General features: G+C 60.6%; 49 protein-coding genes and 1 pseudogene (2 of these 50 only partly in view). 41 read left to right on the forward strand and 9 right to left on the reverse strand.

Going from position 1 to position 57,671, the window contains the following annotated elements; genetic code table 11:
* From OOT43_RS18820 to OOT43_RS18970, 32 genes and pseudogenes are all read left to right on the forward strand, one after another.
* Positions 1-306: pseudogene (locus tag OOT43_RS18820) on the forward strand (IS5 family transposase); it begins 488 nt to the left of the window's first position.
* 155 nt (positions 307-461) lie between these two features.
* On the forward strand, positions 462-641 hold the full coding sequence (locus OOT43_RS20665; protein WP_394358023.1) for a GDP-mannose 4,6-dehydratase: 180 nt from the start codon (positions 462-464) through the stop codon (positions 639-641).
* A 157-nt stretch (positions 642-798) separates the two neighbouring features.
* Positions 799-2,619 carry an asparagine synthase (glutamine-hydrolyzing) gene (gene asnB / locus OOT43_RS18825; RefSeq protein WP_266022215.1) on the forward strand — a complete coding sequence of 607 codons (1,821 nt, stop codon included), beginning with the start codon at positions 799-801 and terminating at the stop codon, positions 2,617-2,619.
* On the forward strand, positions 2,610-3,764 hold the full coding sequence (locus OOT43_RS18830) for a glycosyltransferase (protein ID WP_266022216.1): 1,155 nt from the start codon (positions 2,610-2,612) through the stop codon (positions 3,762-3,764). The genes asnB and OOT43_RS18830 overlap by 10 nt, the downstream gene beginning before the upstream one ends.
* A 21-nt stretch (positions 3,765-3,785) precedes the next feature.
* Positions 3,786-4,484, forward strand: coding sequence for an FkbM family methyltransferase (locus OOT43_RS18835; protein ID WP_266022217.1), 699 nt, complete (start codon positions 3,786-3,788; stop codon positions 4,482-4,484).
* The gene (locus tag OOT43_RS18840; protein WP_266022218.1) at positions 4,484-5,284 is read left to right on the forward strand and encodes an aldo/keto reductase; all 801 of its coding nucleotides are present in this window, start codon (positions 4,484-4,486) and stop codon (positions 5,282-5,284) included. The genes OOT43_RS18835 and OOT43_RS18840 overlap by 1 nt, the downstream gene beginning before the upstream one ends.
* Positions 5,281-6,858 (forward strand): GMC oxidoreductase, encoded by a 1,578-nt coding sequence (locus OOT43_RS18845; RefSeq protein WP_266022219.1) that lies wholly within the window; start codon positions 5,281-5,283, stop codon positions 6,856-6,858. Before OOT43_RS18840 ends, OOT43_RS18845 begins: the two co-directional genes overlap by 4 nt.
* Before the next feature lie 30 nt (positions 6,859-6,888).
* Positions 6,889-7,683, forward strand: coding sequence for a carbohydrate deacetylase (locus tag OOT43_RS18850; RefSeq protein ID WP_266022220.1), 795 nt, complete (start codon positions 6,889-6,891; stop codon positions 7,681-7,683).
* Positions 7,684-7,737: 54 nt separating this feature from the next.
* Entirely contained in the window at positions 7,738-8,343 is a 606-nt protein-coding gene (locus OOT43_RS18855; RefSeq protein ID WP_266024958.1) for a class I SAM-dependent methyltransferase, read from the forward strand.
* A 185-nt stretch (positions 8,344-8,528) separates the two neighbouring features.
* Positions 8,529-9,275, forward strand: coding sequence for an FkbM family methyltransferase (locus OOT43_RS18860; protein WP_266022221.1), 747 nt, complete (start codon positions 8,529-8,531; stop codon positions 9,273-9,275).
* A complete protein-coding gene (locus tag OOT43_RS18865; RefSeq protein WP_266022222.1) occupies positions 9,272-10,213 on the forward strand; it encodes a glycosyltransferase family 2 protein in 942 nt (313 codons plus the stop codon). Before OOT43_RS18860 ends, OOT43_RS18865 begins: the two co-directional genes overlap by 4 nt.
* Before the next feature lie 35 nt (positions 10,214-10,248).
* Positions 10,249-11,181, forward strand: a complete 933-nt coding sequence (locus OOT43_RS18870) for a class I SAM-dependent methyltransferase (RefSeq protein WP_266022223.1) — start codon at positions 10,249-10,251, stop codon at positions 11,179-11,181.
* Positions 11,182-11,652: 471 nt separating this feature from the next.
* Entirely contained in the window at positions 11,653-12,690 is a 1,038-nt protein-coding gene (gene gmd, locus OOT43_RS18875) for a GDP-mannose 4,6-dehydratase (RefSeq protein WP_266022224.1), read from the forward strand.
* Positions 12,674-13,600: an NAD-dependent epimerase/dehydratase family protein gene (locus tag OOT43_RS18880; protein ID WP_266022225.1), complete on the forward strand. Its 927-nt coding sequence runs from the start codon at positions 12,674-12,676 to the stop codon at positions 13,598-13,600. Before gmd ends, OOT43_RS18880 begins: the two co-directional genes overlap by 17 nt.
* 642 nt (positions 13,601-14,242) lie before the next feature.
* The gene (locus tag OOT43_RS18885) at positions 14,243-14,509 is read left to right on the forward strand and encodes a transposase (protein ID WP_266022226.1); all 267 of its coding nucleotides are present in this window, start codon (positions 14,243-14,245) and stop codon (positions 14,507-14,509) included.
* Positions 14,510-14,818: 309 nt separating this feature from the next.
* Complete coding sequence (locus tag OOT43_RS18890; protein ID WP_266022227.1) at positions 14,819-14,989, forward strand: hypothetical protein; 171 nt, start codon at positions 14,819-14,821, stop codon at positions 14,987-14,989.
* Between the two features lie 33 nt (positions 14,990-15,022).
* Entirely contained in the window at positions 15,023-15,271 is a 249-nt protein-coding gene (locus OOT43_RS18895; RefSeq protein WP_266022228.1) for a FitA-like ribbon-helix-helix domain-containing protein, read from the forward strand.
* A gap of 106 nt (positions 15,272-15,377) precedes the next feature.
* Positions 15,378-15,686: a PIN domain-containing protein gene (locus OOT43_RS18900; protein WP_266022229.1), complete on the forward strand. Its 309-nt coding sequence runs from the start codon at positions 15,378-15,380 to the stop codon at positions 15,684-15,686.
* A 159-nt stretch (positions 15,687-15,845) separates the two neighbouring features.
* Positions 15,846-16,148: a nucleotidyltransferase domain-containing protein gene (locus OOT43_RS18905; RefSeq protein ID WP_266022230.1), complete on the forward strand. Its 303-nt coding sequence runs from the start codon at positions 15,846-15,848 to the stop codon at positions 16,146-16,148.
* Positions 16,145-16,639 (forward strand): hypothetical protein, encoded by a 495-nt coding sequence (locus tag OOT43_RS18910; RefSeq protein ID WP_266022231.1) that lies wholly within the window; start codon positions 16,145-16,147, stop codon positions 16,637-16,639. The genes OOT43_RS18905 and OOT43_RS18910 overlap by 4 nt, the downstream gene beginning before the upstream one ends.
* A gap of 58 nt (positions 16,640-16,697) precedes the next feature.
* Positions 16,698-17,003 carry a nucleotidyltransferase domain-containing protein gene (locus OOT43_RS18915; RefSeq protein ID WP_266022232.1) on the forward strand — a complete coding sequence of 102 codons (306 nt, stop codon included), beginning with the start codon at positions 16,698-16,700 and terminating at the stop codon, positions 17,001-17,003.
* Between the two features lie 109 nt (positions 17,004-17,112).
* Complete coding sequence (locus OOT43_RS18920) at positions 17,113-19,281, forward strand: bi-domain-containing oxidoreductase (RefSeq protein WP_266022233.1); 2,169 nt, start codon at positions 17,113-17,115, stop codon at positions 19,279-19,281.
* A gap of 400 nt (positions 19,282-19,681) precedes the next feature.
* Positions 19,682-21,148, forward strand: coding sequence for a heparinase II/III family protein (locus OOT43_RS18925; protein WP_266022234.1), 1,467 nt, complete (start codon positions 19,682-19,684; stop codon positions 21,146-21,148).
* Between the two features lie 3 nt (positions 21,149-21,151).
* A complete protein-coding gene (locus OOT43_RS18930) occupies positions 21,152-22,384 on the forward strand; it encodes a glycosyltransferase family 4 protein (RefSeq protein ID WP_266022235.1) in 1,233 nt (410 codons plus the stop codon).
* 23 nt (positions 22,385-22,407) lie between these two features.
* Complete coding sequence (gene wecB / locus OOT43_RS18935) at positions 22,408-23,511, forward strand: non-hydrolyzing UDP-N-acetylglucosamine 2-epimerase (RefSeq protein ID WP_266022236.1); 1,104 nt, start codon at positions 22,408-22,410, stop codon at positions 23,509-23,511.
* A 320-nt stretch (positions 23,512-23,831) separates the two neighbouring features.
* Positions 23,832-24,233, forward strand: coding sequence for a hypothetical protein (locus tag OOT43_RS18940; protein ID WP_266022237.1), 402 nt, complete (start codon positions 23,832-23,834; stop codon positions 24,231-24,233).
* A gap of 77 nt (positions 24,234-24,310) precedes the next feature.
* On the forward strand, positions 24,311-25,747 hold the full coding sequence (locus OOT43_RS18945; RefSeq protein ID WP_266022239.1) for an O-antigen ligase family protein: 1,437 nt from the start codon (positions 24,311-24,313) through the stop codon (positions 25,745-25,747).
* Positions 25,748-25,807: 60 nt separating this feature from the next.
* Entirely contained in the window at positions 25,808-27,277 is a 1,470-nt protein-coding gene (locus OOT43_RS18950) for an outer membrane beta-barrel protein (protein ID WP_266022240.1), read from the forward strand.
* 348 nt (positions 27,278-27,625) lie between these two features.
* Positions 27,626-28,162, forward strand: coding sequence for a polysaccharide biosynthesis/export family protein (locus OOT43_RS18955; RefSeq protein WP_266022241.1), 537 nt, complete (start codon positions 27,626-27,628; stop codon positions 28,160-28,162).
* A 40-nt stretch (positions 28,163-28,202) separates the two neighbouring features.
* Entirely contained in the window at positions 28,203-30,626 is a 2,424-nt protein-coding gene (locus OOT43_RS18960) for a GumC family protein (protein WP_266022242.1), read from the forward strand.
* A gap of 63 nt (positions 30,627-30,689) precedes the next feature.
* Positions 30,690-31,415, forward strand: coding sequence for a tyrosine-protein phosphatase (locus OOT43_RS18965; protein ID WP_266022243.1), 726 nt, complete (start codon positions 30,690-30,692; stop codon positions 31,413-31,415).
* Between the two features lie 13 nt (positions 31,416-31,428).
* Positions 31,429-32,118, forward strand: coding sequence for a hypothetical protein (locus tag OOT43_RS18970; protein ID WP_266022244.1), 690 nt, complete (start codon positions 31,429-31,431; stop codon positions 32,116-32,118).
* Between the two features lie 32 nt (positions 32,119-32,150).
* Here the strand turns inward: OOT43_RS18970 and OOT43_RS18975 are convergent, their stop codons facing one another.
* From OOT43_RS18975 to cysT, 3 genes are all read right to left on the reverse strand, one after another.
* The gene (locus OOT43_RS18975; protein WP_266022245.1) at positions 32,151-33,200 is read right to left on the reverse strand and encodes a sulfate/molybdate ABC transporter ATP-binding protein; all 1,050 of its coding nucleotides are present in this window, start codon (positions 33,198-33,200) and stop codon (positions 32,151-32,153) included.
* Between the two features lie 241 nt (positions 33,201-33,441).
* A complete protein-coding gene (cysW, locus tag OOT43_RS18980) occupies positions 33,442-34,341 on the reverse strand; it encodes a sulfate ABC transporter permease subunit CysW (protein WP_266022246.1) in 900 nt (299 codons plus the stop codon).
* A 26-nt stretch (positions 34,342-34,367) separates the two neighbouring features.
* Positions 34,368-35,204, reverse strand: a complete 837-nt coding sequence (cysT, locus tag OOT43_RS18985) for a sulfate ABC transporter permease subunit CysT (protein ID WP_266022247.1) — start codon at positions 35,202-35,204, stop codon at positions 34,368-34,370.
* 272 nt (positions 35,205-35,476) lie between these two features.
* On the opposite strand from cysT, the gene cysK reads away from it, so the two are divergent.
* The 5 genes from cysK (at position 35,477) to OOT43_RS19010 (ending at position 42,008) form a co-directional block, all read left to right on the forward strand.
* The gene (gene cysK, locus OOT43_RS18990) at positions 35,477-36,454 is read left to right on the forward strand and encodes a cysteine synthase A (RefSeq protein WP_266022248.1); all 978 of its coding nucleotides are present in this window, start codon (positions 35,477-35,479) and stop codon (positions 36,452-36,454) included.
* An 8-nt stretch (positions 36,455-36,462) separates the two neighbouring features.
* The gene (gene epsC, locus OOT43_RS18995) at positions 36,463-37,401 is read left to right on the forward strand and encodes a serine O-acetyltransferase EpsC (protein ID WP_266022249.1); all 939 of its coding nucleotides are present in this window, start codon (positions 36,463-36,465) and stop codon (positions 37,399-37,401) included.
* A gap of 78 nt (positions 37,402-37,479) precedes the next feature.
* Positions 37,480-38,409, forward strand: coding sequence for a family 2A encapsulin nanocompartment shell protein (locus OOT43_RS19000; RefSeq protein ID WP_266022250.1), 930 nt, complete (start codon positions 37,480-37,482; stop codon positions 38,407-38,409).
* A complete protein-coding gene (locus OOT43_RS19005) occupies positions 38,384-40,489 on the forward strand; it encodes a family 2A encapsulin nanocompartment cargo protein cysteine desulfurase (protein WP_317134021.1) in 2,106 nt (701 codons plus the stop codon). Before OOT43_RS19000 ends, OOT43_RS19005 begins: the two co-directional genes overlap by 26 nt.
* Positions 40,490-40,610: 121 nt before the next feature.
* Positions 40,611-42,008: an FAD/NAD(P)-binding protein gene (locus tag OOT43_RS19010; protein WP_266022251.1), complete on the forward strand. Its 1,398-nt coding sequence runs from the start codon at positions 40,611-40,613 to the stop codon at positions 42,006-42,008.
* A 4-nt stretch (positions 42,009-42,012) separates the two neighbouring features.
* Here OOT43_RS19010 and OOT43_RS19015 read toward each other — a convergent pair whose 3' ends face one another.
* Together OOT43_RS19015 and OOT43_RS19020 are read right to left on the reverse strand one after the other, a co-directional pair.
* Positions 42,013-42,399 (reverse strand): type II toxin-antitoxin system VapC family toxin, encoded by a 387-nt coding sequence (locus OOT43_RS19015; protein ID WP_266022252.1) that lies wholly within the window; start codon positions 42,397-42,399, stop codon positions 42,013-42,015.
* Positions 42,396-42,644 carry a type II toxin-antitoxin system Phd/YefM family antitoxin gene (locus tag OOT43_RS19020; RefSeq protein ID WP_266022253.1) on the reverse strand — a complete coding sequence of 83 codons (249 nt, stop codon included), beginning with the start codon at positions 42,642-42,644 and terminating at the stop codon, positions 42,396-42,398. The genes OOT43_RS19015 and OOT43_RS19020 overlap by 4 nt, the downstream gene beginning before the upstream one ends.
* A gap of 96 nt (positions 42,645-42,740) precedes the next feature.
* Here OOT43_RS19020 and OOT43_RS19025 point away from each other — a divergent pair, with 96 nt between their 5' ends.
* On the forward strand, positions 42,741-44,471 hold the full coding sequence (locus tag OOT43_RS19025; protein WP_266022254.1) for a ClcB-like voltage-gated chloride channel protein: 1,731 nt from the start codon (positions 42,741-42,743) through the stop codon (positions 44,469-44,471).
* 85 nt (positions 44,472-44,556) lie between these two features.
* Here OOT43_RS19025 and OOT43_RS19030 read toward each other — a convergent pair whose 3' ends face one another.
* Positions 44,557-44,718, reverse strand: coding sequence for a hypothetical protein (locus tag OOT43_RS19030; protein WP_266022255.1), 162 nt, complete (start codon positions 44,716-44,718; stop codon positions 44,557-44,559).
* Positions 44,719-44,850: 132 nt separating this feature from the next.
* Here OOT43_RS19030 and OOT43_RS19035 point away from each other — a divergent pair, with 132 nt between their 5' ends.
* Both OOT43_RS19035 and OOT43_RS19040 read left to right on the forward strand, forming a co-directional pair.
* Complete coding sequence (locus OOT43_RS19035) at positions 44,851-48,702, forward strand: Ig domain-containing protein (RefSeq protein ID WP_266022256.1); 3,852 nt, start codon at positions 44,851-44,853, stop codon at positions 48,700-48,702.
* Positions 48,703-49,099: 397 nt separating this feature from the next.
* Positions 49,100-52,777, forward strand: a complete 3,678-nt coding sequence (locus OOT43_RS19040) for a putative Ig domain-containing protein (RefSeq protein WP_266022257.1) — start codon at positions 49,100-49,102, stop codon at positions 52,775-52,777.
* Between the two features lie 127 nt (positions 52,778-52,904).
* On the opposite strand, the gene OOT43_RS19045 is transcribed toward OOT43_RS19040, so the two are convergent.
* Genes OOT43_RS19045 through OOT43_RS19055 form a run of 3 tightly spaced genes read right to left on the reverse strand, consistent with a single transcriptional unit; the run spans position 52,905 to position 56,144 of the window.
* Positions 52,905-53,549, reverse strand: a complete 645-nt coding sequence (locus tag OOT43_RS19045; RefSeq protein ID WP_266022258.1) for a c-type cytochrome — start codon at positions 53,547-53,549, stop codon at positions 52,905-52,907.
* Positions 53,550-53,558: 9 nt separating this feature from the next.
* Positions 53,559-54,764 carry a hypothetical protein gene (locus OOT43_RS19050; protein ID WP_266022260.1) on the reverse strand — a complete coding sequence of 402 codons (1,206 nt, stop codon included), beginning with the start codon at positions 54,762-54,764 and terminating at the stop codon, positions 53,559-53,561.
* A 12-nt stretch (positions 54,765-54,776) separates the two neighbouring features.
* Positions 54,777-56,144: a cytochrome c gene (locus OOT43_RS19055; RefSeq protein WP_266022262.1), complete on the reverse strand. Its 1,368-nt coding sequence runs from the start codon at positions 56,142-56,144 to the stop codon at positions 54,777-54,779.
* Positions 56,145-56,508: 364 nt separating this feature from the next.
* Here OOT43_RS19055 and OOT43_RS19060 point away from each other — a divergent pair, with 364 nt between their 5' ends.
* Positions 56,509-57,671: the 5' portion of a sodium/proton-translocating pyrophosphatase gene (locus tag OOT43_RS19060; RefSeq protein ID WP_266022263.1), read on the forward strand. 781 nt of this gene lie beyond the right edge of the window; 1,163 of the gene's 1,944 nt are visible here — the first part of the coding sequence; the start codon lies at positions 56,509-56,511; its stop codon lies beyond the right edge, outside the window.

A 57,671-nucleotide genomic window follows, 5' to 3' on the forward strand; every position in this document is an offset into this window, starting at 1 on the left:
GCACTGCAGGCGATAGACCGGTGTGCGGGCAACCTGACGCAGGTCGAGAGCGTATGGGTGGACGGCGGCTATACCGGACGGCCATTTGCCGAAGCGGTCAAGGACAAGCTCGGCGCGACGGTGCGGGTGGTCAAAGGCAATGAACTGCACACGTTTGCTGTGCTGCCACAGCGCTGGGTGGTAGAGCGCAGCTTTGGCTGGCTGGAGAAGTGTCGCCGATTGTGGAAGAACTGCGAACGCAAGCTCAACACCAGTTTGCAGTTCATCCACTTGGCATTTCTCGTCCTGCTCATCAGAAGATCGTGAACAGGCTCTAAGCTGTTCGCCCACTGGCGTACGATCGACTACCATGAGTCTTACGGGATGTTTGCTTTTGTACAACTAGGAATCGTCGCTGCGCAGCAAGGACTTCGTGACCCGCAAAATCACTCATATGGCAGCGGCGATTGCTTTAGGCCGCGATGAGCGACGGGTTTTGGGCGAGGGGTTGCGTCGATGAGCAATTTTATCGGCCTTATGAATTCGATACCATGCGGGGCGATGCTAGCAAAGCATATGCCGTATTTGGTTGGCGCGCCCAAACTACTTTGGAGCAGTTATGCCAAATGATGATGCAGGAAAACTTGCGTCGTGCGGAGTAGGGGGTTCCATTTCGATGTCAGTGAAACAACTCAACCGAAACCCAGCTAAAGGTGAAATCGTTGGCACCAATGTCCCGAGTCCTTTAGCTGGCCTGAACGGGCAGGCTCTATCAGTAAAGTGGCGTAAAAGATTGCGATATAGATCGGGGGCCTGCTGATGTGTGGGATAGCGGGCTGTATTTTTACGTCGAACCCGGCGCCAGTTCCAGCGTTTGAGGCGGTTCAGAGGATGGTCGGCGTGATGCGTCGGCGTGGCCCCGATGCGGAGGGGATTTGGCCGGGTGAAGGCGTCGTCCTTGGTCATTGCCGTCTGGCGATCCTCGATCTGGACGCTCGCGCCAATCAGCCTTTGTTGTCCAACGATGGTCGCTACGCAATTGTCTTCAATGGCGAGATTTACAATTTCCGCGAGTTGCGCCGGAGCTTGGAGGCGGACGGCGCAACCTTCCGTACGGCCTCCGACACCGAAGTACTACTGGCGCTGTTCGCCCGCGAAGGTGAGCGGATGCTGCCCAAGCTGCGCGGCATGTTCGCCTTTGGCATTTGGGATAACCAGACCCGCGAACTATTCCTGGCGCGCGACCCCTACGGTATCAAACCGTTGTATTACACGCGAACTGGGCAGGGTCTGGCCTTCGGCTCCCAAGTGAAGGCACTACTGGCGTCTGGCTTTGTTTCAACTGAACAAGAACCGGCAGGACTGGCGGGTTTTTACCTGTGGGGCAGTGTGCCGGAACCGTGGACGCTTTACCGTGATGTCTTCGCCCTGCCCGCGGGTCACTGGCTTCGCGCGCGAGAGGGCATGATGGACGCGCCGGTTTGTTGGCACGACATCCGTACTCATTGGCAGATGGAAAGCAGTAAGACATCCGCTTCGGAACTGCGTGAAAGGGTGCGACAAGCAGTGCGAGATTCGGTACGCGCCCACTTGGTGGCGGACGTGCCGGTGAGCGTGTTTCTTTCCGGCGGCATAGACTCGGGTGCGATCGCCGGACTGGCTGCCGAGATGGGGGCGCAGGTTGAGGGGATAACCATTGGCTTCGAGGAGTTCGCCGGTCGGTACGATGACGAGGTGCCCGCGGCCAGCGCCATTGCCGCCCATTACGAGGTGCCGCACCATGTGCGCCAAGTCACCCGGACCGAGTTCGAGCAGGACCTCCCGCGCATTCTCGACGCCATGGACCAACCTTCCGTGGATGGCGTCAATACTTGGTTTGCCAGCAAGGCAGCGGCGGAACTCGGCTACAAAGTGACGCTCTCGGGCGTGGGGGGGGATGAGCTATTCTGCGGTTATCCCTCCTTTCGGCAGATTCCGCGCATGGCGGCGCTGGCGCGCGCGGTCGTGGCTGTTCCTGGCGCTCGGGCCTTGTTGAGCGCGCCCTGCGCTTGGCTTGCGCGGCTAAGGGCGCAACCGAAGTTTGCCGGCATCCCCGAATGGATGGACACCCTGGAAGGCTTGTATTTCCTACGGCGCTGCCTGTTCCTGCCTGGGGAGCTGCCGGCCCTGATGGGCGCGGAAAGGGCGCGGGAGGGGCTGGCGCGGTTGGGCAGAGCGCCGCCCGGTATGACCCCGGGCAAAGCACGGGATGGGGCAGCAGCTGTCGGCCTGCTGGAATCCACCCACTACCTGCGCAACCAGTTATTGCGCGACAGCGACTGGGCCAGCATGGGACATTCGCTGGAACTGCGCACGCCGCTGGTGGATGCGAAAGTGCTAGATACGCTAGGGCCGTGCGTATCCGGCTTCACAGGCGGCGCAGGCAAGGCCATGCTGGCACGGTCGCCGGCAAAGCCCTTGCCGGATGCCATCATCCATCGCCCCAAGACCGGTTTCGGTTTGCCGATGGCGAAATGGCTGTCAGCAGCGACGGCGGATAAGAAGGCCTGGGCTGAAGTGCCTATGCTAGCTGTGCCGGGGACGCCGTGGGCGCGGCGCTGGGCGAAAAGCATTGTCACGGAGGCGCAAGTATGCGTGTGATCCACGTTGTGCCCGCCATTACCGAAGAGGCAAGCGGCCCTTCTTATTCGGTAGTGCGCCTGTGCGAGTCATTGATCGGGCAAGGACAGGAGGTCACGCTGGCTGCGCTCGATTTAGCGCCGATGCAGTCTCCACCCTCCTGCCTAAAAGCCTTCCCGCTGGGATGGGGGCCACCCCGTTTGGGGCGGTCGCCAGCGATGCGGCGCTGGCTTGATGGACAGGTGCGGTCTAAAAGTCTCGATCTTTTGCATAACCACGGTATGTGGCAGATGAATGCCATCTATCCGGGGTGGGCCGCAAAAAAAAGCAACATCAATTTTGTCGTTTCGCCCCGTGGCGCATTTTCTAAATGGGCCATGCGGCATGGTACAGTGATGAAAAAAGTGTTTTGGCCCGCGCTTCAGCGGCCCGCCCTGGAACATACGGCCTGTTTTCACGCCACGGCAGAATCGGAATACGAGGATATCCGGCGCATGGGTTTCCGCCAGCCAGTAGCAATCATCCCCAACGGCATCGATATTCCCGACTTGCCACCGAAGAAATGGGGTGATTTCCGTACTGTGCTGTTCCTCGGGCGCCTCCACCGGGTCAAGGGGCTGGACATGCTGCTGCCGGCCTGGCGGGCAGTACAGGATCGCTTTCCCGACTGGCGGCTGGTTATCGCTGGAAGCGATATCGGTTATTACAGAAAGAGCGGCTATCTAGAAGAACTGTATCGGCTGGTTCAAAAACTGGGACTGGAACGCATAGAGTTTGTTGGCGGGTTGTACGGGGCTGAAAAGACGCAGGCTTACTACAATGCCGACCTCTATATCTTGCCTAGCTATTCCGAGAACTTTGGCGTGACCGTGGCGGAGGCGCTGGCGGCGGGGACACCCGCCATCGTCAGCAAAGGAGCGCCTTGGGGAGGTTTGGTGACGCAGCAGGCAGGGTGGTGGAGCGACGTCAGCCTGGATGCACTGGTAGCCTGCCTGGAGGATGCGCTAGGACGATCACCGGATGAATTGGAGCAGATGGGCTTGCGTGGACGCAACTGGATGGAAACCGAGTTTTCGTGGACGCGCATCGGCGCGCAGATGGCTGACACCTATCGATGGTTGTTGGATAAGTCCTTGCCTGATCCGGCTGGGTTGCGAGTGGATTGATAATTCCAAGGGTTTATAAAGATGAGTTGGCGAACAAATAGCCTCGTGCTGGTTTTGCGTAATATTGGCCGCACACTAGGCCTGAATAAAAGGATTGCTTCATACTTGCTCGGACAGGGGTATGAGACGAGGTACGACAACAGCTTTTCTAGTGCCTTGCGGCAAGGTGATTGTGTCTGGGATGTCGGTGCCAACGTAGGGTATTACACTAGATTATTCTCAGAGCGAGTGGGTAAACAAGGCAGGGTGTTTGCCTTCGAGCCTAGCCCTGTGAATTTCGTCCGCCTCGCCTCAGCCTGCGCCTCACTAGGCAATGCCACTTTGCTGCAATGTGGCTTGGGAAAAGAAGACGGCAAGCTTCGTTTCCAGCAAGGTGCCGACGACCTTGGAGCCACGAGCCGGATTGTTGAAGACGACTCGGAAGGTGTGGTAGTCGTCGATATCCGCTCAGGCGTGAGCTTGCTTGACGGAGGCGAAGCATCAGTCCCAAACGCCATCAAGATCGATGTGGAGGGCTTTGAACATGAGGTGCTTGAAGGACTGGGAGAACACATTAAAAAGCCGGATGTCCGTTTGATCGGCATCGAAGTTCACTTCCGTATCTTGAAAGAGCGTGGCGTCCCGCATGTGCCGCAACAGATTGAAACTCTGTTGAATCACCATGGATTTTCAGTGAGTTGGCCTGATCCCAGCCACATCATCGCATTACGCAACACCTGATGCAGTACTCGACCATCGAGAATACGGATGTGCGTGTGTCGCGGATTTCATTCGGCACCGCATCCTTGCATCATCTGTTCAGCGCAAGACAGCGCCAACAGGTGCTTGAGGCGACGGCATCGGCGGGCATCAGTCATTTCGATACCTCGCCCTATTATGGCTGCGGTCTGGCCGAGGCCGATCTTGGGGAGTTTATGGAGGGGCGTCGCGATGTTTTTACCGTTGCGACCAAAGTCGGACTTTACCCGTTTGGCGGCGCGGCACACGGGACATTCGACGTGTGGGTGCGCAAGGCGGCGGGGAAAATCTATCCCCGATTGTCCGCGCCTGAAGTGGATTGGCGCGTCCAACGTGCCGCCGACAGCCTCAACGCCAGTCTGAAGCGGCTCAAAACCGATTATGTGGATTTCCTGTTTCTGCATGAACCGGATATCAGCTTGGTGGATGCAGACGAATTCTTGCACTGGATTGAGGCCGAGCAGTCAAAAGGAAAAATCCGCCATTGGGGTTTGGCCGGGTTGCCGGTATTGCTGGAACCATGGCTTCAGAACGACCATCCACTGGCCCTGGTGCTACAAACCAGAGATTGTGTTGACGGGCATCAGGCTGATTTTATCTTGAATAAGGGCCGCAGCTTGCAATTCACCTATGGTTATCTGTCTTCACAGCTCAGACAAGGCAAAGCTGTTCAGGTTGACGTGCTGATACACAAGGCGCTCATCAGAAATACTCAGGGTTCCATCTTGGTCTCGACCTGCAAAGCTGCGCGGATCAACGAGATTACGAGGCTGGCAGAATGAGTGGCACGGTGTTTGTCGATCTTGCAGCCACAAATGACGGCGTCGTGACAGAACAAGGCGACGTTTGCGTGATCGGCGCCGGCGCTGCCGGAATATATCTGGCGGTTCAACTTGCGGGCAAAGGGCTGAATGTCATCCTGGTTGAAGCGGGTAATATCCATTGCTGCGATGCCTCGGCGGTCGGTTTTGATGCGCAATTCGAGACTGCGTTTTATCCGGGCGCGACAGTCGGGCGCTTTTTTGGTGTGGGAGGCTCGACCTCGCGATGGGGCGGGCAGCTAGTACCGCACTCTCGGCATGATTTGCGGGAGCATTCCAACGGCTTTGACACTTGGTCACATATTGTGCAGACAGCCGCTGCCGAGGCGGAAATTGTCTTAGCGAGGCTTGGATGGCATGACGGAGCCGATTTTTCTGCCTTTGCACATCGACAGTTGGGCGATGTCGGCAAAGTCCTGGACTCTGCCGGATTTGATGTGATGGCAAGCCTTTTCTTACCGTTTCAAAAAAAAAATATCGCTTATTTGCTTAAGCAGAAATCATCTGCGCAGGGACGGCTCAAAGTGATTTATAACGCAGTCGCAAAAGCCTGGGTAGTCGGACAGTGCAGTGCGACCGATACTCGATTAAAGCAGTTGCTGGCCGTTTCTAACAATGGCAACCAACTGGAAGTCTCTGCCAACCGATTTGTTATTGCTGCCGGGGCCATTGAATCAGCCAGGATATTGCTTGAACTGGATGATTCGGCTCCACTGCCCGTGATACGCCGAGGATCGGCGATAGGGTGCCTTTTGTCTGATCATCTTTCTTTATCGATTGCCGATGTCGCACCGGATAGCCTGAGTCGTGCGATTGATTTATTTGCGCCACGTTTTGTAGGCGACTGGATGCGTGGCTTCCGATTTATCGAGTCCTCTTTGTCATCTGATGCGCCAAGAGTTTTCTCGCATTTTATCTTTGAGAATCAAAATTCCGGGTTTGCCCTCGCCAAGGAGCTATTGTTTGCCATGCAAGGCCGCCGCTGGCCCAAAGTCTCCGTGTCGGCAGTGGCATCCGGCATGACTGGTTTGCTGAGTCTTGGCTACAAAAGATACTGTCAATCCGTTTTGCACATCCCTGCCGATACTCCATCACACTTACAGATGGATATCGAACAACAGCCTGTGCACACTAACCAAATATCGCTTGCATCCAAGAGAGACCGTTATGGCCGTCGGATAGCAAAAATCAATTGGGGCATCAATGACAAGGATATGGAAAATATTTATCAGAATGCGCAACGCATATTGAATAAATGGCCCGGCAAGGCGGCAGGCTTGCCTGAGTTGCTACCGACGGTCACTGGCTGTAATGCAGCCAAGCCACATGATGCTTATCACCCGGTGGCGACCTGCCGTATGGGCGATGACGCGGAAGCTGTGGTAGATGGAAACATGAAGGTTTTTGGGGTAGAAAATCTTTGGGTGGTCAGTACAGGTGTTTTGCCAGGCGCAGGCACGGCTAACCCGACTTTCACGATGCTCTGCCTGGCAGAACGTTTGGTTCATCATATGGATGCCAATCGTGTCGCGTAAATTAGCGTCTAATCGTTTGGGACACGGGCAATGCGATTAATACTTCATGCAGATGATTTTGGCATGTCGGAAGACATGTATCGTGCGACGGTTGACTGTTTCGATAAAGGTGTGCTGACAAGCGCGACCCTGATGCCGCTGATGCCTTTTTCCGATATGGCAATCCAGTATGCGAAAGAGCATCCGAACTACAGTTTTGGCGCACACTTGACATTTGCCAAGAACACGGTTGAACGACCGGTCTCCGATCCATCAAAAATTCCGCATTTGGTCGATGCAGAGGGGAATTTCATGAATTCAAATTTGATTCGTGTCAAGGCACTCTGCCACCAGATCCCTTCCGGCGAGATTGAATGCGAAGTAAAGGCCCAGCTAGGGTATTTCCGCGACCATGGGCTTGCCCTTTCGCATGTGGACAGTCATGGCCATATGCACAAGCTTGGCCCTTTTCCCGATGCCATTGCCAAAGTGCTCCCGCATTTCGGCATCTCCCGAGTCCGTGCGGTACAAAATATTTATGTCCGCAAGCCGCTGGGTAGCCCCACTTTTTGGTTGTGTCATTATTGGGGACGGTCAATCCGCAAGAAATTCATGACAACGAAGTTCTTTTTCATGCCCAGGACTGGAGAAGGTCTTGGCTTGATCAATAATGAATCAACATGGTTTGACGGACTGGTTAGAAAATGCCAAAGCGAGACTATCGAAGCCGGGTTTCATCCGGGTTTCATCGGATGGAATGACATCGAACGTAGAGCCTTAATCGCCTTCGCTGAACAGGCGAATAAACATTCAATTGAACTAATTAATTGGAACGAAATAAGGTAAGTCATGGTAAAGCATTGGCAAAGAAAGTTCTTCTACTCTTTATTTGGACCCGTTATGTGGATTAACGGGAAAATATATAAATATACTAGAGCCCCAAAGAAGGGGCTTAAAGTCCACTTAGGGTCTGGGTATAGATGTTACCTAGACGGCTGGCTCAATGTTGACGCGAACATAACCGCCAAGATAGACCTTTTCGCTAATCTTGCGTATTCATTGCCATTTCATAAAAATAGTGTGAGCGCCCTCTACACATTTAATGTGTTACAGCACCTTCCTTATTCTCGCGTGGAGCCAATTTTCAAAGAAATTTATTCTTGTTTAGAACCTGGAGGATATGCGCGAATTTCAGTAGTGAACTGGGGGAATGCAGCCATAGCCTACACCGAAAATCGAGTGGATTGGTTTGGCGTGTGGCCATTGGCTTATGAAAGTCTAGGCGGCAAGTTTGTCAACTTTCTTCTCTGTGCCGGAGAGGTCAAGCATGGTTTTGATTTCGGTCTTCTTTCTGAGTTGCTTGTCAGGGCTGGTTTTACAGATATCACCGAATCTAAACCTTGTGAGACACCCTTGCCTGATGTTTTTGGTAAAGCAGTCGAAATGGAGCATGAAGGCTGTCCCGATCTTCCTCATCAGATTGTCGTAGAAGTCAGAAAACCCTAATTGACCGGTTTTTCTGAATATGTTGTCTCGGGAGCCAACATCATGCCAGACACCTCTAACTTGCCGCCGGTCGAATATGTTGACTTGTCTTGGATACAGTAGGGTAAATTGATCTTATTGACTTGATAGGGTGAGCAATGACCTTTTTAACGAAGTTATTTGGGGATTTTATAGGATTGTCTCGGATGCTCGGTCTACATCCGGCATTGAAGTGGGCGGCAATGATTCCTGTCAACTTTCTGAGTATTTTTAGACAAAAAAACCTCCAGGCCGCAGATCAGGCGATGGGGGAAGGTCCATTTCATGTCCACTTTCGGCCAGGTGTTGATTTCTGTGTTTGTGGAAACGGTGCCTTTAGCGCTATCCGTGGGGAAATGTATGTGCGCGATGTCTACCTAGGTAACGGTCTGTTAACAATTGAGGATGGCGATACGGTCGTGGATTTGGGGGCCAACATAGGAAACTTGACGAATCTCGCCCTTGCGCATGGCTCATCCGTCAGGGTTAATTCTGTAGAGCCTGGACTCATCTTGAATGACTCCTACAAGAAATCAATTTCTTTGAACGATGGGTTCATCGAGCGTACCCAACTTGTGAGGGCATCTGTTGGCAAAATGGGTGCGATACAGAGCAGCATGCTCGACGTTAAGCAATACAAGGGCGCCGAATGGATCAGCGAGGATGAGCTAGTGTCCTCCACGCAACTTTCGAAGATCGATTTCCTGAAGTGTGATATTGAAGGCGGAGAGTTTGATTTATTGCATTCCAGCAGCAAGATGCTTCAAATGACCCGAAAGATAGCAATCGAAATTCACCAGTCAGCCGGTGATGTTGACGGGTTTATAGAGATGCTGGTTGCGCAAGGTTTCGAACTGAAATCTATACAGCGTGAGCCTGATGGAAGTGCAACAGTTCTCGGTACTCGCTCTTGAACACCAAGGCGACCTTAGCATCAATAGATCATTCATGCAGACAAATCACTACGGAATTGGCGGATTGGCGGCCGGGCATCGCGCCTGTGGCAGTGGTGATGATCTCGCTGAACGAAGCGCACAACATGGGGGCAGTGCTGCAGAACCTAGTCGGCTGGGCTCAGGAGGTGTTTCTAGTGGACAGCTACAGCCAGGACGACACCATCGATATTGCATTGTGTTACGGCGTTCATGTGGTGCAGCGGCGCTTTCGCGGCTTCGGCGACCAGTGGAGCTTTGCGCTGGAACATCTACCGATTACCGCGCCTTGGACTATGAAGCTGGATCCGGATGAGAGATTGTCTGATCCATTGAAAACGGAAATTATCGAGGTTATATCGAACACTGATGCCGAAGGATTTTTCGTAAAGATTAGGCTGTTTTTTATGGAGCAATCCCTCCCCGTGAGGCTCCGGCTGTTACGTTTATGGCGTACTGGTAGAGCTTCAATGTCAGATGTACTAGTCAATGAACATATAAAAGTAAAAGGAAGTGTAGCAGAACTCAAGCATGATATAGAGCATCACGACAGCCCTGATCTCGAGCATTGGTTGGATAAACAAAACCGCTACACCACTGCCGAAGCCATTATTGCTTACAACGATTTACCATTGGCAGATACACCACGCCTACTGGGTACAGTTTTTCAGCGCCGCATGTGGGTGAAGCAGAATTTCAATCGACTACCCTTGCGTTATGTTTTGCTGTTCCTTTATCACTGGTTATGGCAGGGGGCGTGGCGCGCAGGCTGGGTCGGCTATGCTTGGGCACGGCTGCGCTCGGATGTAAAGCGCCTCAGAGAATACAAGCGCCGCGAAATTGAGATCACCGGGCGCTTGCCGGTGAAGCGTTTTTACGGGCCGGGCAAGCCAGATAGTCGAGTTCAAAATTTCGACTGACTACAAACTAGAGAGTTATCGAGAGAGGAAAAAACTTGAGCAAAAAACACCGCTCCATAGATTTTGTACCAAAAACTTTCGACGACCCAGAAAAGCTTCCCGGCAGCCTGAGTGAGGCCGAAGATTGGCAGAAGGCCAATCGTACGTACTGGGAGTCTAACCCCATGCGTTACGACTGGAACCAGGAGATTGGTTCAACCGAGGGTTCCAAAGCTTTTTTCGATGAAATTGACCGGCGTTTTTTCGAGACTATCAAGCGAGTAATGCCATGGAAGGAAATCCCGTTTGATAATGTCATTCCATTTGATGAACTGAAAAACAAGAGAGTTTTGGAAATTGGTGTGGGCAGTGGCAGTCATGCAGCTTTAATTGCACCGCGTGCGCTTTCGTACACGGGCATAGATTTGACTGACTATGCAGTCAGGATGACTTCCGAGCGTATGAAGGTGATTCAGATAAACGCAGATATAAGGCAGATGGACGCCGAAGTACTACAATTTCCAGATGCTTCGTTCGATTTTGTTTGGAGTTGGGGGGTTATTCATCATTCGTCTAACACGCTAAAGATACTGGAAGAGATAAATCGCGTACTCATGCCTGGTGGGAGAGCCGTGATTATGATCTACCACCGTGGGTGGTGGAATTACTATACCGTTGGCGGATTGGCCTACGGCATCATTTGTGGAGGCTTTCTTCGGCACGGATCACTTGCCCGTGTTGTGCAGGCGGCGACGGATGGAGCTTTGGCTCGATATTATTCAAAGAGAAGTTGGGTGGCCCAGGTCAATAACTTATTTTCCGTGAAGTCTATGTCTGTAATAGGAAATAAGGCCGATCTTTTTCCTATTCCGGCCGGTCGAATCAAGGATATCTTGATGCGTCTTGCCCCGGATGCAATAGCAAGATTTTTCTTGACTGATCTCCACATGGGTAGCCTCCTGATTTCTAGACTCTCAAAGGATACTTGACATCTGTGTTCCAATTCCAATATTGCGCTTTAATTAATTGATATATAAGAAATAAGTTATTTTTATTTATCACTCACTTTACACCATCCCGCTATATACAACTGTTGAAGGTGAATGGGGTTGACTCTGTAAGAGATCATGCAGGGGGCAGAAGCTTGCGTGATTTGGAACGGTTGGCACGGTCGGACGCCAGGGTGTTGGGGGCGGAATGGTTGGATAATGCCGGATTACCCGGTTATCGGGCGTTTTGTGCGGCAGCATGAGGATATGTTGACGGAGGGAATTTGGTGCGGCTGACACGGCATGTATTAAAAGGCACAGGCTCAGGGAGGACGACGGTGACAAGCGAAGGAACCGCGATCGAAGCGACTTAATCTTTGGCGTCCACTCTTGACGACCGACCTCAGTTTAGCGCTGGCCACGAATCACGGGAAAATGGGACAAATTCGACGATAAATGAGACACGACCTAATGACTAAGATTGCGTTGATTACCGGCGTCACAGGCCAGGATGGTGCCTATTTGACCCAGCTTTTACTTGAGAAGGGCTACCGCGTTTTTGGCGCTTTTCGCCGGACCAGTTCAGCCAATTTCTGGCGTCTGGAAGCGCTGGGATTACTGGATCATCCTGAACTCAAATTGTGCGAATTTGATTTGACCGACCCCGGCGGCGGCCTGCGGCTGATCGAGCATACTCAGCCTGCCGAGGTCTATAACTTGGCGGCGCAGAGCTTTGTGAAGGTGTCTTTCGATCAGCCCGTGACGACGGCGCAGATTACAGGCTTGGGGGCTTTGCACCTGCTGGAGGCGATCCGGACGGTGAACCCCGGTATTCGCTACTACCAGGCATCGACCTCGGAAATGTTCGGCGAGGTGCAGGAGATTCCGCAGACGGAGATGACGAAGTTTCATCCACGAAGCCCTTACGGAACGGCCAAGCTGTTTGCGCACTGGACGACGATCAATTATCGGGAGTCCTACGGTATCTTCGGGTGTAGTGGGATTCTGTTCAACCATGAGTCGCCGCTTCGGGGGCTCGAATTCGTGACCCGCAAAATCACGGACGGCGTCGCGCGTATTGCGCTCGGCAGTTCCCAGTGTCTGGCGCTCGGCAATCTGGATGCGCGGCGCGACTGGGGTTATGCGCCCGAGTATGTCGAGGGGATGTATCGCATGATGCAGCATGCCGTGCCGGAGACATTTGTTCTCGCGACGGGACTGACGGCCTCGATACGCGATTTCGTCGAACTTGCCTTTCAGGCTGTCGATATTGCGCTGGAGTGGCATGGTAAGGGGGAAGAGGAGTATGCGGTGGACAGCGCGAGCGGGGTGGTGCGGGTTCGGGTTCACCCGGACCATTATCGGCCCTGCGAAGTGGAGTTTCTGCAGGGGGACGCGAGCAAGGCGGCCAGCGAATTGGGTTGGAAGCCAGAAGTTACGTTGGAGCACCTGTGCCGATTAATGGTGGAAGACGATTTGAGACGGGTGCAGTGTGGCACATCCTTCTGAAACCGTCCTGGTTACCGGAGCGACTGGTTTCACTGGCCGCTACCTGGTTGATCATCTACGCGGTGCCGGCTATGTGGTGGTAGGAACTACATGTCAGCCCGAGGATGCAGATCCGAACTTGGGGATTCTCCATGCCGATCTTAATGATGAAGCCTCCCTTCGTGCGCTGGTCGAGGCGGTGCGACCTGGCGCGGTCATCCATCTCGCAGCCATCAGCTTCGTGCCTTATGCAGATGCTCTGAACATTTACCGCGTCAACGTGCTCGGTACGGAAAATCTGCTGAGAACCTTGGACGCGTCGCGGCTGGAGCTGCGTAAACTGATTATTGCGAGTAGTTCGAATGTCTATGGAAGCCCCGATGTCTCGCCCATCAGCGAGACGGTATGTCCGCGGCCCGTGAGTCATTATGCATGCAGCAAGCTCGCCATGGAGCACATGGCGGCGCTTTACGCTGATCGCTTCTCGACGATAATCACTCGTCCCTTCAACTATACGGGGCCGGGCCAGTCGGTGAGCTTTTTCGTGCCTAAGCTGGTGGCGGCATTCCGGCGGCATGAGAGGGTGCTGGAGTTGGGCGATCTGGATGTGGTGCGGGATATTTCCGATGTGCGGGCTGTGACTGTATGTTATCGCGCCCTCCTGGAGTCGGACGCCTCCGGTGTGACAGTGAATCTCTGTACGGGCCAAGGCGTGCATCTGACCGAAGTCTTCGAGGCACTGGTGGAAATTGCGGGTTACAGGCCGGAGGTGCGTGTGAAGGAGGGCTTCCTGCGATCCAACGACATTCGGCGACTGGTGGGGTGTCCCGGTCGTCTTCATGCTTTGATCGGAGAACCTCCCGCGTATGCCTTGCGGGATATTCTCCTGAACATGTATCGAACTGGCGATAGTCGGGAATTTTTACGCTGAGATCGCTGTGACACGGGAGCAGGCCAAACGGAGGAGTGCATCAAAATACCTCATAACCGGTAGCGTAACCATTCTACGTTGGGTCATCGAGCTTCTGTCGAGTTCGGTCAACTGTGCCGAAAGCCGCCTGATTTTATGTCCGGAAATGTTTTGCCAGATCAGATGGAGGCTAGGAACTGAAGCGCGGTTGTATAGGTGGTTCCCCCGCGGTCGGGTCGGAATCGGAAAAGCGATAGGGATGCTTCAGATTGTAAGAGCGGCTCATGATCCCAGGGCAGGCGCAAGCAGCAGTTCTGAAGCTGGCGAAAGGCTTTTCCATTCTGGCGCTCACTGGGCCGTGTTAGTCGGGGAAGACGACGCTTGCCCGCATGCTCTTTCGCAACGTGAGTAAGTTACGCTTGAAGATCTCGAGCAGTCGGTCTGCGTTCCGGGATCAGCCAGCCGCTGGCAGGCCGTGTCGGTTTGGTGCAATTGCTGCCGCCTTGCCGCCGCGGCTCATCCACGACGGTGCCGAGGGGTACCAACGGGAGGGTGCAACGGTCTTGGCATGGAGGGATCTTGCGAAGCGGGAGATCTAGATTTTAGCGGCGGGGCCGCTCCCACTGTAGGAGCGGCTCCGCCGCGAAGACACCAGACCATCACATGAAACAACCTCCTCACTCCCGCGACTTGCGCCGTGGCCGTTTCTCGGAAACGGGACGGCCTTATTTGGTGACGACCGTCACTTATGAGAGAACGCCGCGATTCGTGGCTTTCGACGTGTACCGGTGCGCGGCGCAGGAACTGCGCAATGCGGATGTGCGGGATGATGCTCGTACGTTGGCCTGGGTGTTGATGCCGGACCACCTGCATTGGTTGTTTGAGTTGCAGGCTGTCTCTCTGTCCACGGTGGTGGGGAGGCTCAAGTAGGCCTCGGCCCGGAATGTGAATGGTTTGCTTGGGTGCAAGGGGCAGCGCTTCTGGCAGCCGGGGTTCCATGACCGGGCGGTAAGGAAAGAGGAAGATATTCGAGCCATTGCCCGGTACGTTGTCGCAAATCCGTTGCGGGCGGGGCTTGTGTCGCATTTGGGGGATTATCCTCATTGGGATGCTGTGTGGCTTTAGCTGATTGGTATTCGCGGCGGAGCCGCTCCCACAGGTCCTTGTAGGCCCTGTCGCGACAGCAGGGTGTGGGAAGGTAGTGGGAGCGGCTACGCCGCGACAAATCAGGAAATTAAGATGAAACAAGTAGCCGAGGTTCCTGTGCCGGGCGTGAAGCTCGGCCAGCTCCTGGTCTGGACATCCAGATACTTTGGTATCTGCCGTACGGAGCGTGTGCTGGTCGATTTCCGTAAGGCGGGTTGGATCGTTGACACGCAAGGGATTGATATGGATGAACTCATTAAGTAAGTTGCAGTCATTGCTTAATTGCGGAGATATTCCATGGCAACCATGACGATTCGCAACATCGATGATCGGCTCAAGGCAAGACTGCGGGTGCTGTCGGCCATGCACGGCCGTTCCATGGAGGATGAGGCTCGCGACATTCTGAGCACGGCTCTGTCTGCCGAGCCTACGAGGGGGCGACACCTGGTGGATTCCATTCGGGCCAGGATTGAACCGCTGGGTGGGGTCGAACTGGAGCTTCCGGCTCGTGAGGTGATCCGCGCGCCCGTAGACCTTGGCGCATGATCGTACTGGATACCAATGTGCTGTCGGAATGCCTGCGGCCGGTGGCCAGTCCAAGGATTCTCGGTTGGCTGGCCCGGCAGCAGCGTTCTTGCTTTTTACGAGGGCCGTGGTCGAGGGCGAGATCCTCTACCGAGGCCAGCTTTCGCCCGACGGCGCGCGACGCGACTCCCAGTTGCACGCCGTGCGCGCCATTTTCGATGAGGATTTTTCCAACCGGGTGCTCGGCTTTGATCGCGGTGCGGCTGATGCCTACGCGGAAAATGCCGCTATGAGGAAGCGGGTTGGAAAACCCATTAGCCAGTTCGACGCGATGATCGCCGCTCTTGCCAGTTCCCGAGGGGCATGCTTGGCGACGCGCAATACCAAGGATTTTGTGGACTGCGGGATTGATCTTATCAATCCTTGGATGACCTGACGGGCCGGAGTTTCCCGGCCATTGGCGTTGCTCCGATGCCAATGACTGTGCCGTAACCGTAGCCGTGTCGCGGCGGAGCCGCTCCCTCAGGTGCTTGTAGCCGCGACAGCAGGGTGTGGGAACGCAGTGGGAGCGGCTCCGCCGCGATGGTCAGGAGGCATGATGAGACTGACGGACGACCAGGTTCGAACCGCCAAGAGCACGATAGACCGCGTGCTTGGCGTCCCTCACAAAGTATGGCTTTTTGGGTCGCGCGCAGACGATAAGCTGAGAGGAGGGGATATCGACTTGATGATCGAAACGGATGCGGTATTTCCCAATCGAGCCCGGGTGCTCTGCCAGCTTCATGGTGCGCTTACGATGGCTTTGGGGGAGCGCAAGTTGGATATTGTCCTGAAAGATGGGCGTACCGATGAAAGTCCAATTTTCCAGATTGCACGGCGTACGGGGTTTCCGCTATGACCTTGGCTTATTTGCCGGAGCATGCGGAAAATGCCTTATTGGCCCTTGAATTGGCCGAAAGGGAGGCGGTACACCTCGCTTATACTCATCGGACGCTGTTTGCTCAGGGGATCGGTCTGGATTGGGTGCTGTCGCTTGCGCAGCGTGAAGACCTGTCGGAAAAGGTGGATGCATTCGTCAGCCGATTTGGCCGTCTGCAAGATCACATAGGCGAAAAGCTTATTCCGCGTTTCGCCGCACTGCTCGGCGAATCACCCAAGTCGATGCTGGATGTGCTGGCTTTCGCTGAAAAAATAGGTTGGCTCGATAGTGCCGAAGCGTTTATTGGCGCGAGAAAGCTCCGGAATCTGTTGGTGCATGAATACATGGCAGATCCGGAACTATTTCTGGAAACCCTTCGTGTGGCCGATGAAGCAACGGGTATGTTTTTAGGCGTCGTCGATAGAATTGGGCATCATGCCGATTCGATCGGCTTGCGCTCCGGAGCTTGAGTGATGGCCTGGTGTCTTCGTCTTCCTTGATCCATGGCGGAGGTGTCGATCCGTGCGTATGACACAGCACCAAATCGATACTGTCAGGAGGCTTGTCCACAGCCACTTCGGTGAGGATGCCGATGTATGGCTCTTCGGGTCACGAGTGGATGATAGCAAAAAGGGTGGTGATTATGACTTTCTCATTGAAACTTCATTGAAACAGCCCGATGCTATTATCGAACAGAAAATTGCGTTGATTGCTGAGCTTCAATCAGCGGTGCCCTTCGAAGATGAAGAAATCGATTTGATCGTGAAACGGCGAAATTCCAGTTTTGACATTCCTATTTATTCGATAGCGAAGAAAGACGGGATTAAATTGTGATCCCAGAACAATTAATTCCCATCTATCTTTACAAATGTCGCCAGCATCCTACGGTAGGAGCGGCTTCGCCGCGATAGCGGTTAAATGTGACAACTGACGGTAACTACTTGTGAAACAAATCCTTCAATCCCTGAAAACCGGCGTTACCGAAGTGGCGGAGGTGCCATGTCCGGCGCTGAAGTCCGGAGAGATATTGATCCGTAGCGCCCGGAGTTTGGTGTCGTCGGGCACCGAGCGCATGCTGGTCGATTTCGGTAAGGCCAGCTTGCTCGACAAGGCCCGCCAGCAGCCGGACAAGGTGCGGCAGGTGCTGGACAAGGTAAAAACCGACGGGCTGGCGCCGACACTGGAAGCCGTGCGGAATAAGCTGGATCAGCCGCTGGCGATGGGGTACTGCAATGTCGGCTCGGTCCTGGAACACGGGGCGGGCGTGACGGGGTTTGTCGCCGGAGACCGGGTCGCGTCGAACGGCAAGCATGCCGAGGTGGTTACCGTGCCCATGAACCTGTGCGCCAAGGTGCCGGAAAGCGTTTCTGATGAAGAGGCGGCTTTTACGGTGATCGGGGCGATTGCGTTGCAGGGCATCCGGCTGGCACAGCCGACCCTGGGCGAGGCGGTGGTGGTGACCGGGCTCGGTTTGATCGGATTGATCACCGTGCAGTTGCTGCGCGCCCACGGCTGCCGGGTGCTCGGCATCGATTTCGACCGGGCCAAGCTGGATCTGGCTCGGCAGTTCGGCGCCGAGGTGGTTGATTTGTCCGTCGGACAGGATCCGGTCGCCGCCGCGCAGGTGTTTTCGCGGAGACGCGGCGTGGATGCGGTCATCCTCTCGGCGGCGACCAAAAGCAGCGAACCGGTGCATGAGGCGGCGCAGATGTGCCGCAAGCGGGGGCGGATTGTGCTGGTGGGCGTGACGGGGCTGGAACTGTCGCGGGCGGATTTCTTCGAGAAGGAGTTGAGTTTCCAGGTGTCCTGCTCCTACGGTCCGGGCCGTTACGATCCGAATTACGAGGAGAAGGGGCAGGACTATCCGGTTGGCTTCGTGCGCTGGACCGAGCAGCGCAATTTCGAAGCGGTGCTGGACATGCTGGCGGATGGGCGGCTGGATGTGAAGCCGCTGATTTCGCATCGGTTTCGGATCTCCGAAGCGGAGGCGGCCTATGCCTTGGTCGGTGGTTCCGAGCCGTCGTTGGGAATCGTGTTGGAGTATCCCGCAGGGCAGGACAAGCCAGAGGTGGAATTGCGCCGGGCTGTGGTGCCGCTTGCCCTTCACCCCCATTCTCAGGAGGAGAGGGGAGCAAAGGCTTCGGTAGCCTTTATCGGGTCGGGTAATTACGGGACAGCAGTGCTGATCCCGGCGTTCAAGGCGGCGGGTGCACGGTTGCATACGGTGGCTTCGAGCGGCGGTGTCAGCAGCGTGCATGCGGGGCGCAAGTTCGGTTTCGCCAAGGCGACGACCGATTTGGCGACGGTATTCGACGATGCGGAGGTTGATGCGGTGGTGATCGCTACCCGCCATGATACCCATGCGGGTCTGGTCCGCCGGGCGCTGGAAGCGGGCAAGCATGTGTTCGTGGAAAAGCCATTGTGCCTGAGGTTGAACGAACTGGCCGAACTCGAGGCAGCTACGGCATCCCACCCTGGCCAGAAAGTGATGGTGGGGTTCAACCGCCGGTTTGCGCCTCAGGTGGTGAAAATGAAGGCGTTGCTGGATTCGGTTTCCGCGCCCAAGAGTTTCGTCATGACCGTCAATGCCGGCGCGATTCCCGCCGAGCACTGGACTCAGGATCGTGTGGTGGGCGGTGGCCGTATCATCGGGGAGGCTTGCCATTTCATCGATCTGCTGCGCTTTCTGGCCGGTGCACCGATCGTCGGGTATTCGGCGACGGCGATGGAATGTCCCTCGCGGGATTCCGTGAGTCTTACCCTGCGCTTTGCCGACGGTTCGGCCGGCACCGTGCATTATCTGGCCAACGGCCATAAGTCCTTTCCCAAAGAGCGGTTGGAAGCGTTCTGCGGCGGCCGCATTCTTCAACTCGACAACTTCCGTAAGCTGACCGGTTTCGGTTGGCCGGGATTCTCGAAGCTGAATTTGTGGCGGCAGGACAAGGGCCAGAAGGCTTGCGCGGCCGCGTTCGTGCAGGCGGTGCGAGAGGGGCTGGCATCGCCCATTCCCCTGGAAGAGCTGCTCGAAGTCAGCCGCGTTACCATTGAGATTGCCGAATCCGTTCAATATGTCAGGCTTGCCGGCTATTCCTGCGACGATTTCATTGTTTGAAGACCTGGGGAGTCCGCTCAAGGAGACGGTCCGACTACTCGGGCTGTCATTGCCGGGGGCGGCTGCGTCGTGATACCGCAGGAGTTTTTGTCACCTTCCAAAGTGGCTGCGGATTAAGCTGGGATGGGGTATCCAAGTTGTTGCTTTCAGGTTTTCGCGGTCTACAGACTTCTTCCACGAACCCTGGGACGGTGAGATGAATTTTTGTGGCAAGGCTGCCCGCTACTTTCATACCCTCCGCTTTTTGCGGCGGGAGCAGATTCTGGGGCGGATCGGGTTCCGGCTATACCGGCCCAAATTGGACCAGGGCGCAATACCGCGGCGGCGGCCTCTTTCGGGGCCTTGGGTTGCGCCTTGTCTGCGGCAACCGAGCCTGATCGGGCCGGCGCGTTGCCGGTTCTTGAACGAGACGGGCGACCTTGCGGGGCCAGCAGGCTGGAATGATCCTTCCCGCGAAAAGCTCTGGCTGTACAACCTGCATTATTTCAACGACCTCAATGCGGAACGGGCTTCGGAGCGATGCGATTGGCACCGTGCTTTGATCGCTCGCTGGGTAGAGGAGAATCTGCCTCCACGGGGAACCGGCTGGGAGCCGTATCCCACCTCATTGCGCATCGTGAACTGGATCAAATGGGGGTTGGCCGGTAACGCCCTCACCGATGCTGCCTTGGCCAGTCTGGCTCTCCAGGCGCGATGGCTGATGAAGCGGCTGGAATGGCATCTGCTGGGGAACCATTTGTTCGCCAACGCCAAGGCGCTGGTGTTCGCGGGCTGTTTTTTCGAAGGTCCGGAGGCCGAATCCTGGCTGGTGCAGGGGTTGAAGATCCTGGAGCGGGAGCTGCCGGAACAGATTCTGGCCGATGGCGGGCAGTTCGAGCGCAGCCCCATGTACCATGCCTTGGCGCTGGAGGACGTGCTGGATCTGATCAATGTGTTCCGCGCCTTTCCTCCCGTTTTGCCGGAGCCGCAGCTGGTCGCCGGCCTCCCCGAGATCGCCGGCCGGATGCGATTCTGGCTGGCGGCGATGTGCCATCCCGACGGCGAAATAGCGTTTTTCAACGATTCGGCGATCGGCATCGCACCCTCGCCGGACCGGCTTACGGCCTATGCTCATCGGCTGGGGCTGCCGCAAGCGCCGCCGCCGAGCGAGGGGGTGACGCATCTCGCGGATTCCGGCTACATCCGGGTGCAGCGCGGTCCGATGGTGGCTTTGCTGGACGTGGCCCCGGTGGGGCCGGATTATCTGCCCGGTCACGCCCATGCCGATACCCTTTCGTTCGAATTATCGCTGTACGGCCGGCGTGTACTGGTGAATTCCGGCACCTCGGTTTACGGCACCGGCCCTGAGCGCCGGAGGCAGCGGGGGACCGAGGCCCATAACACCGTTGCCGTGGGTGGTTGCGACTCGTCCGAGATCTGGGGGGGCTTCCGTGTGGCGCGGCGGGCTTACCCCTTTGGGCTGGCAATCGACGACATGGGCGATCTGCTGTGTATCCGATGTTCGCACGACGGTTATCGTCGCTTGCAGGGACGTCCCATCCATCGGCGTGAATGGTGTTTCGATCATGCCGGATTGACTATCCTTGATGGGGTGACGAGAGAAGAAGGCCGTGCCCCGGTTTCCCGCGGCTGCGGGGCGGAAGGCGACAGAGCCTATTTTCACTTTCACCCCGCATTGGAGGTGGACACCGGGAGTTCAAGTGCGGCGATCCCGGAAGGTCGGAACTTGATCTGGCGGGTTGGGGCGGCGCCCGGTCGGATGGTGCCGTGTACTTATCACCCGGAATTCGGCTTGTCTCAGCCGAGCCGTTGCCTGGAAATCGGGTTGGAACAGGGGCGTTCTGCGGTGCGCTTCGACTGGGATTGAAATGTGCATATTCTTTTTCTGACTGACAATTTTCCGCCGGAGGTGAACGCTCCGGCCAGCCGGACTTTCGAACATTGCCGGGAATGGGTTCGCGCCGGTCACAAAGTCACGGTCATCACGGGTTTCCCGAATTTTCCCAAGGGGGAAGTGTTTCCCGGCTATCGCAACCGGCTGTGGCAGAAGGAAACCTTGGACGGCATCGATGTGCTGAGGGTCTGGACCTACATTACCGCGAATGAAGGGTTCTTCCGGCGCATTCTGGATTATCAGAGCTACATGCTGGCTGCCATCGCGGCGGCTCCGTTCGTGCGGAATGTCGACGTCGTCGTGGCCACGTCGCCGCAGCTGTTCACGCCCTGCGCCGCGTATGTGGTCAGCCGCGCCAAGCGGATTCCCTATGTGTTCGAATTGCGCGATCTTTGGCCCGAATCCATCCGGGCGGTGGGAGCACTGAGTCGGGCGCCGAGGATTTTCGCCCTGCTGGAAAGGCTCGAACTTTTTCTTTATCGCAAGGCTGAGCGGATCGTTTCGGTAACGGAATCTTTCCGGCGAAATCTGATAACCCGAGGCATCGCGGCGGAAAAGATTTCAGTTGTGACCAACGGCGTCGACGCTGCCCGCTTCCACCCTTTGCCGCGCGATGAGGCGCTGGCGGCGCGGTTTGGCTTGTCGGGCAAGTTCGTGGCGGGCTATATCGGCACCCACGGAATGGCGCATTCGCTCGAAACACTGCTCGATGCTGCGGTTTTGCTCAAGTCTCATCCGGAAGGCGCCGATATCCGCCTGTTGTTCCTGGGCGACGGAGCAAGAAAACAGGCGGTGAAGGACAGGGCGCGGGATATGGGGCTGGACAACGTCCTGTTTCTGGATTCGGTACCCAAGAATGAAGTGCCGCGCTACTGGTCGTTGTTGGACGTATCGGTGATACACCTCAAGAAAACCGAACTGTTTACCACCGTGATTCCTTCCAAGCTGTTCGAGTGCATGGGGATGGGCATACCCGTCTTGCACGGGGTCGCAGGGGAGTCCGCGGAGATCGTGGAGCGGGAAGGCGTGGGTTTGATCTTTGAGCCGGAGAATGCCGAAGCCCTGACCGCCGGCCTGTTGCGCTTGAAGAGCGACGCCGGATTGTATCGGGAGATTCACAGCCGGGGACCGGTGGCGGCGCGGCATTATGACCGCTCGGAACTCGCCATGCGCATGCTTTCTGTACTTGAAGCCGCCTGCCAGACTTGAAGTCAACGGATCGAGGAGTATTTGTGAAAGTCATCAATGTCGTTGGGGCTCGACCCAATTTCATGAAAATGGCGCCGATCATCGAGGCCATGGACGCCCGGCGGGATCATTTTCGCCACGTGCTGGTCCACACCGGCCAGCATTACGACGAGCGGATGAGCCGGGCTTTTTTTGACGACCTCGGCATGCCCAAGCCGGATATCGATCTGGAGATCGGTTCAGGCAGCCATGCCGAGCAGACCGGCAAGATCATGATCGAATTCGAACGGGTCTGCAGGCAGGAAGCTCCCGATCTCGTCGTCGTCGTCGGTGACGTGAATTCGACTCTGGCCTGTACCGTGACCGCCAAGAAGCTCGGCATTCGCGTCGCCCACGTCGAGGCCGGGCTGCGCTCCCGCGACATGAGCATGCCGGAGGAAATCAACCGGTTATGCACTGATGTGCTTTGCGACTACCTGTTCACTACCGATGCGCTGGCGAGCGAGAATTTGCGCAACGAAGGGATTGCGGAGGGGAGGATCCACTTCGTCGGCAACGTGATGATCGACACGCTCATGAAGCACAGGGCGTTGGCGGAGCGCCGCGAGTTGATTGGCAGTTGGGGGCTGCGGCCCGGTGAGTACGCGACGCTGACGCTGCACCGTCCTTCGAACGTCGACGATCCCCAGGTTTTTCGCGGCATCCTGGACGCCCTTGCCGAAATCGCACGGGACTTGCCGATCGTCTTCCCGATTCATCCCCGCACCCGCAAGATGGCGCAGGAGTTCGGGTTCGCCGGCTATTTCTCGGACGGCTCTCCTGTCCGCAACATCTGGTTGACGGAGCCGCTGGGCTACCTCGATTTTCTGCACTTAAACATGAATGCCAGGTTGGTACTGACCGATAGTGGCGGCTTGCAGGAGGAAACCACGGTGCTAGGGGTGCCTTGCATTACCTTGCGGCACAACACCGAGCGGCCCATAACATGTATGCAAGGAACCAACCAATTGGCCGGCAATCAACCTTCAGAGATTCTGGATGCAGCCAAGCGCGTGTTGCGTGGTGACTGGCAGGGCGGGAGGATTCCTGAAAAATGGGATGGGCGTGCTGCGGAGCGGATCGTTGAGGCTCTGGCGGCTTTGCCGTAGCAACGCTACGATCACTCGGCGCCGGGTCGCGGCAAAGCCGCTCCTACGGCGGCAGGCGGGGGGGGCTTGTAGAGCGGCTCCGCCGCGATAGATCAGTGTAGGGTGGGAAGGGTCTGTGGGAGCGGCTCCGCCGCGACAGATCAGCGGGAGGCTCGTGCCGAAAAAATGCGCCTCCAGCCATTGAATCTTCGCCTTGCTCTTCTATACTGCCTCGGGTAGCCGTTTTTCCACGCTCATGTACCACTTTTTGGGGGGACCCTGTCATGAAGGTTGCATTTACTCGACTCACGATGATTTTTGCCCTGTTAATCCCACTGCTGATGCCGTCTACGGGAACCGCTGCGCCATATAAGGCCTCGCTGTCGGATGCGGACAAGCAGTTGATCCAGGACGCCCGGCAGTCCGTCAAGGACCGGGCGGCAAGCCGCATCGAGGCGCTTCGGGCCGACTTGGAGGCCGGCAAGATTTCGAAACGGGAATACAAGTCCCAGGTTCGGGAAATTCAGTCCAACCAGAACCAATTGCTGAACTCCCTGAGCAGCAAGGCCAACCAGAAGGAGCTGGCGGGTCTGTTGGGCGAACTCAAGGCGCATCCCGAATCCGCGGATGACATCTTGTCCGCACAGGGCAGTAACAATCACGGGAACGGCTGGAATTACAAATGGCTCGTAAGCTGGATTAGCTGGCTGCGCGAGTACGTCAGCGAAGGCCGGATTCTCTGATTTCGGACGGATAGAATGCGAACTCGCTGGATCGGCTCGATCCGGCGAGTTTTTTGCGCACGGAATGCAGACGGCTTGTGGCTGCGTTATTTGACAAGGGTTTGTTTTCTGTCCTGCTGGCCGCGATCCTGTGGCTGCCGTTGCCTTGGGGCAGCAACTGGGAAGGGGCCGTTTATTTTTTTTCCAGTGCCGTATTCGCTCTTGGGGCCGTCTGTTGCCTTTTGCATGCCCACGGCAGGCTCCCGCTTACGGTGCCGTTTCGAAAGGCATGGCCTGCCTTGCTGCTGATCGGCGCGAGTGTCATCTGGGCGGGTTTTCAAGGGGCTCCGTGGCTTTCCGATCTGGCGGACGAGTTGCTTCCTCGGGCGGCGCGAGTTTATTCGGATGCTCGCCGGGTCGACCCCGGCCTTTTGTCCTCGTTCAGTACCGACCCGTACTACACCCGCCTTGCGGCATTCAAGGGGGCGGCCTATCTGATCCTATTTGCGCTGATTCTGTTGCTGACCCGCAGCCAGGAAAGGGCCCGGTGGCTGGCTTATGCGATGGTGGCATGCGGGGTCTTCGAGGCCTTGTATGGCTCGGCCAAGTCGTTGACTGGTCTTGAATTCGGCTTCTTCGGCAGGGAAGTGGGCAGATCCGTCGCGATCGGCACTTTCGTCAACCGCAATCATCTTGCCGGTTTGCTGGAGATGACGCTGGCGGTGGGCGTCGGACTGCTGATTGCCGGCCGGTTCTCCTCCCCGGGCGGCAACTGGCGCGACTGGCTGCGGGGAGCGGCGACTTTCCTGCTCAGCGACAAGGCGCCGCTTCGCATCGCCGTCGTGATCATGGCCATCGGTCTGGTGCTCACCCGGTCGCGCATGGGGAACGCAGGCTTCGCGATTTCATTGAGCGTCACCGGCGCCGTTTACCTGTTGCTCGCCCGTTCGTCGAAGTTTTCCAGCGGCTTGGTGTTGGCCCTCTTGTCGAGCATCGTGCTCGTCGATCTCGTGATCGTCGGCAGTTATTTCGGGATAGAGGAAGTGGCACAGCGTTTGGAGCGAACCACGGTTGCGGAGGCGTCGAATCGGGTCGATCTGTACGACTACGCGGTGCCTTACGTACTGGATTACCTGCCGTTCGGCGCCGGCGCAGGCTCGTTCGTGGCGTCGTTTCTGCCTTATGGCGGGGCGGAGGTGGTCATTCCGTACGATCACGCCCATAATGACTATCTGGAATTTCTCGGCGAATGGGGAATCGTCGGTTGGCTGCCGATGGCGCTGGCCGTTCTGTTGAGCCTGGGGGCGGCAGGGTTCGCGCTCCGCGAACGCCACGACTCTCTGCTGCGGGCAATAGGATTTGGCTCCTTCATGGGAATCGTCGCCTTGTTGATTCACTCCTTCGTCGATTTCAATTTGCAGATTCCGGCGAATGCCGGCTTTTTTACGGTATTGCTTGCCATGGGGTGGCTTGCCCGCTATATGCCTATTCATCCTCATAAGCATGCCAGCAGGCAGTCGGAAGCGGATGGTTAGATGGTGGAATGTGAGGCCGATTTGGACGTTGGCGGTTTTTCTATGCCAGGGGTTATAACGATGCGTCGGAGTCTGCCGCAGTCGATTTCCATGGATTCCCCGGCTCTCCAGTCGTTCTTCGGTGATGCAAGGGAGGGCCGTGGTGCCAGCAAGGTGCCTTCTTCGGGGACAAAAGCGATATTGAAACGTACGGCTTTCCTTGCCTTACGCCTTTTGGCCGGGTTTTGTGTGCTATATCCTGCGTCCACCTGGTCCCAGGGCGGCAATGGGAATGGCGTCGCCAATCCTTTGGACGGTTCCAGTGGTTATTCGAATTTCAGTCCCGGCAACACCTACGATCCCTACAACCGTACGCCGCAATACTTGAAGATGGATCAGCCGTTGGGCACGGAAGGAAGGCTTGACGACGAATTCGACTTCCGTCTTCCTATCGTCGGGCGTATGCGGGTGGAGGGTTTTTACGACGACAACGTGTTGAACACCGGCATTCTCAAGAAGGGCTCGTTCGGGACGTTCATCCAGCCCTGGTTCTTCCTCCCGTTTCACCACCGTAGTCTCAATGCCGGCCTCGGCTACTCGTTTCGCGGCAACGTCTACGAAAACGTTCCGCAAAACAATTACGTCGACAACTATGTCAACGCGTTCAGCGACGTGCGCTTCGACCATAGAAACCGCCTGAGCCTCAACGGGTCTCTCAGTTACGCCCATGATCCGCTCGGTACCCAGTTCGTCCAGGGGGACGAGAGTCTGCTGCTCAAAAATCCGAATGAGTGGCAGAGCCAAAGTTTCGACGCTTTGTACCGGTACGGGGCCGAGGGGGCCAAAGGTCTCCTGGAACTCCGGTTCAACTATATGAACAGGTACTACCAGAATAATCCAGAGTTCACGCGGGGACGCGATCTCAATCAATACAACATCGGTGGTGCGTTTTATTATCGTGTGCTGCCAAAAACGTCACTCCTGTTTGAAGTCAACGAAAGCTTTTCGGATTATCTAAATCCTCTGCCCGGCGGGCTCTCGCAGACCAATAACCAGTTGCGGGTACTAGGCGGCGTGACTTGGCGCGCAACGGCAAAGACGACGGGGATTTTGAAGGCCGGAGTTCTCGTCAAGGAGTTCGACCAGACCGCCGAAGGCTCGGGAACCAACGGCCAGCCGCGGCCTACGTTCGACGCGGCTATTCTGTGGCAGCCGCGTTCCATCGATACCGTGCGGGTCGGCGCCCTGATGATAACCAACGAGTCCAACTATCTCGGGGGCGCCACCAACAACCAGACGTATACCGTCATGTGGAATCATCAGTGGCTGCCTAAGCTCAGCAGCAACATTTACGCGAATGCCATGGAGAATAGCTACACGGGATCGGACCGAACGGACAAAGGGTACATGCTGGGCGTCGGCGTTTATTACCCGCTTCAGCGCTGGTTGACGAGCGGGCTCCAATATACTTATACCGACCGTTCCTCTTCCATTGAGCAATATAGCTTTACCCGTAACCTCGTCATCCTGAACTTGCAGATGAATTTTTAGGGGGGGCTAGCGAGTGGCCTGTCTGTACCTGTTGGCCGCCTCGCTTGGTGTTATTTTCGGGCTCTAGAGGAAGGGGACTCTCGATACGCAAATCCCTTGCCGCTTTCCAACAGGGCAAGGCCGTAAAGGCAGGTATTCCCGGTTTTTGGCACGCCGTAGTGTGTGCGGAATCCACAGGCTGAGCGGCGTCGAGGCCAGAGAGTCCGCTTCGAATCCCCTCGGCCGCGCGTAGGTTTCCGCCGTTCAGCGAACGGGGAGCCTGTCCGAGATTGTTCTGCGGAGAGGTCTGGGATTGCGTTCTGTTGTAGATGGAAATTTAAATAATATTCTTGCCGAAGACGGACAGCCATGTTTCGAGTCATTTCCAGGATTGCCTTGTTGTTTATCGCTTCGTCATTCTTGAGCCTGTTGCATGCGGAGGACAAGGTGTCCGGTTACAGGCTCGGTCCGGACGACCTGATCAAGATTTCCGTTCTGAACGAGCCCAATCTCAGTATCGAAGCGAGGCTCAGCGATGCGGGTACGGTTTCCTACCCGTTCCTGGGCGAGATTCACATCAAGGGGAAGACTCCCGGTGAAGTGGAGCATCTCATCACCGATGGCCTCAGGGGCGCCTATCTGGTCGATCCGAAAGTGAACGTCAGCGTGCTGGAATACCGGAAATATTACATCGGCGGGCAGGTCAAGCAGCCCGGCGCCTATCCGTATCAGCCCGGGCTAACGGTAGGGAAGGCCGTGGCTCTGGCCGGCGGTTTCGGCGAACTGGCCTCCCGGGACATCGTGATCCTCCGCGAGGACGATCCGGCGCAGCCTCAGCTCGAGGCCGACGTTATGACGCCCGTGCATCCGGGGGACGTCATAACGGTGGAGGAAAGCTTCTTCTGATTCTCTCACCGCTTCCTACCTTCCTGTCCGGTCTGCCGCAATGAACGACAAGAACATCTATTCGCCCGTAATTCCGAGCAATATTCCTCAGGTCATCAACGTTCCGTATGAGGCGGGCGGATACGTTTCAGAGGAGGAACAGTTCGACCTCAGGCGCTACTGGGCCGTCATTCGCCGGCATCTTTGGGGCATCCTCGGCCTGGCGGTGTCGGTTTCCGTCCTGACTTTCCTGATTCTGCTCTCGAAAACGCCGATTTATCGCGCTACCGCGTCGATGATCGTCGAGCCGAAGGAGCAGAAAGTGGTTTCCGTCGAGGAACTTTACGGTGTCGATACCAAGAGCGTCGCGTATTACTACACCCAGGTCGAGGTCCTGAAATCGCGCGCCATCGCCCGCAAGGTCATCGAGGCCCTGAATCTGACCGCGCATCCGGAGTTCGTGGGCAAACCCCCGGCGCCGGATTCTGCAGAAGAGATGGGACCGGTCGGACCGGATGGTCCGCAGATTCCCAAGGACCTCGTTTCGGCCGACGCCGGTGATGCGGCGGATGGTGGTGAGGGCGGCGAGGAAGCGGCGGCGGAATCTTCGCTGTTGGACTGGCGGTCCTGGCTGCCGTTCGGGGCGTCTCAGCCTGCGGCATCGGAAGCCGTGGAGCCGGATCCGGTCGATGGCGTGGTGGACCAGTTTCTGGCGCGTCTGAGTGTCAGCGCGATCCGTAATACCCAACTGGTGCAGGTCTCGTTCGACGCGGCCAGCCCGGAACTGGCGATGCGGGCCGCCAACGCGGTCTGCGACGCCTATATCGACGCCAATCTTGATGCCCGTTCCGAAGGGACGCAACTGGCCTCGAAATGGCTGGCCACCCGTCTCGAAGGATTGCGGGAAAAGCTGGCCGACTCCGAACGCCGGTTGCAAGCCTACCTTGAAAATCAGAAGCTCGTGGACATCGGGGGCGTATCGTCATCCGGCGTGTCGTCTTCGGGCGTGTCGTCCCTGAGCGCCAGCCAGTTGAGCGACCTGAATTCCAAGTATATCGATGCCAGGAAGATCCGCCTGGAGGCCGAGACCCTGTATAGCCAGATTGCCAGCCTGGGTGGCCAGGTGCCGGACAACATCGAAAGCATGCCGGCGATCTACGGCGACGAAACGGTGCGCGATCTCAAGCAGCAGGAGCACGAGGCGCTGACGCGCGTCAACGAGTTGTCGAGCCGCTACGGTGCGCAGCATCCGGAGCGGGTAACGGCGGAGACGCATCTCGAATCGGTGAGAACCGCCTTGAAGAAGCAGGTGGCCAGCGTCGCGGGCCGGCTGAAGCAGCAGATCGCGGCCGCGTATGCCAACGAGAATGCGCTGGCCGGCCAGATCGACGGGCTCAAGAGCGAGATCCAGGGCATTTCGCGCAAGGAGAGCGTCTATCGGGAACTGCAGCGGGAGGTCCAGTCCAACCGGGATCTCTATGAAATGTTTTTCAAGCGCCTCAAGGAAACTTCCGAGGCGGGCGACCTGCAGCCGTCCAATGCCCGCATCATGGACGCCGCGATTCTGCCCAGGGCGCCGGTCCGGCCGAACAAGAGGCTGGGCGTGACCATCGCGTTCGCCCTGTCCCTGCTTGCCGGGATCGGCTTGGCCTTCCTGCTCGATTTCATGGACAAGTCGTTCCGGAGTTCGGACGAGGTGGAGCAGAAGCTGGGGCTCCCCCTGTTGGGTCTGGTGCCGCTGGTCGCCCAGAAGCAGAAGCGAGGTGCCAAGGAGGATGTTTCAAAGGTCTTCCTGGAAGATCCGCGGGGCAATTTCGCGGAATCGGTGCGCACGATTCGCACCGGCATCATGCTTTCAGCCTTGGATGATCCGCGCATGAGCATCCTGGTGACGTCCTCGGTTCCGGGGGAAGGCAAGTCGTCGATTTCGATGAGTCTGGCCTACGCGCTGGCGCAGCTCAATTCCAGGGTGCTGGTCGTGGAGGCGGACCTGAGGCGGCCCAATCTGGCCAAGCGCTGCGGCCTGTCGGCCAAGATGCCCGGCCTTTCGAACCTGGTGGTGCAGACGGCGTCTTTGGAGGAGTGCATCCACCATTACGACGCGGGCAAAATCGATCTGATGCCGGCCGGCATCATTCCGCCGAATCCGCTCGAGCTGCTGTCTTCCCACCGTTTCGCCGAAGCGATGGCCGAGCTCGAGAGCGAGTACGACGCGATCATCCTGGACGCGCCGCCGATGCAGCCGGTGAGCGATGCGCTCGCCCTGTCCCGGCTGGCCCGGTCGGTGATCTACGTGATCCAGGCGGAAAAAACGCCGGTGCACATGGCGCGTTCGGGCATCGACCGGCTGCGCAAGGTTCGTGCGCCGCTGACCGGCGTGGTCCTGAGCCAGTTGAACATGGAAAAAAGCCGGCGCGGCTACAGCAGCTATTACTACAGCGACTATTATTATGGGAGTTACAAGCAGGAAGGCGCCCAGGAATAGGGAACGGCTACCTCGGGTGTGTAGATCCTGAATTAGACTGCAGCGTTAGAGCTTTGAATTCCCATGATCGACCTTCATTGCCATCTGTTGCCTGCCATCGACGACGGTCCGGAGAGTCTGGCCCAGGCCCTGGAGCTCGCCCGGCTCGCGGCGGACAGCGGGATTCGGCGGTCGGTGGTGACGCCGCATATCCAGCCGGGCTGCTGGGACAACGACCAGGCCGGCATCGAGCGCGTCTTCCGGGCGTTTCAGGCGGAACTGGAACGCGAAGGGATTCCGCTCGAAGTCGGAATGGCGGCGGAAGTCCGTGTGTGCGCCGAGATCATGAGCCTGCTGGCGCAGGACCGGATTCCCTTCCTCGGTGAGTACCGGGGCAAGCGGGTGATGCTGCTCGAGTTCCCCCACGAGCAGATCCCCGCCGGCACCGACGCGCTGGTGCGCTGGCTGATGAAGCGCGACATCCTGCCGATGATCGCCCATCCGGAGCGGAACAAGGCGGTTCTACGTGACTTCAGCAAGATATTCCCTTACGTTGAAATGGAATGCCTGTTCCAGGTTACCGCCGGTTCGCTGGCCGGGCAGTTCGGCGAGCGCTGTGAAGAAAGGGCGCTACAGTTCCTCGAGGAAGGCTGGATCACGGTGTTGGCGTCCGATGCGCACAACGTGAAGCATCGTCCGCCCAATCTGGAGGAGGGGCGGGAGGTGGTCGAGCGTGTGGCCGGGCCGGAAGTGGCTAGGAGGCTCGTCGTCGACAACCCGAGCGAAATTCTCGGATTGCGTATTCAATAACTTCTGAATCCGAATGTCCGCCGCTTTGCGCATCCTGGTGTGCTACCTGCTGGCCGGCGGCTTGTTTTTCCTCAGCTGGACTTGCCTGAAGCGGGCCAAGGCCGGCGTTCATGAAGTCCAGGTAGGCTGGCTGTTCAAGGCCTGGACGGCGCAACCGGACAAGCCGCCGTCCGAGGCCGAGCTGAACCGCATCGAGCGCGTGCTGCGCGGCGCGGTCGCCCTGGATCCCGACAATCCCGTCCTTCACGAACAATTGTGCCAGTTGTACATGTGGCAGCTCGCGCTCGCCCGCAGCAATCCCGACGCGGAGGCCAAGCTGAGCGCCAAGGCCACCGCCGAGGCCCGCCGCGGGGTGTCGCTGCGGCCGGCCTGGCCGATGGCCTGGGCACGTTTACTCGGTTTGAAGGCGGCTTTCGACGTCCCCGACGACGAATTCAGGCTCGCTCTGAGGCGCGCCACCACCCTCGGGCCTTGGGATTTTCAAACCAGCCAGGCGGTGGCGGCTGCGGTGCTACCGATTTGGGAAGAAGTCTCGCCGGAGGATCGCGAGGTGGCGGTGAACGCGGCGATCCGAGGATTCCAGCAGAAACCGCGGGACATGCTGCCGATTGTGCAGGATTCCGGCCGGCTGGTGGAAGTCTGCGCGGCCATGGCCGGCCAGCCCGAGCTTCACCAGCAGGTATGTTCAGACGTGATCGAATAGATGGCCGGATCGGCCGGGCCGAATAATGCGCTTCAGGGCTGAAACACCCTGATCTTGCTGGGCTGGATCACCACTTCGTCGCCGTGCTTGATGGCGTGGCGTCCGAACGCTTCGCGGCTGAGTTCCGCTTCCACGGGGCCCTGGCCGTCCTTGCGCTCCAGTTCCACCCGCACCGCGTTGCCGCGCCGCCGGATGTCCCGGACGACGGCCCCGATGCCTGCGCCGTCGCCGCCGATTTCGATTTCGTGGGGACGGGCGAAGAACAAGGCCTGTTCGGCGTCGGACTCAGCGGTGCCCGGCAGGTCGATCACCGTCTCGCCGATAAGGGCGCGGCCGTCGTGCACCCGGCCGTGGAACAGGTTGACGTCGCCGATGAACTGGCACACGAAAGGCGTGGCGGGATGGTCGTAGACCTCGTCCGCCGAACCGACCTGTTCGATCTGGCCGGCGTTCAGCACGACGACCCGGTCGGCGACTTCCAGCGCTTCTTCCTGGTCATGGGTGACGAACACCGAGGTGATGTGCAACTCGTCGTGCAGCCGCCGCAGCCAGCGGCGCAGATCCTTGCGGACCTTGGCGTCCAGCGCGCCGAACGGCTCGTCGAGCAGCAGGACTTTCGGTTCCACGGCGAGGGCGCGGGCCAGTGCGATGCGCTGGCGCTGGCCGCCGGAGAGCTGGCCGGGATAGCGGTCGGCCAGCCAGTCGAGCTGGACCAGTTCCAGCAATTCATGCACCCGCCGCCGGATTTCGGCTTCCGGCGGGCGCTGGCCGCGCGGGCGCACCCGCAGGCCGAAGGCGATGTTCTCGAACACGCTCATGTGGCGGAACAGGGCGTAGTGCTGGAACACGAAGCCGACCTGGCGCTCGCGGACGTGGCGGTGCGTCGTGTCTTCCCCGTGGAACAGTATCTGCCCGCTGTCGGCGGCCTCCAGCCCGGCGATGATGCGCAGCAGCGTGGTCTTGCCGCAGCCGGAGGGGCCGAGCAGGGCCACCAGTTCGCCGGAACCGATGGTCAGGTCGATGCCCTTGAGGGCCTGGAAGCTGCCGAAGGATTTGGTGATGTTGCGGATTTCGATGCTCATGGTCGGTTCAGGCTTGAATTATTCTAGATTTCGCGGTTGGAGATATCCGGAAAGTTCGCATGCCCTCATCCCCGGCCCTTTCATGCCGGGCTATCCTGCCCGGCCCCCTTCGGGTCAATGCAAATCTGCTCCCGGCAGATTTGTCCCAGAGGGAGAAGGGAGCGAGACCCCTCTCCCTGTGGGAGAGGGGAAGGGGTGAGGGAAAACGACGGCTGGCGCGGCTTTGAGGTCATTCCTACTTTCAATCGCTTTTCTCAGATTGATCTTTTGCGGCGTCGACCTGCTGGGCCAGCCGCCACTCCAGGCCGCTCTTCAAGGCCAGGGTGACCAGGGCCAGCATCGCAAGGAGCGAGGCGACGGCGAAGGCGGCGGCGCTGTTGTATTCGTTGTAGAGGATTTCCACGTGCAGCGGGATCGTGTTGGTGGCGCCCCGGATATGGCCCGACACCACGGACACGGCCCCGAATTCGCCCATCGCCCGGGCGTTGCATAGAATCACACCGTACAGGAGGCCCCAGCGGATGTTGGGCAGGGTGATGTGGCGGAAGGTCTGCCAGCCCGAGGCGCCCAGCACCAGCGCGGCCTCCTCCTCGTCGTTGCCCTGGGCCTGCATCAGCGGAATCAGCTCACGGGCGACGAAAGGCACGGTGACGAAGATCGTGGCCAGCACGATGCCCGGTACCGCGAAGATTAATTTGATGTCGTGCTCGTGCAGCCAGGGACCCAGCCAGCCCTGCATGCCGAACAGCAGCACGTAGATCAGGCCGGACACGACAGGCGACACCGAGAATGGCAGGTCGATCAGTGTGGTGAGCAGGTTCTTGCCGGGAAATTCGAACTTGGCGATGGCCCAGGCCGCCGCCACGCCGAACACTGTGTTCAGCGGCACCGCGATCAGGGTGACCAGCAGGGTGAGCTTGATCGCGGCCAGGGCCATCGGGTCGACCAGCGCGGACACGTAGGTTTCCCAGCCCTTGGCGAAGGCCTGGACGAACACCAGCGCCAGCGGCATCAGCAGGAATAATGCGAGAAAGACCAGGGCGGCGGCGGTCAGCGACCAGCGCACCCAAGGCGCTTCGCCGCGGGCGGCGTGATGGACATGATGGATGTGCGAGGCGAAGGTGAGCGTTTGTGCGGACATGGCGATAGATTCGGTCGTTGTGCCGTTCAGATGCGGGAGCCGCGGCGGTTCTGGGTCCACCATTGCAGCAGGTTGATGGCCAGCAGCAGGGTGAACGAAACCAGCAGCATGGACACCGCCAGGGCGGTGGCGCCGGCGTAGTCGTACTGCTCCAGCTTGGTGATGATGAGCAGCGGGGTGATTTCCGACACCAGCGGAATGTTGCCGGCGATGAAGATCACCGAGCCGTATTCGCCGACGCCGCGGGCGAAGGCCAGGGCGAATCCCGTCATCAGCGCCGGTGACAGGGTCGGCAGGATCACCTTGAGGAAGGTTTGCCAGCGGGTGGCACCCAGACTGGCCGCCGCTTCCTCCAGTTCCTGTTCCAGGTCTTCCAGGATCGGCTGTACCGTCCGCACCACGAAGGGCAGGCCGATAAAGGTCAGGGCGATCGTGACGCCCAGCGGAGTGAAGGCGATCTTGAACCCCGCCTGGGCCGCGAACTGCCCGATCCAGCCCTTGCTCGAATAAAGGGTGGCAAGCGCGATGCCGGCGACGGCGGTGGGCAGGGCGAAGGGCAGGTCGACGAAGGCGTCGGCCAGCTTGCGTCCGGGGAACTCGTAGCGCACCAGCACCCAGGCTACCAGCAGGCCCATGACAGCATTGATCGCCGCGGCGGCGAGCGCGGCTCCGAAGGTCAGCTTGTAGGACGCCAGTACGCGCGGGGTGGTGACGGCTTCGAAGAAGCCGCCCCAGCCCAGGGTGGCGCTCTTGAGGAAGGTCGCAGACAGCGGGACCAGCACGATCAGGCTGAGATAGAGCAGGGTGAAGCCCAGCGCCAGCGGAAAGCCGGGCAGGACGCTATGTTGCCGGTAGGTCCTCATGTGTTCGTTCGATTCGGGAAAGCCATGATTGAGCGGGAGTTTATCCGAGCTTTTTTATATAGCTAAAGAATTAACTATGCTATTTATATTCCCGATGCGAATGAGGCAGACGAGCCGCGATCCGGCTTGACAAGCCCTGAGCGTCCTCTGTACCTTGTTTCGTAGATACCGGAGCTGACCGGACCACCGGAAGCCAGCGTGTCCCTCGCGGAGGGGCCGCTGGCTTTTTTGTTGCCCGCAATCCGGACCGGGCGGAACTTAGGGAGGTTTCCATGCCACATTGGTTCGAAGACAACTCGCAATCCATCGGACATACGCCCCTGGTGCGCCTCAACCGGGTGACCGACGGCGCGCCGGCCACGGTGCTGGCGAAGATCGAGGGGCGCAATCCCGCCTATTCGGTCAAATGCCGGATCGGGGCGGCGATGGTGAAGGACGCCGAACAGCGCGGTCTGCTGGGGCCGGGCAAGGAACTGGTCGAGCCCACCAGCGGCAACACCGGGATCGCGCTGGCCTTCGTCGCCGCCGCCCGCAACATTCCGCTGACCCTGACGATGCCGGAAACCATGAGCCTGGAGCGGCGCAAACTGCTGATCGCCTATGGCGCCAAACTGGTGCTGACGGAGGGTGCCAAGGGCATGTCCGGCGCGGTGGCGCAGGCGGAGGCCATCGCCGCCTCCGATCCCGGCCGCTATGTTCTGCTGCAGCAGTTCAGAAATCCGGCCAATCCCAAAATTCACGAGGAGACCACGGGCCCCGAGATCTGGGACGACACCGGGGGCGCGGTCGACATCTTCGTGTCAGGCGTTGGGACCGGCGGCACCATCACCGGGGTTTCTCGCTATCTCAAGCAGACCCGCGGCAAACCGGTGGTCTCGGTCGCGGTCGAGCCGGCCACCAGCCCCGTGCTGACCCAGCGCCGCGCCGGCGAACCGCTGAAGCCCGCGCCGCACAAGATCCAGGGCATCGGCGCCGGTTTCGTGCCGGAGGTGCTGGATCTGTCGCTAGTGGACGAGATCGAGCCGGTCAGCAACGAGGAAGCCATTCATTACGCCCGCCGTCTGGCGCGCGAGGAAGGCATCCTGTCGGGGATTTCCAGCGGCGCCGCGGTGGCAGCCGCCGTGCGGGTCGCCAAGCGGCCGGGCAATGAAGGCAAGACCGTCGTCGTCGTCCTGCCCGATTCCGGCGAACGCTACCTGAGCAGCGTGCTGTTCGAGGGCGTGTTCGACGCGACGGGGCTGGCCGCATGAGCGCACGGATGAAGTCCTTCGAGACGCGCCTGTCCGCCGGCCCCAACTGGGGCATCGACGCCATCGTCGCCGAATTGCGCCATCTCCGGGAGCGCTCGCTGGAGGCGCGCCAGCGCCTCGACCGTCCGCCCAAGCTGCCTTCGCGCAAGGTCTTGTCGGAGATCGTGGGCGGGTTGAGCGCGGCGCTGTTTCCCAACCGGCTGGGGGCCGTGGAGATCGCGCGGGAAGGGATCGACCACTATGTCGGCCACACCCTGGATTCCAGCCTCCGGTCGCTGCGCGAGCAGGTGAGCTGCGAACTGCTTTTCGTTTCCGGCCAGGAGTCGGGTGAGGATGCGCAGGAGCGCGCCGTGGCAATCGTCCGGGAGTTCGCCGCTCGGCTGCCGCGGATCAGGGAACTGCTGGACACGGACGTGCGTGCGGCATTCGAGGGCGATCCCGCGGCGCGCAGCGTCGACGAGGTGCTGGCCTGTTATCCCGGTGTGACCGCCGTCATCCATCACCGGCTGGCGCATGAACTGTACCGACTGGGCGTTCCGCTGATCGCCCGGATCGTCTCCGACGTCGCCCACTCGGCCACGGGCATCGACATCCATCCCGGCGCACAGATCGGCGGCAGCTTCTTCATCGACCACGGCACCGGTGTCGTCATCGGCGAAACCGCGATCATCGGTGAGCGCGTACGGCTGTACCAGGCCGTGACCCTGGGGGCCAAGCGCTTCCCGGTGGATGAAAACGGTGCCCTGATCAAGGGCAACGCCCGTCACCCCATCGTGGAGGACGAGGTGGTGATCTACGCCGGCGCCACCATCCTGGGGCGCATCACCATCGGCCGCGGGTCGGTCATCGGCGGCAACGTCTGGCTGACCCGCAGCGTGCCGCCCAAGAGCAACATCAGCCAGGCGCAGGTGCGCAACGAAACCTTCGATGCCGGCGCCGGCATCTGAAAGCAAAGGAAGGAGGTCAATCCGCCCAAACGTACAAGCGAAGCTCACCTTACGAAATCCGAAATCAAGGAGTAAACAATGGCAGAAATCGAATCGAGACAACTCGCACTGGGCGATGCGGCGGCCCGCCAACTCGCCAACGCCACCAAGACCGTTCCCCAGCTCCAGCCCATCACGCCGCGCTGGCTGGTACACCTGCTGCCTTGGGTCGGGGTCGAAGCCGGCATCTACCGGCTCAACCGGGTCAAGGACGAATCCCGGGTGCTGACCGCCTGCTCGCAGCGCGACGAGCGCGACCTGCCCGAGACCTTCGTCGACTACGACGAAAACCCGCGCGAGTATTTCCTGAGCGCGGTGTCCACCACCGTGGACGTACACACTCGGGTGTCGGACCTGTACAGCAGCCCGCACGACCAGATCCAGCAGCAGCTGCGCCTGGCCATCGAGACCATCAAGGAGCGCCAGGAAGACGAACTCATCAACAACAAGGAGTACGGCCTGCTGAACAACGTCGTGCCCGAGCAGCGCATTTCCACGCTGACGGGCGCGCCGACGCCGGACGATCTGGATGAGCTGATCACCAAGGTTTGGAAGGAGCCCGCCTTCTTTCTGGCCCACCCGCAGGCGATCGCCGCGTTCGGGCGCGAGTGCACCCGCCGCGGCGTACCGCCGCCGACCGCCAACCTGTTCGGCTCGCCGTTCCTCACCTGGCGCGGCATCCCGATCATCCCGACCAACAAGCTGAAGATTCAGGACGGAAAAACCAGCATCCTATTGCTGCGCACCGGCGAAGCCCGCCAGGGCGTGGTCGGGCTGTATCAGCCGGGGCTGCCGGGCGAGCAGGGCCTGGGGCTCTCGGTCAAATTCATGGGAATCAGCCGCAAGGCCATCGCTTCTTACCTCGTTTCGCTGTACTGCTCGCTGGCGGTGCTGACGGAAGATGCGATCGCTGTGCTCGAAGGGGTCGAGGTGGGCAAGTACCATGACTATAAGCACGAGTACAAATAGCCTGGACTCGGTACCCGGCGCCGCTTCTCCCGAATGGGAGGCCGGGGCCGGCGCTCCGCACGACGCCGGGCTGCTGCGGCAGATTGCCAACGCGCTGTTCGCGGCGGTGCCCGGCTCCCCGGCCGGCGCCTTGGAGCCGCTGCTGGCGGCTGCGCCCGCAGCGCTGCCGCAGTCGCTGCCCGGTACCCCGCTGCCGACTCCGCCCTCGGAGGCGGTGCTGCGGTCGATACCCGCCGCGCTGGCCGGCGCCGTCGGCGTCTCGCCGCGCGTGCTGCAGGAGCCGCCGGAACCCGAGTCCGCCGGATCGGCGTTCTACTTCCTGGAATCGGCCCGGCCCAGTTCGCCGCAGGTGCTGCCCAATCTGAACCTGGCGCCGCCGGGATTCGAGCCGCCTTTGGGCTTCACGGTGCCTACGGCCTGGCTGGCCGCCGATCCGCGCTCGGCTCCGGGACGCAGCGCGCCGCCGGGGCTGAGGCTGGGTTCGACCGCGCCGGTTACGCCCGGCGTCGAGGTCGGTGCGCTGCCGTTTGCGGGGGCGGTTCCGCCGGCCTCGGCCTTCGGCGCCAACCGGGACCTGACGCCGCTGCCGGTTTCGTCGGAACTGGACGGCCTGAGCGGGATTCCGCTCAGCCAACCCCTGGCGCCGGCGGTTCCCGGCAGCGTTCCCGCGCCCGCGGCGCAGCCGCCCTATCCGGCGGGATCGCCGGTGACGGCGGGCGGCGAGGGGAGTGAGGCCGGCTGGTATTTCCTCGGCGAAACCTTGGCGCTGGGTGGCGGAAGCGGCTTCCCCGAGGCCGAACTGGACGAAGGCGTCCCGGCGCTGGTGGCGGGCGAGACTTCCGCGCATCCGGGATTCGACGTCTACGCGGTGCGGCGCGACTTCCCGATCCTGCAGGAAAAGGTGCACGGCCATCCGCTGGTCTGGCTGGACAACGGCGCAACGACCCAGAAGCCTCAGGCGGTGATCGACCGGCTGGTGTATTTCTACCAGCACGAGAACTCCAACATCCACCGGGCCGCGCACGAACTGGCGGCGCGGGCCACCGACGCCTACGAAGGGGCCCGGGACAAGGTGGCGCGTTTTCTCCACGCTTCGAGCAAGGACGAGATCGTCTTCACCCGCGGCACGACCGAAGCCATCAACCTGGTGGCCAAGTCCTGGGGTCAGCGCTACATCGGCAAGGGCGACGAAATCGTCATCACCTGGCTGGAGCACCACGCCAACATCGTGCCCTGGCAGCAGCTTTGCGCCGAAACCGGGGCGCGGCTGAAAGTGGCGCCGGTGGACGACCGTGGCCAGATCCTGCTGGACGAGTACGAAAAGCTGTTCACGTCCCGCACCAGGCTGGCGGCCTTCACCCAGGTCTCCAACGCGCTGGGTACGGTAACGCCGGCCCGCGAGATGATCGAGATCGCCCACCGCCACGGCGCCCGCGTGCTGCTGGACGGCGCCCAGGGCATCGCCCACATGCCGGTGGACGTGCAGGCGCTGGACGTCGACTGGTACGTGTTTTCGGGCCACAAGATATTCAGTCCGACCGGCATCGGCGCGCTCTACGGCAAGCTCGATCTGCTCAACGCCACGCCACCTTGGCAGGGCGGCGGCAACATGATCCAGGACGTGACCCACGAGCGCACGATCTACCACGCGGCGCCCCATCGCTTCGAAGCCGGCACCGGCAACATCGCCGACGCCGTCGGTTTGGGGGCGGCGCTGGATTACGTGGAACGCTTGGGCCGGGAAAACCTGGAGCGGCATGAGCAGGAGATACTCGCCTATGCCACGGAAGGGCTATCGACCGTGCCGGGCTTGCGCATCATCGGCACGGCGGCGGAAAAGGCCGGGGTGATCTCCTTCGTGCTGCCCGGATTCCGCACCGAGGATGTGGGCAAGGCGCTCAACCGCCAGGGCATCGCGGTACGCGCCGGCCATCACTGCGCGCAGCCGATCCTGCGGCGGTTCGGCCTGGAAACCACGGTGCGGCCGTCGTTCGCGCTGTACAACACCCGCGAGGATGTCGACGCGCTGGTCGCCGCCGTGCGGCGCATCCAGGCGGGGAGTGTGGAGTTGGGCCGTTGAGGGGGATATCCTGGATCGGTGATGAGATAATCAGAGTCTGCTAATATTTAACCTTATGTCATTCGATCGACGCCGGCTGTTCCGCAGCCGGCGTCGTTTTCGCACTCTGAGCGAGCGATCCATGAATCCTGCCTTCCCACCCCAAACCATCGCTATTGTCGGCGCCGGCTTCAGCGGCACCCTGGTGGCGGCGCACCTGTTGTCCAGGGCGAAGGCGCCGCTGACGATCCATCTGATCGAGCGGGAGCGCAGCCGCTTCGCCCGCGGCGTCGCCTACAGCACCACCGAGGACTGCCACCTCCTCAACGTGCCCGCCGGGAACATGAGCGCCATTCCCGACGACCGCGAGCATTTCCTGCGCTGGGCACAGGCCCGGGCGGCTGAATTGCTCAACTGCGCCTGCGTCAGCGAAGTGACGGCCGCAGCCTATCTGCCGCGGCGGGCCTACGGCGATTACATCGCCGAGGTGCTGGACGAAGCAGAGCGCGGTGCGGCGCCCGGCGTAGGCCTTGAGCGCCGGATCGACGAGGTTGCTTCCTTGAAGGTCGAGGGCGAGGCCGTCGACCTCCGGCTGGCCTCCGGCGCGCAGCTCCGGGCCGACCGCGTCGTGCTGGCGCTGGGGAATTTCCGCCCCGGCGACCCGTCCGGCGCCGAAGCCGCGTTTTACCGCAGCGCCCGCTACCACGGCGACCCTTGGGCGCCCGATGTATTGGAAAGGCTCCTCCCCACCGAGTCCTGCCTCCTGGTGGGCAGCGGCCTCACCATGGTCGACTGGGCCATCACCTTGAACCAGGCCGGCTACCGCGGCGCCATCCATGTCGTTTCGAGACGCGGTCTGTGGCCTCAGCCCCATAAGCCGGGTCCGCCGGCGGCGTTCGGCGTTGAGCCCTCCGGTGCCGGCGGGGCCGTCCGCAAAGGCCTGCACAGTATCCGGGCTTTCATCCGCGACACCGGCGCCGACTGGCGTCCCGCGATCGACGCGCTGCGGCCGGCGACCCAGACGCTATGGAAGAGTCTCGGACTCTCGGAGCAGCGCCGCTTCCTGCGCCATCTGCGCACGTTGTGGGATTGCCACCGCCATCGGCTGGCGCCCGGCATCGCCGCGCGGCTGGCCGCGATGCTGGATTCCGGGCAACTGGTCCGCCATGTGGGACGCATCCGCGGCTTTCGCGATCTTGGCAGCCAGGTCGAAGTCGCCATCCGGCCGCGGGGAAGTGATCGGAACTATGAGTTCCGTGTCGATGCGGTGGTGAACTGTTCCGGTTCGGAGAGCGATTACCGCAGGCTCGACAGTCCCCTGGTCAAGGATCTGCTGGAAAAGCGGCTGATCCGGCCGGACCCGCTGGCGCTGGGGTTGGATGTCGCCGACAGCGGTGCCTTGGTCGACGCGGAAGGCGCCGCGTCCGGGTTCCTGTTCACCCTCGGACCGCCGCAGAAGGGGCGGTTGTGGGAAACCACGGCAGTGCCGGAAATACGGGGGCAGGCGGCCAGGCTGGCGGTGGAACTGCTGGGAGCTTAGCGCCTCAGACCGGTAGCATCAGGTCGCCGTATTTTGCCACGGTCGCATCGCAGGTCATCAGCCTGAGCGGTTCCGTGATCGCCTGAGCGATCAGAATGCGGTCGAAGGGATCGGCGTGGATATGGGGCAGCGTCCCGGTAGCGGCGGCATGATCGGCGGTAATCGGGAGCAGGACGTAGCCGGCCTCCTTGAAATAGCGGGCGGCTTCGGTGCCGGAAACCGGCATATTGCCGCGGTTGAGCGAATGCTTGATGGTAATTTCCCAAACCGACGCGGCGCTTACGAAAATCTCCGATGCCGGTGCAAGGATCAGTTCGCGTGCCCGGGCAGGTAGTCTTGGACTGTCCGTGATCGCCCACAGGGCGATGTGCGTGTCGAGCAGCAGCCTCAATTTGCGACCATGCCGAAGAGTTTCGCGATCATGGCGTTATCCGCATCGATGTCGTCCGGCACGACGAAGGCGCCTTTGGCGACGCCGATGCGCTTGTCCGTCGCAGGCGCCTTGCCGATGCGCACCAGCCTGGCAGCGGGCTTGCCGTTGCGGGCGATGACGATTTCCTGTTCCTGGCCGGATTCCACCTGTTCCACCAACTTCGACAGATGGGTTTTGGCTTCCAGCATGTTGACGGTGCTCATAGGACTTCCTTCGAAAGGTTTCTGGTCAATCTTAGCTAAGATCGGCAGGGACGGACAAGCATGTATCCTGTCCCGGTTCAGCTAGCCGGAGTTCGTTTGCTCATTCGCGCCGTCCTTCTCATTCGCCTCCATCTGCGCCAAGCCCTGGGCCGCTCCTCGCTGGATGGAATGCTGCTCTGGGCTACCCTGGTCGGAGTAGTCGGCGGCGCATCGTCAGCGCTGTTCCGGGAGGCGGCGATCGGGCTGGAATGGCTCCTGACCGGACGTACGGCCGATCTGGTCAGCGTCGCGACGAGCCTCCCAGTCGACAAACGCGTATGGATTCCGGCGATTGGAGGCCTCGTCGCCGGCACGGTGCTCGCCCTGGGCGCCCGGCTGTTCCGGCGCGGACGCGCGGTGGACTATCTGGAGGCGATCAACGTCGGCGACGGGCACATCCCGCTCGGTCCGACCCTGGCGCGGCTGGGTTCCTCGCTGTGCTCGATCGGCTCCGGCTCCTCGATCGGTCGGGAGGGCGGCATGGTGCAGTTTTCGGCGCTGCTGGCCTCGTCCATCGGCGGGGCGTTCCGGCTGAGCCGGCCGCGCCTGCGCCTCCTGGTCGCCTGCGGCGGCGCGGCAGGCATCGCTTCGGCCTACAACACGCCGCTGGCCGGTGCGTTGTTCATCGCCGAGATCGTGCTTCAATCGCTGTCCATCGAGATTCTGGGGCCGCTGGTGGTCGCCTCGGTGCTGGCGACGCTCACCATCCGCCAGTGGATCGGCCTGCGTCCCATCTTCGAAGCGCCGGATTTCGGGCCGTTGCCCAGCCAGGGGATTCTGCCGGTGCTCGGCCTGGGACTTCTCGCCGGTCTGCTCGCGCCCCTGTTCCTGGTTCTGCTGGAGCGTTCCCGGCGGCTGTTCCGGCGGTCCAGGCTGCCTTTGCCTCTGAGCCTGGGCCTGGGGGGCCTGCTCGTGGGGCTGGTGTCCGTTGCCGAGCCCGGCGTCTGGGGCAACGGCCACGCGGTGGTCGACGCCTTGCTGAACGACACGCCGGAACGCCATGCCGTGATGAGCCTGCTGCTCTTGAAGATTCTGGCTACCGCGGCGGCGGTCGGTTCCGGCGCGGTCGGCGGCGTCTTCACCCCGACCCTTTTCATTGGCGCGGGCATCGGCTGGCTGTTCGGCGACGCGATGCACGCCTGGCTGCCGGAGGCGGGCGCGGCAGCCGTGACCTATGCCGTTCTGGGCATGGGCGCCTTCCTCGCCGGCACCACCCATGCCCCGGTCATGGCGATCCTGATGGTGTTCGAGATGACGCAGGACGCCGATCTGCTGTTTCCCCTGATCGTCGCGTCGATTTCCGCCCGCTACCTCTCCGCCGCGGTCCGGCCGAAGACGGTGTACGCGGATGCGCTGGGGCAGGAGAGCCCCGCCTACCCGTGGTCGTTGCGGGTCGCCGCCCTGCAATTGCCGGCGGGCCGCAGCGTGACCGCCGATGCGCCCATGGCAGCGGTCTGCCGGCTGTTCAGCCGCCATTCGATGCAGCATCTGTGGGTCGTGGATGCAGGCGGCGTTTATAGGGGCGCGATCGCCTTGCAGGCGGCGGCAAGCCTTGCCCCGAGGGAAGTCGAGCGGGGCGCAACCTACCCTGGGGCGGCGTACCCGAAGTTCGCGGGTGAATGCCTCGATGAGACGCTGCCCCAGCTTTCGCCGGATTCGCCCCTGGCTGAAGCCCTGGCCTCGTTCGAGCGAACCGGCGCGGACAGGCTGCCGGTCGTCGACGCCGGCGGTCTGCTGGCCGGAGAAATCGCCAGGGTCGACGTGCTCCTGAGTTTCAAGCAGCTTTGAGTGCCAGTTGGGAACTTCGTATCCGGCTGGCAGGACGGACGAAGTTCCCGTGGGAGTGGGCTTCAGCCCACGATCACTCGCTGCCTCAAACCCACGCCCGCAAAAGGGATTTCGATAACGCATGGATGTCGCGGATGCGTTGCGCCAAGGTATTGCCATTTCCATCGAATTCCCTCTGCGGGGCGATCCAGTATCCCGTTCCAAGTTTTCTGCGCGATATCACGCGCAATTCCGTAAAAATACGCAAGTTTCCGGTTTCCTCGATTGTAATATCGATGCCGGTATGAGGCCGGATTTGTTGGCATGATTGCTGCCATTCTTTGAGTTGGGCTGTCTGCCATCCCGGCGGCGCGCGACAACGATAAGAATCGGAGGAACCATGGCCACCACCCGTACCGCGGCGGCGCGTCTGCTGTCTGTCAGCCTGTCGTTGATACTTCTCGCGGCTTTCCTCCCGGAAGCGGCTCTCGCCGCCGCCAAGCTCAAGATCGCCAAGGCCACCTGGTCGGACACGACCGGCATGCTGGTAGTGAAAGGCAGCGCCAAGAACGCCAGCGGTTCCATCGAAATCTACGACCTCTCAGGCCGCCTACTGGGCTCGAGCCAAGGTCCCGCCTTCGTGCTGAAGCTCGATCGCGGCAGCCTCGCCGCCGTGCCCTGCGGCGTCCGGGTCCAGGCCGGCGACACCGAAGCCGTCAAGGCCGTCAAAGGCAGCCCCGCCGACTGCAAGAAAGCCCCGGCCTGCCAGATACTCACGCCGACCCAGGAAATCCACGTCAGCGCCAACACCGACGTCAGCTTCGCCGGCAGCGCCAGCCTCAACGACCCCGAAGCCCAGCCCCTCAAGCTCGAATGGGACTTCGCCGGCGGCAGCATGGGCGAGCCGATGCCCAACACCCATCCCACCGCCTACAAGCGCCCCGACGGCCAAAATACGACCGTCCAGTTCGTGCGCGACAACGCCAGCTACAAAGTGCGCTTCACCGCCTGGGACAAGAAGAACCGCTACTGCGAAGACAGCGTGATGGTGCACGTCGGCAACCCGCCGACCAACCTGCCCGACGTTTCGGCGATGGTGAAGCAGGCTCAGGACAGCGCGCCCAAGCCCGGCAGCCAGTTGGCCGGCAACAAGGGCGAGGTGGTGGTATTGCCGTTTCCGTACGTTACTTTTCAGAATGCCACCGATGCTCGCTTCACTCCCGATCTGCATTCGGCTGCGCCTTTAGGTCCGTTTACCAGCCTCAATGCGGTGGTGTACCGCAAGGACCGCTTGCCGCCGCAATTGACGGGTCAGGAGGTGCAACTGCGCTATTCGGCGTCCGTTAACTCTGATGACCCCGTCGGTGCCGGTTCGGTCAACGCCACCAGCCAGAACTGGCCGCTCAATTCCGATATCGGCAAGTCCGCTCCCTTGGTGGGAGCGTCCATAGCGAAGACGGATCAATGGGAAATCCTTGTGCGCCCCCCATCGGATGTCTTGCACCCGGTGTACACGAGTAAGAATTGGTTTGCGCGACTCACGGGACCCGAATCGGTCATCGGGCCGGACGAGGGTGCCGTTGTCGGCAAGCCATTTTATGGGGCGGCAGCCAACTACTTTTGGGGAGGCACGGCGCCAACGCCCTTCGCGGACGATCACGGGCGGTACATGCCTGGACGGGATCAGCCGTACGCCGCCAATGCCCCGCAGGATTTCTCGACTTATCTTGAAAGCCAACGCTTCCATACCGCCCGCAACATCCCCGTTGCCGATATCGATGACGCCGGGCGGGTGAATCCGTTTCCCTTGATGCGGGCAGAAGCCGTAGACAAAAGCAGCGGCCAGCCTTTGGCTGCCGCAGATGCTGTGGTTGCCGTCGGCAAGGACTTCCACTGCCGGGAATGCCATGCCAAAGGCAAGATCGCGGCCAACGATCAGTTGGATTGGTCGCGATATCAGCAGGCGTTTCACTCTTCATGGGAGTATTCCTATTGCGGGACTTCCTCGTGCGAAACCTTCGCGCCGCCTGTCTTCTACGAAGCGGTCGACCGTAACGGCCAGCCCAGCCAGGACCTGTACGACCAGGAATACGCCGCCATCAAGAACGCCTCCGCCCTGCATGACTGGTATGACGACTTGTATCTGGTCAGTTTGTTCAATGGGCCTCAATTCAGCGGCGCCTACATAGGCGATGCACCGTCGAGTTGTAACAATTGCCATCAAAGTCTGTTGCAGGCCGAGGTGGCGGCCCAGGACGTGAACAACGGCTTCGGGCAACGCTATGGCGAAGAGGATTTCTGGCCCCGCTATTCGCCGACCATGCACAACTTCCACGCACTGCTGCAGCTCGATCCCTCGGACCCTGACAAGATCCTGCGCGGCGCCGATGGAAGGCCATTGCGTTGGGATCCCAGCAAGGGTTCCAATCCCAATACCCTGTTCCCGACGGTGGACGCCCAAGGCAACGCCCTGCCGCAGGAGCAGAGCTGTCTGCACTGCCATGCCGGACATCGGGATCAACTTTACCGTGACCGTATGTATACGGCCGGCGTGACCTGCTACGACTGCCATGGCGACATGTTGGCGGTGGGCCAGGCCTACGATAAGCCTAAAGCCGGACCGGAAGGCTTCACCACCCGGATGGAGTGGTATGAGCAGCCGGACTGCGGCTCCTGCCACACCGGCGATGCCAATCGCGGGAAAGACGGGGCGAACGGATTCTTCAGTGCGGGTGTGATGAAGCGGGCCTTCGACAATGGGGACCGTGCTGCGATCTCCCGTGTGCCCTCATCCCAGCGGTTTGCGGTTCAGCAGGGGAAGGCGACCGACGTTTACTATACGAACTGGCTCGATACCGCCAATACTCACGGTAAGCGCAGCAGCGTCCTCAGCCTGTCCGCGCCGCTTTACCGCAACAGTAAGGACACCCATGGCGACGTCGCCTGCGCCGCCTGCCATGGCGCCGCCCACGAAGTCTGGCCCAACCGCGATCCCAAGGCCAACGACAACGTGACCGCGATGCAGTTGCAGGGCCATACCGGTACCGTCCTGGAATGCAACGTCTGCCATACGGCGGATTCGTTCGCCAAGCTGGAAGACCTCGACGGCGGCCAGTACAGCGGCGACGCCAAGCCGGGCATCCTGGGCGGTCCGCACAACACTCACCCGGTTGACGATCCCTACTGGTGGAAGGAAGCGCCGGGCGACACCGCCAACGCCGACGGCACCACCTACGGTGGCTTGCACAACAACTACGCCAAGCTGTCCGGTGCGAACGGCGAAGACCAGTGCGCCGCCTGCCACGGCAACGACCACAAAGGGACGCGTCTGTCCAAGACGCCGGTGGACCGGGTGTTCGACTTCCGGGGCTTCAACGCCAAGAAGCTGAAGAAGGCCGGTTTCAAGGCTAAAGTCATCAAAGTGCCCGCCGGAACCGAGATCGGTTGCGATACCTGCCACAACATCGAGACCTCCTGCATCGGCGCGCCGGCCGGCAGCCAGTGCGGGGTGGCTTCGGCTACGGTTCCCGGTTCGGCAAACCATGATCCGGTCATCACCTCGGACCCGGGCCTGACCACTGCCGTCATGGGCCAGCCGTACAGCTATCAAGTCGCCGCGAACGACCCCGATGGCGACCCGCTGAGCTACAGCCTGGGACTCAAGCCAGGTTCCATGACCATCAGTGAACAGGGGCTCGTGACCACCGACTGGCCGGTGGAGACGTTCGGCGGCCATCGCCAGCCTCCTTTTACCTTCCCCTACACGGTGACGGTCAAGGACGGCAAAGGCGGCTACGCCACTCAAACCGTGACCATGACACTACGGTGCCCAGATGGCCAGCACTGGGAGTTTGGAACTGCAGGAGGCGGATCGGGCGAGCATGATCATGGCCCGACGACCAGAGGATCCTGCGTGGCCGACACGGGGGTCACCATTACTTCCCAGCCGCCGATGGGGGTGACGGAAGGCGCGGTTTATAACTATCAAGTCAGCGCCACCAGCAATAAGGGCTTGCCGCTGACTTACAGCCTGGTCAGTCCGTTCAAGGGGCCCGCGGGTATGAGCATCGACCCGAATACGGGCTTGCTGACCTGGCAAGCCGGTACCTATAGAACACCGACGGCGGCTCGTTCGTACTCGTTTACGGTGAGGGCTGACGACGGCCAGGGCGGTAGTGCGACCCAGACCGTCGTCGGACGGGTCTGCAGACTGCCGAAAACTTGGCACAGCGACCACGGCATGTGCATGTAAACGGAGACAGGCAACCCTCTCATGGGGCGCTTCGGCGCCCCTTTTTTTGGCTCCGAGTTTTTATCTTAAATGGCGTGCCAGTTGTGAATGGAGCGGTTCAGCATCATCGTGTCCCACGCAAACAGCAGCTCCAGAATCAGCAAACTAGGACGCACGAATACCTTTCTCGCGATCCCTCGACATCCCATTTTCCACCCGATAGCTGCGTGAAATCACATGTGGTCTCGTTAAATTACACAAGAGCCTCCGGGCGAGCCGGCGCCTATGTGCGTTAAGTCGTTGTCGCAAAAAGGTGCGCACATATTGGAGCGATTTGTGCTTTGTCAAGACTTGACTTTGTTGGTCGCCGTGCTTCCCAAGCGGCCGCTCAATAACAATCAAGAAGAACGAAGGAACCATGGCCACCCACCACCCCGTTTCCGCTCCGCTATTGTCCGTGTCAGATGCCGCACGCAGCTTGCATCTCTGCCTCGGTTTCCTGATGTGCTTGCTGATCCCGGCGGTGCTGCTGCCGGAAGAAGCCGCCGCTGCCGCCAAGCTCAAGATCACCAAGGCGTCCTGGTCGGCAAAGACCGGCATGCTGGTCGTCAAAGGCAGCGCCAAGAACGCCACCGGACCGGTCGAGATCTACGACATCAACGGACGCCTGTTGGGTAGGAGTCAAGACCCAGCCTTCGTTCTGAAACTCGGCCGCGACAACCTCGCTGCCGTGCCCTGCGCGGTCCGGGTCCAGGCGGGCGAGAGCGAAGCCACCAAGGCCGTCAATGGCAGCCCCGCCAACTGCAAGAACGTCCCGGCCTGCCAGATCCTCTCGCCGGCTCAAGCGACCCAGGTGAGCGCCTATACCGACGTCACCTTCACGGCTCAGGCCCGCCTCAATGCCCCGGACGCCGGGCCGTTGAAGTTCGAATGGGATTTCGCCGGGGGCTCGATGGGGGAGGACGTCACTGGCTCGAGTCCGGTGAAAACCTACAAGCGGCCGGATGGCGAGACAGCCACCGTCCAGTTCATCCGTGACAACGGTGTTTACCGGGTGCGCTTCAGCGCCACGGACGCACTGCAGCGTCGTTGCGAGGATGCGGTCGACGTCACGGTCGGTACCCCGCCGGAAACACCCGCCGGCGTGGCATCGCTCGTCAGCCAGGCACAACAGTCGGCGCCGAAGCTCCGCAGTGCGTTGGAAGGCAAGCCGGGCGAGGTGGTGGTACTGCCGTTCGAAGACTGGACGCAGCTCAGCTTCGTCGATATGCCTCTGCGCCCGCGTACCCTGATCCCTTATGGGCGCAACGTGAGTACGCTCAACGTCCAGGTCTATCAAAAAGCCCAACTTCCGGTTGCGATGGGACCGGATCAAGTCGAGCTGACCTATGCCGCCGGCTCCAACCCGTTCGACCCGATCGGCGGGGATTCCATCAATACCACCAGCCAGAATTGGCCGTTGAGCGGCGACTTGAGCAAGCCGACTCCTTTGCTGGAAGCCGCGATTCAGAAAACCGACATTTGGGAGCGTAAGCGCAGCACGGACATGATGTGGGCAGCGCTGCCCCACCTCGACACGGGGACCAACCAGGGTGAGCTGATCCCGGCACCGGACGAGGGCTTCATGCTGGAATCCAAGCCCGGCAGCCGCATGCCGGGCGCGGCCAACCCCTACAGGGTCAACGACCCGAAAGCCGTCGGCCTGTACGATGACGACCGGCGGGGGTTCACGGCCCGTGCCCTGCCGGTTACCGACATCGACGACAGCGGGCGGGTCAACCCGTTCCCGCTGTTCCGCCTGACCGCCAGACAGAAGAGCGGTTCCCAAGCGGCCAGTACCGATGCCGTTCTGAGCAACAGCCGCGACCTGCAGTGCCGCGGTTGCCATGAGAAGGGGGGAATCGCGGCCGATCCCAATGCGCCGTATACCCACGCCGCTTTCCATTCCAGTGCGGTGGGAAAGGCCGAAGTCGAGTGGGGGGCGGAGCCGGTTCCGGAGCTGGATCGGCCGGAATTCTTCGCGGCGGCCAGCAACAGCGTGTTCGACCGGGAGTACGCCGCGGCGCTGAACATCGGCAGCCTGCATGAATTCTATGACTACCAGGGCATCTTGTCCTGGATGCAAACCGGTTGCGGGAATGAAATGGGTTGCGGCGACGAGGAGGGCGCCCATCCGTGTCAAGGCTGCCATGGCTCGCCTAACGAGGCGAGCATCGGTGGCAGATGGTGGCAGCCCGGTCCCGAGGACATGGACGATTACAATTCGTCCGACTACTGGGCTCCGGAATCCATTGTCATGCACCGTTTCCATGGGGAACTGCAATGGAACCCCGACAAGACCGGCATTCTACGCGACGCCACCGGCCGGTTCGTGCGTTGGGACTACCGCCAGGGGCCTAATCCCAATACGCTGTTTCCCAGCAAAGATGCCAACGGCAACGCCCTGCCCATGGAGCAGAACTGCCTGCGCTGCCATGCGGGGCACCGCGAACCGCTGTACCGGGACCGCCACGCCACGGCGGGGACCACCTGTTTCGATTGCCATGGGGATATGCTGGCGGTGGGAACGGCTTGGCCGAAGGCCGGTCAGGATTCCGCCGACCCGACCAAGCGCGTCACCTGGTTCGACCAGCCGGACTGCGGTGCCTGCCACATGGGAGACGGCAACCTCGGCAAGGACGGGGCGGGAGGCGCCTTCAGCGCCGGCGTCATGAAGCGGGCCTTCGATGACGCAAACTGGGCCGCGGCTCAGCGCCAGCCCTACAGTTCGAGATTCGCCATCACACCGCGCAGCGCCGATTTGAAATCGAACTTCTATGGACAAGGCGCCGCCATCATGGAGCAAAACGCAGGCTCGCCCATGTTCCGGGTCGGCAAGGACACCCACGGCGACGTCGCCTGCGCGGCATGTCACGGCGCAGCCCACGCGACCTGGCCCAATCGGGATCCCAACGCCAACGACAACATGACCGCGCTGGAGCTTCAGGGATACGCCGGCCACATCATGGAATGCAAGGTCTGCCATACGGAGGATGCTTTCAAGAATCTGGACAACCTGGATGGCGGCCGCTTCAGCGGCTTGCCGGCCGATTCCGGCATCCTGGGCGGTCCCCATGGAATCCATCCGGTCAACGATCGCAATTGGTGGGGTAAGGCCGAGGCGGACACTGCCCCAATTTCCAACGGCAGCCGTTGGGGCGGCTGGCATGACAATGTCTACCAGAAGCCCGGCCTGAACGGCGAAGACCAATGCGCCGCCTGCCACGGCAGCGACCACGCAGGCACGCGTTTGTCAAAGACCCCGGTGGATCTCACGTTCACCCTGAGGAATGGCAAAAAGGCCAAGTGGAAGGCTGGCGAATTCGTGGGCTGCGACCGTTGCCACAGCCTGGAACGCAGCTTCATCGGCGGTCCCACGGGCACTGCGAAACCCGAGACCAACCAGGCGCCGACCATCACTTCGACGCCGGTGACCGAGGCAGTCTTCGGGCAGCCGTACGTCTACAACTTCGCAGTCGCCGATCCTGACCACGATGCGATCGAATACCGGCTGAATTACGCCCCCAAGGGCATGAGCATACAATCCGCGACCGGAGTCATCACCTGGACGCCGGGTTCGGAAGCGCTTCGCCGGACGTCCCCGCCGGTGCCGGTGTCGGTGTCGGTCGAAGCCAGTGACGGCAAAGGGGGCCTCATCCATCAGCCGTTCCAGCTCGTGGTGAACTGCCCGGCCGACCACACCTGGACCCGCGGCAAGAATGGCCAGGCCACCTGCGTGGAAAATTCGGTGGGCATCGCGATCACCTCGCAGCCGCCCTCCGTGAGCGTAAGTACCGGGGACCGGTACCAATATCAGGTCGCCACCGATGCTACCAGCCTGCCGTTGACCTATAGTCTGATAGGCCAACCGGACGGCATGAGCATCAGTGCGGCCGGTTTGATCACCTGGCAGACCAGCGACGCGACACCCTTGGTGGGCACTGCCTTCCAAGTGCGGGTTGTGGATAGCCAGGGCGGACACGCCAGCCAACTCGTGGTCGTGCAAGTGTGCAAAGCCCCGCTCCAATGGAGCGTCGACATGTGGATGTGCATGTAAACCACGACAGCGGCCCTTTCCGAGGGCGGACATCGCCTTCGCTGGAGATAGGATCGGTCGGGCAAGCCGGCCGGTCCTCTCCCGACTCCTGCCGAGCCGTCTCCGCCGCGGCTCGGCCGGTCCGGTCTCAGCGCCCGTAATACTCGGCCAGCGCCCGGATTTCCTCTTCCGTGAGTTTGGCGGCGAATTGGCTCATGCCTGCGTTGACGTCGTTGGACCGTTCGCCGTTCCGGAAGCGCTGCAAGGTCTTGGCGAGGTAGTCCCGGTTCTGGCCCTGCAGCGCGGGCTGGAGATCCCAGCCTTGGCCGTGGGCACCGTGGCAGGCCGAGCACGGCGGGATGAGCCGTTTCCGGTCGCCGCGGAGAATCGCGGGTTCGGGACCTGTGGCCGTTCCCGGCCGAGGAAGCGCGCCCAGCCATTCGGCCAGGTCCGCCATGTCCTGACGGCTCAGTTCCCGGACCACGGAGGCCATGATGGCAGCGTCCGCTCCCGCCAGTCTGCCGGCCTGATAGTCGGTCAACATCTTGTAGGTGTACAGCGGGCGCTGTCCGGCCAGCATGGGCCATTGCCGGTTGTCCGCCACGCCGTCCGCGCCGTGGCAGCCGGCGCAGCCGTGCTCGGCGTAGAGCGTGCCTCCCCGTGCGGCATCGCCCTGGGGTTTGACTGCGAGTTCGTGCTGCCATTCGGGGAGAGGCAATGCGCCCGCCAGGGCGTCCATCGCTCCGGCGGCCAGGCCGAACCCCAAGAGCAGGTAGGAATAAGTTCGACGCATACGGGTTCCTTATCGGGTCATGACGAGAAAGCCGAAGAAGAAATACTGGGCGATCCAGACGAGGAGCGCCGCGAGCGCGAATCCGCCGAGGCGGTCTACCCGTGGGGAGGCCGTGTAGACGCCGGGAGCCTTGCCGGCCTCCCAGGATATCGCCAGGGAATAGGCGATGGCGAAGCCCCCCACTCCGGCAAAAGTCAGACAGAACAGCGCGTTGCTGTACCAGTCGAGGTTGACTGGGTAAGTGGACAGTTCGTAGCCGTGCGTGCCGAACAGGATGCGGTGGCGCAGCGCTTCGCGGGCGATCGCAATCAGCAGGACGGCGCCTGCGGCGGCCGCGAAGGGACCGTAGCCACCGGAGGCCGACCTGAACCAGGCGGGGGTCACGATCAACAGCAGGATGCTTGCGTTGGCGGCGATGGACCATAGCGATACCGGAAAGCCGGCTGCGCTGTCCGGCAGCGTCGCCATCCATGTTGCATAGCAGATGAGGGCGGCGAAGCCGCCTGCCGTCATGAGCTTGTTGCCCAGGCCGGCGATCCAGTCCAGGTATGGCGCGTCGCGCGGTTCCCGGCAGTCCAGGTAGCGCCGGCAGCCCAGCAGCCAGGCCCCGGTGACCGGGGCCGCCAATACGATGAAGAAAAGGTACCGCCCGAGGTTGAACTCGTGGATGCCGGAGCCGGCGGTTTCGAGGTGGCCTTCCGGTGCATACCAGGCCATCCAGAGTTCGGGCCGCAGCGCCTGGGAGGTGAGGGCATGCATGATGAAGCCCGCCACGAGCAGCAGCGCGAGCGACACGGCCAGCGACCAGCGGCTGGTGGCCGATCCGCCTTCCTTACCGACGAAATAATGGTGGTACATCGCCCAGTAGGCCACCAGCAGCACCACGATGAAAGCGATGGCCCAGCGCGCCGACAGCACGTTGGAGACGTACCAGAACGGATCGTAGATGACCTGGACGAACAGCAGCGGCGCCACGCCGATCACGATCGCGAGCGAGACCGCGACCTTGGCGGTGTCGAGCATCGGGCCCGCCAGCCGGCGCCAGTTGGGGCTCGATGAAAACGCGCCGGTCAGGGCCAGGGCCGTGCTGCCCAGCATCACGTGGACGGCGATCATGTGCAGCGTCCAGGTGAGCACCAGCAGAACCAGGAAAATGGCGGGATGGCTGGGCAGCCCGGAACTGCTGCGCAATGCGTAAAGCGTTTCGATGTCCATAAGGGGGTCCGTTCAGCGGGTGATGGAGTGCCACAGGGGCAGGCTGGCGATGAACTGCGCCAGGGCATGGGCCTCGCCGTCGCGCAAGGGGACGCGCGGCATGTTCACCATGTTCCCGGTGACCAGGGCGCCTTTGATGAACCGTTCGATGTCCGCGGCGTCGCGGTTGCCGGCGAACATCTCGCCGAAGGGGCGGGTGCCGGTGGTGCCCAGGCCGTGGCAGTTCGAGCAGTACACGATGGCCAGTGCATGGCCGGCTTCCAGTTCGTTGCCTTCGCCGATGCGGCGCAGGCGCTCGGGGATGAACGGGTGCAGCGCCAGCATGCCGCGGGATTCGAGCGCCGGCAGTTCGGATTTGACGCCCAGCGCCGGCACGTCGCGGGCAATGATCTGGTTCGAATAGACGAACTGGCCGGCGACGTAGGGTTTGCGCATGGATTCACGCGCCCGCTCTTCCGGCCAGATACCGAATATCAGCAAGGCCGTCATCATCCCGGCGGCGAGGGGGACGTTGAGCGCGCCGGGGCGCAGCAGCAGTGCCGCGAAATAGATCACGATCTCCGTCAGGATCGCCCACATCGTGGGGACGAATGATCCGGGCAGACGGGTCTTCATCAGGAGCTGGGCGCTTTCCGGCAGCGTCGTCAGACCCCATTGAAAAAACACCGCGCCCAGCACCGCGCTGAGCATGCCCACCCAGGCCAGCTTCCGGGTCATTTCCAGCCGGAAGGCGCCGTCCCGGATATAGGCGGCGATCAGCCCGCCCGCCAGGGCGGCCGCCATCAACATGAAGCAGGTGCGGCTCAGAATCTGGGCGAAGGTATAGGGGCCGAAGAAGCCATTGAGGGTGCCGCCTTCCGTGAACCAGCGCGCCTGGCCGGGCCACATCATGAACGACAGGATGCCGACGATGATCAGCATCGTGGCCCAGGAGGCGAGCCCGAAGATCCAGGCGATCTTCAGATAGCTCCTCCCGTCCACCTTCCCGGCCAGATAGACCAGCAGATAGATTCCGACCACCTCGATGAAGAAGAACACCCATTCGGTCGCCCACCACCACACATAGCTGTGGATCAGGGCCGAAAGCCCCCTGGGGCTGGCGACCGTGGCCGAAAACCAGATGCCGGGACCGGTGATGGAGCCGAGCACGTAGGAAAACACCAGCAGGAAGACGCCGTACCGCCTGACGTATTCCAGCAGTTCCGGGCGGTTCCGCCGGACCGCGACGGTGGCGAGCCAGGTCGACACCAGCGCCGCGCCGACCGAGGTATGGGAGGCCAGCACGTGGATGACGGCGATGATGCCCAATACCCAGCCGCTGCCCAGGGCCGGCTGGTACCAGGTTGGATACAGCCCGAGTATCTCAGTTGTGTATTCCATGGGGTAATTTATCTCCTGTGGTGTTTCCGGTACGGCGTGTCATGGAAATTTGCAGAGGCCACGCCGGGAGAAATTCCCATAGGGCTATCTGCGGAAGATTCGAATAAGTCAATATACCTTGGATTCAGTTATCTGAAGGCGCCGGATGCTGACACGTTCGGAGTGCTTAGGTGAATATGTCAAAATGCCGCAGGACAATTTGTCGCATTCTCCGATAGTGGATACCTGCCATACTCTGCCGCCTGATATAGGCCGGTTCAGGATGTTTGAACCCGGTATTTAGGTAACAGGCATGACGATGGAATCAGACCCCGCATCCGCGGCGGCCAATTTCGATATCAACCAATCGACAGGAGCGTATGGGATGAATGTGAGCAATATCGTGGTGTTTGCCTTGGGCAGTGGGGCTGCTGGAATTGCCTGCGCGCTGCTGAACGCCGGAGGAGTCCTGCGGAAGAGCGCTGGCTCCCCGGAAATTCAGGCGATGGCGAAAGCGATCCAGGCGGGCACCGGGGCGTTCGTCAGGCGGCAATACGTCGCCGTGGCAGTGGTAGGGAGCCTGTTGGCGCTGGCCTTGACCAAGCTCGGTGCCTGGACCGCCAACGGCTTCATCGCCGGGGTGGTCGCTTCGGCACTGGCGGGCTACATCGGCCTGGCGGTTTCGGCGCGCGCCGAAACGCGCACCGCCGACGCGGCGGGCGCGGGGCTGGGCGAGGCGCTCTTGACGGCTTTCCGGAGCGGCACGGCCATGGGGCTTCTGGTGGCTGGCATCGCGCTGTCGTCGGTGGCGGGCTACTACACCCTCGCCCTGTCCCTGGGGACGCCGGATGACGTGCACGGCGGTCTGCTGGGACTGGCGCTCGGCGGCTCGCTGATGAGCGTGTTCGCCAGGACCGTGGGCGGAGTGTGGGTGAAGGCCGCAGGCGGGCGCCCTGGGCAGGAGGCCGACGAGGCCGCGGCCATCGGGGAATATGTCGGCGCCAATGCCGGCCACGCGGCCGGGACGGCGGCGGATGTGTTCGAAACCATCGTGCTGGCGCTGGTGGCCGCGATGCTGCTGGCCCGGAGCGTCTTCAGTCCGGACAGCCCCTGGGTGGAGTTCCCTCTGCTGGTCGCCGGGCTCGTCCTGGCCGTTTCCCTGGCCGGCGCCTGCTTCGTGCGCCTGGGCAGGAGCCGCTACCTCGTAGGCGCCTTGTACCGCAGCGTAGTCGTCACCATGATCCTTGCCGGCGTGGGCCTCTATTACGCGTCCGAGTGGTTCCTCGGCCTGCCCGCCGTCCAGCCCGCCTTCAGCGTGCTGAACCTGTTCTCCGCAACCTGTACCGGTCTGGTGCTGGCCGGCTTGAACATCGCCGCGGCCGAGTATCACACCTCGAAGAGTTTCGGTTTCGCCCGGCGCATCGCCGCGGCCTCGCGCGGCGGTCCCGCAACCAACGTTATTGCGGGCTTGGCCGCGGGACTGAAATCCACCGGTTGGGCCATTGCCCTTCTGTGCGCGGCTTTCATCGGTCCCTATTATCTCGGGGG

Source organism: Methylococcus mesophilus (genome assembly GCF_026247885.1).
Taxonomy (GTDB): Bacteria; Pseudomonadota; Gammaproteobacteria; order Methylococcales; family Methylococcaceae; genus Methylococcus; species Methylococcus mesophilus.

Coding starts and splice junctions, on each gene's coding strand:
- gmd (WP_266022224.1), top strand. CDS start 11,653: ATGACTAAGATTGCGTTGATTACCGGCGTCACAGGCCAGGATGGTGCC.
- OOT43_RS18895 (WP_266022228.1), top strand. CDS start 15,023: ATGGCAACCATGACGATTCGCAACATCGATGATCGGCTCAAGGCAAGA.
- OOT43_RS19050 (WP_266022260.1), bottom strand. CDS start 54,764: ATGGACATCGAAACGCTTTACGCATTGCGCAGCAGTTCCGGGCTGCCC.
- cysW (WP_266022246.1), bottom strand. CDS start 34,341: ATGTCCGCACAAACGCTCACCTTCGCCTCGCACATCCATCATGTCCAT.
- OOT43_RS19045 (WP_266022258.1), bottom strand. CDS start 53,549: ATGCGTCGAACTTATTCCTACCTGCTCTTGGGGTTCGGCCTGGCCGCC.
- OOT43_RS18855 (WP_266024958.1), top strand. CDS start 7,738: ATGTGGATTAACGGGAAAATATATAAATATACTAGAGCCCCAAAGAAG.
- OOT43_RS18970 (WP_266022244.1), top strand. CDS start 31,429: ATGTCCGCCGCTTTGCGCATCCTGGTGTGCTACCTGCTGGCCGGCGGC.
- OOT43_RS19040 (WP_266022257.1), top strand. CDS start 49,100: ATGGCCACCCACCACCCCGTTTCCGCTCCGCTATTGTCCGTGTCAGAT.
- cysT (WP_266022247.1), bottom strand. CDS start 35,204: ATGAGGACCTACCGGCAACATAGCGTCCTGCCCGGCTTTCCGCTGGCG.
- OOT43_RS20665 (WP_394358023.1), top strand. CDS start 462: ATGAGCGACGGGTTTTGGGCGAGGGGTTGCGTCGATGAGCAATTTTAT.
- OOT43_RS18890 (WP_266022227.1), top strand. CDS start 14,819: ATGAAACAAGTAGCCGAGGTTCCTGTGCCGGGCGTGAAGCTCGGCCAG.
- OOT43_RS18965 (WP_266022243.1), top strand. CDS start 30,690: ATGATCGACCTTCATTGCCATCTGTTGCCTGCCATCGACGACGGTCCG.
- cysK (WP_266022248.1), top strand. CDS start 35,477: ATGCCACATTGGTTCGAAGACAACTCGCAATCCATCGGACATACGCCC.
- asnB (WP_266022215.1), top strand. CDS start 799: ATGTGTGGGATAGCGGGCTGTATTTTTACGTCGAACCCGGCGCCAGTT.
- OOT43_RS18830 (WP_266022216.1), top strand. CDS start 2,610: ATGCGTGTGATCCACGTTGTGCCCGCCATTACCGAAGAGGCAAGCGGC.
- OOT43_RS19010 (WP_266022251.1), top strand. CDS start 40,611: ATGAATCCTGCCTTCCCACCCCAAACCATCGCTATTGTCGGCGCCGGC.
- OOT43_RS18950 (WP_266022240.1), top strand. CDS start 25,808: ATGCGTCGGAGTCTGCCGCAGTCGATTTCCATGGATTCCCCGGCTCTC.
- OOT43_RS19020 (WP_266022253.1), bottom strand. CDS start 42,644: ATGAGCACCGTCAACATGCTGGAAGCCAAAACCCATCTGTCGAAGTTG.
- OOT43_RS19035 (WP_266022256.1), top strand. CDS start 44,851: ATGGCCACCACCCGTACCGCGGCGGCGCGTCTGCTGTCTGTCAGCCTG.
- OOT43_RS18860 (WP_266022221.1), top strand. CDS start 8,529: ATGCTCGGTCTACATCCGGCATTGAAGTGGGCGGCAATGATTCCTGTC.
- OOT43_RS18850 (WP_266022220.1), top strand. CDS start 6,889: ATGCGATTAATACTTCATGCAGATGATTTTGGCATGTCGGAAGACATG.
- OOT43_RS18905 (WP_266022230.1), top strand. CDS start 15,846: ATGATGAGACTGACGGACGACCAGGTTCGAACCGCCAAGAGCACGATA.
- OOT43_RS18960 (WP_266022242.1), top strand. CDS start 28,203: ATGAACGACAAGAACATCTATTCGCCCGTAATTCCGAGCAATATTCCT.
- OOT43_RS18975 (WP_266022245.1), bottom strand. CDS start 33,200: ATGAGCATCGAAATCCGCAACATCACCAAATCCTTCGGCAGCTTCCAG.
- OOT43_RS18940 (WP_266022237.1), top strand. CDS start 23,832: ATGCCGTCTACGGGAACCGCTGCGCCATATAAGGCCTCGCTGTCGGAT.
- OOT43_RS18915 (WP_266022232.1), top strand. CDS start 16,698: ATGACACAGCACCAAATCGATACTGTCAGGAGGCTTGTCCACAGCCAC.
- OOT43_RS19055 (WP_266022262.1), bottom strand. CDS start 56,144: ATGGAATACACAACTGAGATACTCGGGCTGTATCCAACCTGGTACCAG.
- OOT43_RS18845 (WP_266022219.1), top strand. CDS start 5,281: ATGAGTGGCACGGTGTTTGTCGATCTTGCAGCCACAAATGACGGCGTC.
- OOT43_RS19000 (WP_266022250.1), top strand. CDS start 37,480: ATGGCAGAAATCGAATCGAGACAACTCGCACTGGGCGATGCGGCGGCC.
- OOT43_RS18840 (WP_266022218.1), top strand. CDS start 4,484: ATGCAGTACTCGACCATCGAGAATACGGATGTGCGTGTGTCGCGGATT.
- OOT43_RS18955 (WP_266022241.1), top strand. CDS start 27,626: ATGTTTCGAGTCATTTCCAGGATTGCCTTGTTGTTTATCGCTTCGTCA.
- OOT43_RS18835 (WP_266022217.1), top strand. CDS start 3,786: ATGAGTTGGCGAACAAATAGCCTCGTGCTGGTTTTGCGTAATATTGGC.
- OOT43_RS19005 (WP_317134021.1), top strand. CDS start 38,384: ATGACTATAAGCACGAGTACAAATAGCCTGGACTCGGTACCCGGCGCC.
- OOT43_RS18885 (WP_266022226.1), top strand. CDS start 14,243: ATGAAACAACCTCCTCACTCCCGCGACTTGCGCCGTGGCCGTTTCTCG.
- OOT43_RS18910 (WP_266022231.1), top strand. CDS start 16,145: ATGACCTTGGCTTATTTGCCGGAGCATGCGGAAAATGCCTTATTGGCC.
- epsC (WP_266022249.1), top strand. CDS start 36,463: ATGAAGTCCTTCGAGACGCGCCTGTCCGCCGGCCCCAACTGGGGCATC.